At 62.6% G+C, this 55,755-nt stretch carries 56 protein-coding genes and 1 pseudogene (2 of these 57 only partly in view); 33 read left to right on the forward strand and 24 right to left on the reverse strand.

Annotation, left to right across the window (positions count from 1 at the left end; all coding sequences use genetic code 11):
• The 11 genes from C3F36_RS15510 to C3F36_RS15560 all read right to left on the reverse strand — a co-directional run.
• On the reverse strand, positions 1-577 hold the 5' portion of the coding sequence (locus C3F36_RS15510; protein WP_199769606.1) for a 3'-5' exonuclease. It extends 14 nt beyond the left edge of the window; the window shows 577 of its 591 coding nt (coding positions 1-577); its start codon is at positions 575-577; the stop codon falls past the left edge of the window.
• A gap of 22 nt (positions 578-599) precedes the next feature.
• The gene (locus C3F36_RS15515) at positions 600-2,987 is read right to left on the reverse strand and encodes a replication endonuclease (protein WP_104455392.1); all 2,388 of its coding nucleotides are present in this window, start codon (positions 2,985-2,987) and stop codon (positions 600-602) included.
• On the reverse strand, positions 2,984-3,424 hold the full coding sequence (locus C3F36_RS15520) for a hypothetical protein (RefSeq protein ID WP_233759660.1): 441 nt from the start codon (positions 3,422-3,424) through the stop codon (positions 2,984-2,986). Before C3F36_RS15520 ends, C3F36_RS15515 begins: the two co-directional genes overlap by 4 nt.
• Entirely contained in the window at positions 3,424-3,630 is a 207-nt protein-coding gene (locus C3F36_RS15525; RefSeq protein WP_104455393.1) for a hypothetical protein, read from the reverse strand. Before C3F36_RS15525 ends, C3F36_RS15520 begins: the two co-directional genes overlap by 1 nt.
• Positions 3,627-3,944 carry a hypothetical protein gene (locus C3F36_RS15530; RefSeq protein WP_104455394.1) on the reverse strand — a complete coding sequence of 106 codons (318 nt, stop codon included), beginning with the start codon at positions 3,942-3,944 and terminating at the stop codon, positions 3,627-3,629. Before C3F36_RS15530 ends, C3F36_RS15525 begins: the two co-directional genes overlap by 4 nt.
• Positions 3,941-4,240: a hypothetical protein gene (locus tag C3F36_RS15535; protein ID WP_104455395.1), complete on the reverse strand. Its 300-nt coding sequence runs from the start codon at positions 4,238-4,240 to the stop codon at positions 3,941-3,943. Before C3F36_RS15535 ends, C3F36_RS15530 begins: the two co-directional genes overlap by 4 nt.
• 63 nt (positions 4,241-4,303) lie before the next feature.
• Positions 4,304-4,747 (reverse strand): hypothetical protein, encoded by a 444-nt coding sequence (locus tag C3F36_RS15540; protein WP_104455396.1) that lies wholly within the window; start codon positions 4,745-4,747, stop codon positions 4,304-4,306.
• A gap of 15 nt (positions 4,748-4,762) precedes the next feature.
• Positions 4,763-4,981, reverse strand: coding sequence for a hypothetical protein (locus C3F36_RS15545; protein ID WP_104455397.1), 219 nt, complete (start codon positions 4,979-4,981; stop codon positions 4,763-4,765).
• Positions 4,978-5,235, reverse strand: a complete 258-nt coding sequence (locus tag C3F36_RS15550; protein ID WP_104455398.1) for an ogr/Delta-like zinc finger family protein — start codon at positions 5,233-5,235, stop codon at positions 4,978-4,980. Before C3F36_RS15550 ends, C3F36_RS15545 begins: the two co-directional genes overlap by 4 nt.
• A gap of 11 nt (positions 5,236-5,246) precedes the next feature.
• Positions 5,247-5,762 carry a phage regulatory CII family protein gene (locus C3F36_RS15555; protein ID WP_104455399.1) on the reverse strand — a complete coding sequence of 172 codons (516 nt, stop codon included), beginning with the start codon at positions 5,760-5,762 and terminating at the stop codon, positions 5,247-5,249.
• 33 nt (positions 5,763-5,795) lie between these two features.
• Positions 5,796-6,209 carry a hypothetical protein gene (locus C3F36_RS15560; RefSeq protein WP_158656128.1) on the reverse strand — a complete coding sequence of 138 codons (414 nt, stop codon included), beginning with the start codon at positions 6,207-6,209 and terminating at the stop codon, positions 5,796-5,798.
• A gap of 447 nt (positions 6,210-6,656) precedes the next feature.
• Between C3F36_RS15560 and C3F36_RS15565 the strand changes: the two genes are divergently transcribed.
• The gene (locus C3F36_RS15565) at positions 6,657-7,115 is read left to right on the forward strand and encodes a S24 family peptidase (RefSeq protein WP_233759661.1); all 459 of its coding nucleotides are present in this window, start codon (positions 6,657-6,659) and stop codon (positions 7,113-7,115) included.
• An 18-nt stretch (positions 7,116-7,133) separates the two neighbouring features.
• Positions 7,134-7,748: a BRCT domain-containing protein gene (locus C3F36_RS15570; RefSeq protein WP_104455400.1), complete on the forward strand. Its 615-nt coding sequence runs from the start codon at positions 7,134-7,136 to the stop codon at positions 7,746-7,748.
• A gap of 5 nt (positions 7,749-7,753) precedes the next feature.
• Here the strand turns inward: C3F36_RS15570 and C3F36_RS15575 are convergent, their stop codons facing one another.
• Complete coding sequence (locus C3F36_RS15575) at positions 7,754-7,996, reverse strand: hypothetical protein (protein ID WP_158656130.1); 243 nt, start codon at positions 7,994-7,996, stop codon at positions 7,754-7,756.
• Here C3F36_RS15575 and C3F36_RS15580 point away from each other — a divergent pair, their 5' ends adjacent.
• From C3F36_RS15580 to C3F36_RS15615, 8 genes are all read left to right on the forward strand, one after another.
• Entirely contained in the window at positions 7,997-8,437 is a 441-nt protein-coding gene (locus C3F36_RS15580) for a hypothetical protein (protein ID WP_104455402.1), read from the forward strand.
• Position 8,438: 1 nt separating this feature from the next.
• Positions 8,439-9,485 (forward strand): phage integrase, encoded by a 1,047-nt coding sequence (locus tag C3F36_RS15585; RefSeq protein WP_104455403.1) that lies wholly within the window; start codon positions 8,439-8,441, stop codon positions 9,483-9,485.
• 109 nt (positions 9,486-9,594) lie between these two features.
• The gene (gene gpt, locus C3F36_RS15590; RefSeq protein ID WP_039040347.1) at positions 9,595-10,062 is read left to right on the forward strand and encodes a xanthine phosphoribosyltransferase; all 468 of its coding nucleotides are present in this window, start codon (positions 9,595-9,597) and stop codon (positions 10,060-10,062) included.
• A 174-nt stretch (positions 10,063-10,236) separates the two neighbouring features.
• Complete coding sequence (frsA, locus tag C3F36_RS15595; RefSeq protein WP_041215706.1) at positions 10,237-11,505, forward strand: esterase FrsA; 1,269 nt, start codon at positions 10,237-10,239, stop codon at positions 11,503-11,505.
• A gap of 62 nt (positions 11,506-11,567) precedes the next feature.
• Entirely contained in the window at positions 11,568-11,960 is a 393-nt protein-coding gene (crl, locus tag C3F36_RS15600) for a sigma factor-binding protein Crl (RefSeq protein ID WP_039040346.1), read from the forward strand.
• A 145-nt stretch (positions 11,961-12,105) separates the two neighbouring features.
• On the forward strand, positions 12,106-13,209 hold the full coding sequence (proB, locus tag C3F36_RS15605; RefSeq protein ID WP_048207022.1) for a glutamate 5-kinase: 1,104 nt from the start codon (positions 12,106-12,108) through the stop codon (positions 13,207-13,209).
• Between the two features lie 32 nt (positions 13,210-13,241).
• Positions 13,242-14,498, forward strand: a complete 1,257-nt coding sequence (locus C3F36_RS15610; RefSeq protein WP_262512438.1) for a glutamate-5-semialdehyde dehydrogenase — start codon at positions 13,242-13,244, stop codon at positions 14,496-14,498.
• A 156-nt stretch (positions 14,499-14,654) separates the two neighbouring features.
• Positions 14,655-15,290, forward strand: coding sequence for a murein L,D-transpeptidase catalytic domain family protein (locus C3F36_RS15615; RefSeq protein WP_104455404.1), 636 nt, complete (start codon positions 14,655-14,657; stop codon positions 15,288-15,290).
• A gap of 169 nt (positions 15,291-15,459) precedes the next feature.
• On the opposite strand, the gene C3F36_RS15620 is transcribed toward C3F36_RS15615, so the two are convergent.
• Positions 15,460-15,891 carry a universal stress protein gene (locus tag C3F36_RS15620; RefSeq protein WP_041212463.1) on the reverse strand — a complete coding sequence of 144 codons (432 nt, stop codon included), beginning with the start codon at positions 15,889-15,891 and terminating at the stop codon, positions 15,460-15,462.
• A 194-nt stretch (positions 15,892-16,085) separates the two neighbouring features.
• Here C3F36_RS15620 and C3F36_RS15625 point away from each other — a divergent pair.
• Positions 16,086-16,818: pseudogene (locus C3F36_RS15625) on the forward strand (hypothetical protein).
• Between the two features lie 42 nt (positions 16,819-16,860).
• On the opposite strand, the gene C3F36_RS15630 reads toward C3F36_RS15625, so the two are convergent.
• Positions 16,861-17,364 carry an RNA methyltransferase gene (locus C3F36_RS15630; protein WP_104455405.1) on the reverse strand — a complete coding sequence of 168 codons (504 nt, stop codon included), beginning with the start codon at positions 17,362-17,364 and terminating at the stop codon, positions 16,861-16,863.
• A gap of 284 nt (positions 17,365-17,648) precedes the next feature.
• Here C3F36_RS15630 and C3F36_RS15635 point away from each other — a divergent pair, with 284 nt between their 5' ends.
• The 10 genes from C3F36_RS15635 to C3F36_RS15680 all read left to right on the forward strand — a co-directional run bounded on the left by C3F36_RS15635 (position 17,649) and on the right by C3F36_RS15680 (position 30,400).
• Positions 17,649-20,273, forward strand: a complete 2,625-nt coding sequence (locus C3F36_RS15635) for a nitrate reductase (RefSeq protein WP_104455406.1) — start codon at positions 17,649-17,651, stop codon at positions 20,271-20,273.
• Between the two features lie 28 nt (positions 20,274-20,301).
• Complete coding sequence (cobA, locus tag C3F36_RS15640) at positions 20,302-21,060, forward strand: uroporphyrinogen-III C-methyltransferase (protein WP_104455407.1); 759 nt, start codon at positions 20,302-20,304, stop codon at positions 21,058-21,060.
• A gap of 125 nt (positions 21,061-21,185) precedes the next feature.
• On the forward strand, positions 21,186-21,770 hold the full coding sequence (locus C3F36_RS15645; RefSeq protein WP_104455408.1) for an ANTAR domain-containing response regulator: 585 nt from the start codon (positions 21,186-21,188) through the stop codon (positions 21,768-21,770).
• A gap of 344 nt (positions 21,771-22,114) precedes the next feature.
• Positions 22,115-23,470: a CmpA/NrtA family ABC transporter substrate-binding protein gene (locus tag C3F36_RS15650; RefSeq protein WP_233759662.1), complete on the forward strand. Its 1,356-nt coding sequence runs from the start codon at positions 22,115-22,117 to the stop codon at positions 23,468-23,470.
• Between the two features lie 14 nt (positions 23,471-23,484).
• Positions 23,485-24,444, forward strand: coding sequence for an ABC transporter permease (locus C3F36_RS15655; protein WP_052815472.1), 960 nt, complete (start codon positions 23,485-23,487; stop codon positions 24,442-24,444).
• Between the two features lie 31 nt (positions 24,445-24,475).
• Entirely contained in the window at positions 24,476-25,297 is an 822-nt protein-coding gene (locus C3F36_RS15660; protein ID WP_010675449.1) for an ABC transporter ATP-binding protein, read from the forward strand.
• 26 nt (positions 25,298-25,323) lie between these two features.
• Entirely contained in the window at positions 25,324-27,906 is a 2,583-nt protein-coding gene (gene nirB, locus C3F36_RS15665; protein ID WP_104452408.1) for a nitrite reductase large subunit NirB, read from the forward strand.
• Positions 27,903-28,262, forward strand: a complete 360-nt coding sequence (gene nirD / locus C3F36_RS15670; RefSeq protein WP_104452409.1) for a nitrite reductase small subunit NirD — start codon at positions 27,903-27,905, stop codon at positions 28,260-28,262. The genes nirB and nirD overlap by 4 nt, the downstream gene beginning before the upstream one ends.
• Before the next feature lie 144 nt (positions 28,263-28,406).
• Entirely contained in the window at positions 28,407-29,498 is a 1,092-nt protein-coding gene (locus C3F36_RS15675) for a PfkB family carbohydrate kinase (RefSeq protein ID WP_103858113.1), read from the forward strand.
• Positions 29,492-30,400, forward strand: coding sequence for a pseudouridine-5'-phosphate glycosidase (locus tag C3F36_RS15680; protein WP_104455409.1), 909 nt, complete (start codon positions 29,492-29,494; stop codon positions 30,398-30,400). Before C3F36_RS15675 ends, C3F36_RS15680 begins: the two co-directional genes overlap by 7 nt.
• A 73-nt stretch (positions 30,401-30,473) precedes the next feature.
• Here the strand turns inward: C3F36_RS15680 and C3F36_RS15685 are convergent, their stop codons facing one another.
• The 3 genes from C3F36_RS15685 to istA all read right to left on the reverse strand — a co-directional run bounded on the left by C3F36_RS15685 (position 30,474) and on the right by istA (position 33,913).
• Positions 30,474-31,199 (reverse strand): carbonic anhydrase, encoded by a 726-nt coding sequence (locus tag C3F36_RS15685; RefSeq protein ID WP_104455410.1) that lies wholly within the window; start codon positions 31,197-31,199, stop codon positions 30,474-30,476.
• Between the two features lie 370 nt (positions 31,200-31,569).
• Positions 31,570-32,325 (reverse strand): IS21-like element ISAs27 family helper ATPase IstB, encoded by a 756-nt coding sequence (istB, locus tag C3F36_RS15690; RefSeq protein ID WP_043851824.1) that lies wholly within the window; start codon positions 32,323-32,325, stop codon positions 31,570-31,572.
• A 22-nt stretch (positions 32,326-32,347) separates the two neighbouring features.
• Complete coding sequence (gene istA / locus C3F36_RS15695) at positions 32,348-33,913, reverse strand: IS21-like element ISAs27 family transposase (protein ID WP_043851823.1); 1,566 nt, start codon at positions 33,911-33,913, stop codon at positions 32,348-32,350.
• A gap of 564 nt (positions 33,914-34,477) precedes the next feature.
• Here istA and C3F36_RS15700 point away from each other — a divergent pair.
• Together C3F36_RS15700 and C3F36_RS15705 are read left to right on the forward strand one after the other, a co-directional pair.
• Complete coding sequence (locus C3F36_RS15700) at positions 34,478-35,233, forward strand: DNA/RNA non-specific endonuclease (RefSeq protein ID WP_104455411.1); 756 nt, start codon at positions 34,478-34,480, stop codon at positions 35,231-35,233.
• 208 nt (positions 35,234-35,441) lie between these two features.
• On the forward strand, positions 35,442-35,789 hold the full coding sequence (locus C3F36_RS15705) for a DUF2541 family protein (RefSeq protein WP_104456067.1): 348 nt from the start codon (positions 35,442-35,444) through the stop codon (positions 35,787-35,789).
• Between the two features lie 31 nt (positions 35,790-35,820).
• On the opposite strand, the gene mog is transcribed toward C3F36_RS15705, so the two are convergent.
• Entirely contained in the window at positions 35,821-36,351 is a 531-nt protein-coding gene (mog, locus tag C3F36_RS15710) for a molybdopterin adenylyltransferase (protein WP_041212474.1), read from the reverse strand.
• Between the two features lie 359 nt (positions 36,352-36,710).
• Positions 36,711-37,742, reverse strand: a complete 1,032-nt coding sequence (locus tag C3F36_RS15715; RefSeq protein ID WP_001809438.1) for an IS630-like element ISAhy2 family transposase — start codon at positions 37,740-37,742, stop codon at positions 36,711-36,713.
• A 176-nt stretch (positions 37,743-37,918) separates the two neighbouring features.
• Here C3F36_RS15715 and C3F36_RS15720 point away from each other — a divergent pair, with 176 nt between their 5' ends.
• The 7 genes from C3F36_RS15720 to proX all read left to right on the forward strand — a co-directional run bounded on the left by C3F36_RS15720 (position 37,919) and on the right by proX (position 44,077).
• Positions 37,919-38,257 (forward strand): DUF3135 domain-containing protein, encoded by a 339-nt coding sequence (locus C3F36_RS15720; RefSeq protein WP_104456068.1) that lies wholly within the window; start codon positions 37,919-37,921, stop codon positions 38,255-38,257.
• Positions 38,258-38,489: 232 nt separating this feature from the next.
• Positions 38,490-39,287 carry a threonine/serine ThrE exporter family protein gene (locus C3F36_RS15725; RefSeq protein WP_050498274.1) on the forward strand — a complete coding sequence of 266 codons (798 nt, stop codon included), beginning with the start codon at positions 38,490-38,492 and terminating at the stop codon, positions 39,285-39,287.
• Entirely contained in the window at positions 39,284-39,751 is a 468-nt protein-coding gene (locus tag C3F36_RS15730) for a threonine/serine exporter family protein (protein WP_010675437.1), read from the forward strand. Before C3F36_RS15725 ends, C3F36_RS15730 begins: the two co-directional genes overlap by 4 nt.
• Before the next feature lie 23 nt (positions 39,752-39,774).
• Entirely contained in the window at positions 39,775-40,266 is a 492-nt protein-coding gene (gene folA, locus C3F36_RS15735; protein ID WP_104455412.1) for a type 3 dihydrofolate reductase, read from the forward strand.
• A gap of 471 nt (positions 40,267-40,737) precedes the next feature.
• Positions 40,738-41,934 (forward strand): glycine betaine/L-proline ABC transporter ATP-binding protein ProV, encoded by a 1,197-nt coding sequence (gene proV / locus C3F36_RS15740; protein WP_104455413.1) that lies wholly within the window; start codon positions 40,738-40,740, stop codon positions 41,932-41,934.
• Complete coding sequence (gene proW, locus C3F36_RS15745) at positions 41,931-43,079, forward strand: glycine betaine/L-proline ABC transporter permease ProW (protein ID WP_049636569.1); 1,149 nt, start codon at positions 41,931-41,933, stop codon at positions 43,077-43,079. Before proV ends, proW begins: the two co-directional genes overlap by 4 nt.
• A complete protein-coding gene (proX, locus tag C3F36_RS15750; protein WP_043154276.1) occupies positions 43,076-44,077 on the forward strand; it encodes a glycine betaine/L-proline ABC transporter substrate-binding protein ProX in 1,002 nt (333 codons plus the stop codon). Before proW ends, proX begins: the two co-directional genes overlap by 4 nt.
• A gap of 98 nt (positions 44,078-44,175) precedes the next feature.
• On the opposite strand, the gene C3F36_RS15755 is transcribed toward proX, so the two are convergent.
• The 3 genes from C3F36_RS15755 to C3F36_RS15765 are packed head-to-tail and all read right to left on the reverse strand — an operon-like array spanning position 44,176 to position 48,471.
• Positions 44,176-44,982: a phosphoadenylyl-sulfate reductase gene (locus C3F36_RS15755; protein WP_045525747.1), complete on the reverse strand. Its 807-nt coding sequence runs from the start codon at positions 44,980-44,982 to the stop codon at positions 44,176-44,178.
• Positions 44,972-46,684, reverse strand: a complete 1,713-nt coding sequence (cysI, locus tag C3F36_RS15760) for an assimilatory sulfite reductase (NADPH) hemoprotein subunit (protein ID WP_104455414.1) — start codon at positions 46,682-46,684, stop codon at positions 44,972-44,974. Before cysI ends, C3F36_RS15755 begins: the two co-directional genes overlap by 11 nt.
• Positions 46,684-48,471 carry an assimilatory sulfite reductase (NADPH) flavoprotein subunit gene (locus C3F36_RS15765; protein WP_104455415.1) on the reverse strand — a complete coding sequence of 596 codons (1,788 nt, stop codon included), beginning with the start codon at positions 48,469-48,471 and terminating at the stop codon, positions 46,684-46,686. Before C3F36_RS15765 ends, cysI begins: the two co-directional genes overlap by 1 nt.
• Positions 48,472-48,669: 198 nt before the next feature.
• On the opposite strand from C3F36_RS15765, the gene C3F36_RS15770 reads away from it, so the two are divergent.
• Positions 48,670-49,482 (forward strand): PhzF family phenazine biosynthesis protein, encoded by an 813-nt coding sequence (locus C3F36_RS15770; protein WP_199769607.1) that lies wholly within the window; start codon positions 48,670-48,672, stop codon positions 49,480-49,482.
• Between the two features lie 133 nt (positions 49,483-49,615).
• Positions 49,616-50,953 (forward strand): IS4-like element ISAeme15 family transposase, encoded by a 1,338-nt coding sequence (locus C3F36_RS15775; protein WP_104455417.1) that lies wholly within the window; start codon positions 49,616-49,618, stop codon positions 50,951-50,953.
• Positions 50,954-51,031: 78 nt separating this feature from the next.
• On the opposite strand, the gene lysS is transcribed toward C3F36_RS15775, so the two are convergent.
• Both lysS and prfB read right to left on the reverse strand, forming a co-directional pair.
• A complete protein-coding gene (lysS, locus tag C3F36_RS15780) occupies positions 51,032-52,567 on the reverse strand; it encodes a lysine--tRNA ligase (protein WP_104455418.1) in 1,536 nt (511 codons plus the stop codon).
• Between the two features lie 20 nt (positions 52,568-52,587).
• Positions 52,588-53,686 (reverse strand): peptide chain release factor 2 gene (gene prfB / locus C3F36_RS15785; RefSeq protein ID WP_102948437.1). Its coding sequence is split into 2 segments (ribosomal slippage): positions 52,588-53,610 and positions 53,612-53,686, totalling 1,098 coding nucleotides; the frame shifts between segments, so codons are not numbered across the junction.
• Positions 53,687-53,938: 252 nt separating this feature from the next.
• Between prfB and C3F36_RS15790 the strand changes: the two genes are divergently transcribed.
• Positions 53,939-55,755 carry the 5' portion of a methyl-accepting chemotaxis protein gene (locus C3F36_RS15790; protein ID WP_104455419.1) on the forward strand. It continues 55 nt past the right edge of the window, so the window shows 1,817 of its 1,872 coding nt (coding positions 1-1,817); the start codon lies at positions 53,939-53,941; its stop codon lies off the right edge, out of view.

Consider the following 55,755-nt stretch of genomic DNA (forward strand, 5'->3'; position numbering starts at 1 on the left):
CTACCATGCCGCAGCTGTTGATCGCTGCCTGCATCCGCTGATAGATGGCGCCGACATAGCGGGCCTGATGCTTGGCGTCGTCCAGCGCGCGATGGGCCACACCCTCGAATGGCATGTCTTTCTTAGGGTCAAAGCCCAGAAGGTCACGCCCCATATCAACAACGGTGCGCACATCCCGATCCTTAAATCCGTTCCAGTAGCCAATAAAACGCACTTTGTTCACCGCATCATAGGCGCTGGCCATGATGGTGCAGTCAAACCCAGCACCGTTACCCCATACACAGGGGCGCTTGCCTTCTTGCATCAGCCACTCCTGAAACTTTTGCAGTGCCTGGAGAAGCGCCATCCGCTTTTCGCCATCTACGTTATAGGCAATGGCCGCGCGTGCTTCATCACTCTGCCCCAGCCACCACAGCACGGTGTCAGGGTCTATCTCCCCAAACTTTGCGCTATCTCGTAGGTCGATATGCGCCTCAAACTCGGCGCCCAGCTCACCTGTCATCGGGTCAAAGAACACAGCTCCTATGGTGACGATGGCCGCGCGCGGGCCTTTGCCCATGGTTTCCAGATCCAGCATTACGTTTCTCATCTTCATTCCCTCAGTTAAAGCCCAGGCGCGCCCGCGCCTTGGCAATATCCGCCTGATGGCGGTCGTTGTCGGCTTGCATGCTCGCGACGCGGGCCTGCTCCTGTTCTGTGGGCTGGTAACTGGCCCGGTCCTCTTCGTCATCCAGCAGGCGGGTGAAGATGGCGACCGCCTCTTCGGCCTGGGCCAGCGGCAGGGCGGCCAGCCATTCCGTGACGTTGCCACCGGAGTGCATCAGCTCGCGGGCCTGCTGTTTCAGCGTGTTGCTGCTGGCGGCCCGGTTGCTGGCCTGCTCTGCCTCGACCTCGGCGGTCAGCTGGTCGGCCACCGCATCGCCAGCACCCGGCCAGTTGCGGGTCACAATCAGCCGATCGCCGACCAGTCGCACATATTGGCCGTCGGCGTGGATGATGCTGCCGTGCAGCAGCAGGGCGGCGTTGCTCTCATCAAGCCCCATTCGGGCCAGCTCTTTAGCCAGAGTGGATCCTCTAACCCCTGATTTGGATCCTTTCGTACAGTTATTGACAGAACTCCGAGGGGGGCGGCTGCCGCCGCCTGAGTGCAACTCGCTGCGCTCGCCCACTGCAGGCTCGCGCTGCTCGCCCAAACCCGACCCGTTGACCCCCTTGCGCACTATCTGCCAGCCCTCGGTGCGGGTGACGGCGGTGGTCATGCCGATGTCGGTGATCACCCCCATCAGGCGCAGCACATCCTCGCCATACTTGTTGGCGGCTTCATCGAGGCGCTTGGAGAGGCGGATCAGGTGCTCTTTGCGGGGCAGGTCAATGCCGCCCATGGCGTTGATAAAGTCGCCCCAGCGGTTGTTGTCGGCGGCGGCGCGGGCGGCTTCCAGGATGCAATCCCACTCGATCACCTCGTCCCCCAGGCGGCGCAGTTCGCGCCATACGCTCACGGCAGGGCCGCCTATCTGCTGAAACTGGCGTATACGCCAACAGCTCGCCCAGGCCGCGACCGCGATGGTGGTGTGGTCGACCGGGGCCTCGGCCTCGTAATCCATCCCGACCTTGTGGCCGTCGATGTTCTTGGCGATGTACTTGGCGATGTAGCCGGTGGCGCTGCCCTGGGTTGGGTCGATCTCCTTCCAATTCACCCGGGGGTTGATGGCCTTGACCACCGCCGGGCTGCTCACATCGAGCAGCCTCTTGATGCGCGGCATCTTGTTGCGGATTTTCATCTCGGCCAGCGCATCGAGCTGGTCGCCGTTGGGCATCTTGAGCTCTGCCCGTTCGGCGGCGGTGAAGTGGTAGGCAAGCAGGGTCAGAAAGTCGCGTTGGTGCTCGGGGTTGATAAACAGCAGGCAATGCCAGTGCGGGGTGCCATCGTGGTGCGGTTCCACCACCCGAAAACCGAAGGCCATGATCCCCTCGCGGGCCAAGGCGGCACGAAAGCGGGCCCACTGTTTGCACAGCAGGCGGTTGGTCTCGGTCGGGCAGGCGCCGTTGAACTTCTCATTCTGGTAGGTCTTCGCCTTGTCTTTGCTGCCCTGGCGCCAGGCGTGATAGCTGGAGGGGGCGGTCAGCGTCAGGAACAAGCCCAGTTTGCCCTGCTCCTGTGCCATGTCTTCAAAGCCCCGCATGCGCACCATCAGCTCATGACGGCGGATCTCGGGGTTGGCGACCGAGCCCATCACCGCATCGACCAGGTCAATCTCTTGCCCCAGCTCTTCGTTGACGGCGCTCATGCCAGCCATCCAGGCTTGCTGGGCTGCTTTACGCTGGGTGAACTCACGCACGGCGTGCGCACTGGCGTAGGGGCTGACCCCCTTGCGCACCTGTCCGGTGAGGATGGCAATCAGCTCGCAGTAGATGGCCCAGGCGCGGTTGATCTTGCGCAGCCACCACGACTCGTCGAGCAGGCGCACCAGCAGGCTGGCGGCGGCCCCTTCGAACTTGTCCACCTCGTCAGCCAGATCATCCCGCTCTTTCTGGCTCAGAGGGCGGCGCAGCAGGCGCTCCACCTTGGTACGCGGGTGAATGGGGAGGGGAGGGCAGAAGTGCCACGCCTTGGCCTGGGCCCCGATATCGGCCAGCAGCTCCGTGGCGGTGCGCTCATGGCCCGCCGCCGCCAGCAGTTGCTGGCAGCGACGGGCCCACTCGGCGGCAACCAGCTCGCGGCGCACGTCGTTGCGCAGGTCGATCACCGGTACCGGGAACCGGCTCTGTGCGGCGGCGCAGGCGTCGACCATGCGGCGCAGCCAGATGTTGGCGGTCTTGGGATTGGCCGGGTAGCGGCGCAGGAAGGTCGCGGCCAGCGGCTTGGCAACGTGCCACTCGATGCGGGCCAGTTGTTCGGCCGCCCCGGCCATGTTGATGGCGTGGTGCCCGACCAGGTAGTGCTGGGGGAGTTGGATGCCGTGCAGGTTGGTGATGGCGTCCATCATTTACACACCCCGCACTTGCCGTTCACATACTCGTTGGGTTGCAGGTACCGGCCGCAGGTGGAGCAGGTCGGTACCATGTCGAGGGTGGCGAGCCGATCAGACCAGCAGGTGGACTCGCAGAAAAACAGACTGGTCATGCGGTTGCCGGAGAGGATGACCGGGCGCACATGGCCGAACTCGCCGCAACAACTGCAGCGCATTGAGGGGCGGGCGTTGGCCGGGACGGTCTTCACCACGGTTTCACTGGCGGCGCGGGCCAGCGGCCAGCAGGTTTCGACGCAGTAGGGGTAAGAGCGGCGACCGTGTCGGCCCGCAACCGGCAGACAAACCGCCATCTGGCGGCACTTGGTGCAGGGCTCCAGCGTCACGATATGGCTGTTTGCAGGGCGCGCGATGCCCAAAGCCGGGGCAAGCCCGGCTGGTTTTTGGTGAGTCATTAGATGGCGCCTCCGTTGTATGACTGGCGCAGACGGGCGGCAGATTGGCGTTCGCAACGGCGGGCAGAGCGCACCATGACCAGCAGGGTTTTGATATATCGGTGGGGGCGGCAGGGACGGCGACGGGCATCCAGTAATTCGAGTTGGTATTCCCGGCGGCGCGCCGCGTCGCTCAACATGGCATCGAGCCAGAAGTCGTGGATCATTTGATGGTCTCCCCCAGTCCGTGGAGTGGCTCGCACTCGGCCCACCACTCGGCGATCTCTTTGGCCAGTGCGACTTCACCGCCACCCAGCGCCAGCCAATACACGGCGCGGATGGCGCCCAGGGCCAGCAACTCCTGGGCGATGTTGCGGTTTCGACGGGCATCACTGCCCGAGGTGTTGAACTCCTCCTGCGCTGCTTCCCAGTGCTTGGTCAGTGGGCTGACCGGTGCGGGCGGCTGCATATGGGCGGGTCCAGATTCGGCGCCACCCAGCTCATCGACCCGCGGCTCCAGCTCGAACATGTCGTCAGTCACAGGGCACCCCCTTGCAGCTCATGAGCAAAGGGCGGCTGGAATATCGCGGTGCTGTCTGGGCCGCTGGCCATGTCCACGCCGATGATGTGGGGGCGCTGGCCACCACGCAGGATCTCGAGGCGCTTGGTCAGCTCGGCGTAGATGTCGAGCAGGGCCAGCTCGTCGGCCAGTTCGGCCAGGGCTTCGAGGCTCGCCTCGACGGCGAGGCTGTGGCATGCCCCGAGCTGGGGACGGTGGGTATTGATGAGGCTGTTCGCGACTTTGCGGATCGCCTGTTCTGCTGTAAGATTGTTCATGAGGTTTTCCTCGCTGATTGATTGAAAGCCCCGCTGGTGCGCCAACACCGATAGCGGGGTTTTTTATTGGCCGCTTCCGGCCACCTTCTGCAAAACCGCTCTGCGGCTTTCCAACATGCCGGCCTGCTTGTTGAGCTCGGCCCGGCGCTTGTTCTCGTGTTCTGCCTGTTCCTGCTCGCTGCGGGTCGGCCCCTCAATACGGCGGGTGGTGCGGTGCCACTCGCGGCGGTGCAGCACGCCGCCATCAAACTCATGCAGGGTTGCCATCAGCTCACCCATGGCGAGGCGGATCGCCTCTTGTTGGTCAAAGTCGAACTGGTCCAGCTCGCGCCCGGCTTGGGTGGTCGACACCCCGGCGGCGTAACAGATGACGGCGCGGGCCCGGGTCGGCAGGCGTGACCAGCGGCTGGCCGCCCCATTGCGGCCGAACTGGGCGCGCATCTCTGCCAGCGCCACCTCTGCGGCGCTGGGCTGTTGAACGAGCTCGAAAATCTGTGCGGTGTTCATGGGGCGGCCCTCCGGTTATGCCTGCAGCAGCTTGGTCAGCCAGTGCGGGCGAGGTTGATGGCACGGCTGGAAGCGCAGCGCGCCACGGCGGCCCTGGCTGTCTTCCAGATAACTGCCGTCGAAACGGGTGGTGTTGCGCATCACCGGCTCGTCACCGCTGGTGACGACGGTGGCGCGGTTGAACAGCAAAAACGGCAGCGGGATCAGCCCCGGCTGCTCGGCGCGCAGTTTCATGCTGACTCCTTGAGCGGGACGCTCTTCGACATGGTTTTGTGGTTTTTGCCCACGCCCTTGCAGGACGGCAGCACGATGGCCGGATTGGGCATGGCGGATGGGCTGATGGTGCCGACGATTTCAAACGCCGCCTTGAAGGTGTGGCCGCAGTCGACATTGCTGCAGGCGTAATAGGCGTGGCCTGTCAGCGGGCTCATTTTGGTGGAGTTTCGGGTATTCGCGTGGTAACCGCAGTGGGGGCAAATCAATCTCATGGTCTGGTCTCCTATGCGCCGATGGCGGCGCGGGCCATATCAGCAGCGCACGCAAGGCTGGGGATGGCGTGAAAGCGGTCCTCGACCTCGGTAGCCAGCAACACAAGGTGCTCGATGCCTGCCCAGATGCCGGTGACGACGGTGTTTCGGTGTGACTTGGTGACGCGGTCACCGGCGAGGAGAGTGGTGGCCTGGGCCGTGACGCCCAGGATCTGGGCCCCTGCATTGAGCGCCTGCTGGGCGCGGGCCTCTGGGGCAACCTGGGCGGCATCCGGCAGACGAACGGCGGTCAGTTGGCAGTCAAACAGCATGCCATCAAACAGGGTGTCGTCGCCGGTGGCGTGGTAGAGGGCGATGAGATCGTGCGCAGTCAGGTTGTGCCGCTCACACGCCGGGTTGAATTTGTTGTGCAGCACGTGGTGTGACATGCCGATGGTTTCAGCCAATTGGCTGATATTGTGCGCCTGCTTGAACAGGTCGCAGGCCCCTGCAAAGTGGCTGTGTGAACGAGTGCGCTGGTTTGACACTTTATCCCCCTGTGCTCAATCGCTACCGTTAGGTCAAGCAGCAGCGCGCTGGCGCGACTTGCTGGTCGAATCCTTGGCCACACGACGACGGGAGTTCTCATGAACGAACTTGAAGTAGTGTTCCGGCTCCTTGGTCATCTCGCGCCAGCGGTGCAGATTGACCCATGGCTTATCGCCAGCACGCAGTTTGGGAACGATGGGCAGGCGCCCGTCGCTGATCATGTCCTGGGCGGTGCGCAGTGGCAGGTCGAACTTGAGTTCGTCCCGCAGCATGGTGAGGAAGGCGTCCAGCGGAATGGCCGGCAGCATGGTGAGCGCAAGGCTCTGTTTGATGGTTTCCAACTGGCGCAGCACTTCTGCCAGTGCGTCAACTTGCGGTTGAACCGCGTCACCTATCGGTGTGGCTTGCACCCCTAAAGGCTGTTTTTCGGTGTCACGTTGCGTCATACTGCGCCCCTATGCGTTTACTTTTTACCTGTAGACAGAAATGCACTCACGATTCCGACAATTGGTGTGCACTGCTGATTTTAAGTAAGAGTATCCGCTGATGCGATATCGCGCAACCTAAAAGTGTGAGTCTGTGATCAGGGGTGTAAATCTATGGAGATTCTTAACGGCACAGCCTTTGATTTGGAAGATTTTGCCAAGAGGATGAAACAACTGGTAGGTCGAGAGACTTATAGTTCATTTGGCCGGAGAGTCGGCGTGAGTGATGCGGTTGTCAGGAAATATTGTCTAGGTGAAACGATGCCCTCCATCGGGCTGGTTTCTCAAATCTGCGGGCACGAACCGCGGCTGTTCCTCTGGCTCTGCCTTGGTTTGGGAGAACAACCTGAACAGGCGACAGAGCACCCCGAAGTCCCCATCTATGCACGTGCAGCTCAGGGTGACGACGTGACTGGGCTCGCAGAATCCAGCGCTGCTTACCACCAGATGCAGGATTACACCCTGGTCGACTGCTACCAGGTGTTTGCGTCGGCCGGGTTCGGCGCCACCGTTTCCGACGAGCTGAAAACCGAGCCCATGGCGTTTCGCACCGACTGGCTCAAGAAAGAGGGGTTGGCACCGGAACGGCTGGCGGTTATCCGGGCCAAGGGCGACAGCATGGAGCCCACCATCAGCAATAACGACATCATCCTGGTGAACCTGTGCAACGGCGATGCCCTGCGCGATGGCCTCTATGTGCTGCGCATTGGCGACAGCCTGCTGGTGAAGCGGCTGCAATTCGATGTGCTCGGCGGGATCAAGGTCATCTCTGACAATCCTGGCTATGAAACCCAGGTGGTGACCAAGGACCAGCGGGCCGATGTGCATATCGTCGGCCGCGTGGCATGGGCAGGGAAGAAATTCTGATATAGCAGGAGGCTAACCGTGTTTGATCTGCATGCTTCTGAGTCAATCCGGTATCAGGGCACAGAAGTGCCAGTGTTCAATATTCTCTATTTGAACAATAAAGGCGTGCTCTCTGCCAAGAGAGTGGCGGTTTACCATATCAATCAAGATCGCAATCTTGCCTACGGTCATCAGGTCACTATTGCCGCAGACATTGAACCATTATCCGGTGAGTTCCCGACCTTTATCTCTCTGCGTACCGACCGAGTGATCGATGTGTTCGATACACATGAAGAGGCCGTTCAAGCATTTGAGAAGGCCGAGACGCTTTATGCTGACCGGATCCTGCAAATCAAATCTGACCCTGGCTATCACGGTCGCAAGTTGCCCCCGAAAGACTACTCCTTCAAGGTCTGCTTCACCGGGTTCGCCAAGGCCGACAAAGCCGAGTTAACCGAGCTGGCTGAGGCGGCTGGGATGAAGGTCGTTACCAGCGTATCGGCGTCACTCGATTTCCTCTGCTGCGGTGACAATGCTGGCTGGTCGAAGATGAAAAAGGCCAATGAGCTCGGAGTGCCATTGGTGCGCCACGAGCAAATCCGACTGCTAGTCGAGACCGGCGAACTGCCCGAGTCGTATACCGAGACTCAATGAGCGCATCAGCGCACGATGGCAGGGGTGATTTTTCGGCGCACCTCATCCAGTGCACCGGCCAGCGCTTCGGCCAGTGCTTCGGCCCCTTCCGGTTCGGCGAGGTTTGGAAGGTGAGTGCGCCAAAAGGCGCGGGCACGCACGGCGTCCAAGGATCCGTTGAGCTGCGACACGATATTGCGGCGCATGATGTCAGTCAGTTCATAGCGGCGTTGATGTTCCGACAATGACTCTCCTAATGAAGGCTTCATATGATCTCCAATATTGAACGGTTCGATCGCACGGTGGTGCTGGTATTGGCCGAGCTTTACGCTCGCTTTCCAGTGCGCAAGGCCTTGGTAGCCAGCAAGTTCATGCTAACCGATGACGGCCAGATAGCCGAAGCTCTTTCATCGCGCGAAGAAGCTGAATTGGACTCTAGAGATCCCTACTTTGAGCGCAAACAGTTTGCGTTTGAGTGTATGCATTGGCTGGTTGAGACGGGGTATCTCCACGGTGAGCCAAAGGCAGACGACGGCATTGCCGATGCGGTACTGACAGCCAAGGGGCTTGAGGTGCTAAAGGCCACCCCCGATAGCCTGCAAGAATCTCTTGGTGAGCGGATGCAGGAAGCTGCCAAGAGTGGCATGGGGGAAACGGCCAGGGTGCTGATAGGTCAAGTAGTGAGCCTTGGTGTGGGGTTGGTGACTTGAAATGACCGTCCGCAAGCTCGACGACGGCAAGCCCAAGCTCTGGCTTGCCGAAGTCTATCCCCAAGGCCGTGAAGGCCCCCGCAAGCGCAAGCGCTTCGCCACCAAGGGCGAGGCGCTGGCTTGGGAAAAGTGGTTGCTGGAAGAGAGCAACAGCAACCCCTGGCTCACCGCCAACAAGGTGACCGAAGACAAGCGGCGCTTGTCCGACGTCATCGACCTCTGGTTCCGTTTGCATGGGCAGACTCTGGTCTCTGGCGAACAGGTCAAGCGCAAACTCGACTTGATGGCCGAGGCGATGGGCAACCCTTACGCGGTCGATCTCAACAAGGTGCATTTCGCCACGTACCGGGAAGGGCGACTCACCGGGGCCATCATCTTCCCTGGCCGCTGCCGTGACCGGGCCGCTGGGCCCAAAACGGTGAACGACGAACAGCGCTTGCTGAATGCGGTGTTTGGGGAGCTGATCCGATTGGGGGAGTGGGTGAACCCCCACCCATTGACTGGCTTGCGCCAGGTCAAAACCCATGAATCGGAGATGACCTACCTCACGGCAGCGCAAATCGACATGCTGCTGGCCAGTTGCGCGACCTCCCGGGTGCCGGCGTTGACCACGGTGGTCAAACTCTGTCTGGCCACCGGGGCGCGTTGGTCTGAGGTGCAGGGGCTGACCAGCGCCCAGGTGAGCAAGTATCGGCTGACGTTCACCCAGACCAAGAGCAAGCGCAATCGCTCGGTCCCCATCTCGCCAGAGCTCTATGAACTGATCCCCAAACGCGGCATCCATGAAGGCAGGTTGTTCCCTCCCTGCTATGACGCATTTGAGTATGCCGCGCAAAAATCCGGGGTGAACCTGCCGGAGGGACAACTTTCTCATGTGCTCAGACATACGTTTGCCAGCCATTTTATGATGAATGGTGGTAATATCCTTGTCCTACAGCGAATCCTCGGTCACAGCACCATCACCATGACCATGAGGTACGCCCATTTTGCCCCCGAACATTTGGATGACGCGGTCAGATTAAACCCTCTGATCAGCCCTCACTCATAGGTGAAAAATGGCGGCAAAGTGGCGACAGAGCTCCGCACGGAATGCGTGATACCGCGTGATGTTGCGCGCTAACCCTTTGTTTTAACTGTAAGTCGTTGAGCCAATTACTATGCCTAAGAAATTTTATGTATCGTGGGATAACCTGCAACGCGAAGCGCGCCGTCTGGCCCGTCGTCAACTGCCTGTCAGCCAGTGGAAAGGGATCATCGCCGTCAGTCGCGGTGGTCTGGTGCCTGCGGCCCTGATGGCCCGCGAACTTGGCATTCGCAATGTCGAAACCCTCTGCATCTCCAGCTATGACCACGACAACCAGCGCGAGCTGGTGGTGGTGAAGGCTGCCACCACCGCAGGTGACGGCGAAGGCTGGCTGGTGGTGGACGATCTGGTTGACACCGGCGGCACCGCCAAGGCGATCCGCGAGCTCTACCCCAGAGCCAAATTCATCACCATCTTCGCCAAGCCCATGGGCGAACCCCTGGTGGATGACTTCGAAGTCGCCATTCCGCAGGATACCTGGATTGAACAGCCCTGGGACATGGCGCTGGAGTTCGCCAAGCCGATCTGCGACGAAGCGTAATCGCCCCACCGGTCGCGACCAGTGACTCCCCGGCATTCGGAAGCGGACTGATCCGTCGTGATGCAAGGTTGACCACATTGAGCCCCTTTTGGGGCTCAATGCGTTTCTGGTGTGGCTGCTCGATGTGAAAAGTGGTTAAGATGGGACATTGTTTGAGACAGAAGAGCCACCATTTTGGAACCAAACGACGATACCAATCTGACGGAAAAGCTGTTTACCCGGGTCAAAAAGGTATTGGAAACTTCCGAAGTCTCCAACTCGAGCCCCGTCGACGAGCAAGACAGCGCACTGTCTGACAGCTTCATCGATGGCGCCCTGTCGCCCCGCTGGTATCGCCTGCTGCGCAGACCGACCTGGGCCTGGCAGGGGGCCGATCCCGTCGAGGTGGAGCAGACCCTGGCGCACATCGCCATGGGGCAGGGGGAGCGCAGTCACGAACGCTATCTGGACACCATCAAGGGCTATGTGCCCGGCAACTGGGTCTATGAGTGGAGCCAGCTCGCCGGCCATTATTTCAATACGGGGCGGACGCTGCTGGGGGAAGGGGATCGCGCCGCGGCGCTGAAGAGCCTGCTCAAGGCAGTGCGCTACTACTCCATCGCAAGCTACCCCCACCTCAAGCACGACGAGCTGGCGGATCAGGCCCAGTTGCTCGGCAACATGGCCTATCGCGAGGCCGGACGCCTGTTCAAGGTGCCCCTCAAGGAGTTGCAGGTCCCGTTTCGGGGCAAGACCATCCAGGGCTACCTGCATCTGCCCACCACCGAGAAACCTGTGCCCCTGGTCATCGTCAGCGGTGGCATCGATTCGCTTCAGGTGGACTTCCTCAACTTCTATTTCAAGTGTCTCGAGCCCCATGGCATCGGGATGCTTTCCCTGGACATGCCGGGCACCGGCTATGCCGAGCACTGGCCCCTGGTGCAGGACACCAGCCGCCTGCACCAGGCGGTGCTCAACTACCTCTCGGAGGTGGCCTGGGTCGATCACCAGCGCATCGCCATGGTGGGGTTCCGCCTCGCCGGCAATGTGGCGGCCCGTCTCGCCTTCGTCGAGCCATTCAAGCTTAGGACCGTGGTCTGCATCGGTGCCGGCATCAACCAGGTGTTCACCAATCAGGAGATGTTCGCCCGCTGCCCGCGCATGATGCGCGACGGGCTGGCGAACCGGCTGGGGGCGGACGCGGCCCAGTGGGATCTGCTGCGCACCAAGTGTCAGGTCTTCTCCCTCAAGACCCAGGGATTGCTGGGGAGTCGCACTTCCGTGCCGATATTGAGTATCGGGCACAAGAAAGATTTTATTTGTCCCGAGCAGGATGTCCGGGCATTGGCCGCTGCGAGTCGCAACGGCAAGGCGGTGGTGTTTGACAAGCAGCCACTGCTCGAGGTCTATGACGAGGCACTGAAAGAGACGGTAGACTGGCTCAAAAAGCACTTATGTACATGATATAAAACAAAAAATGTAACATCACCATGTGATGGTATGGCTTGTTCAACAGGGAGGTTAGCATGTCAGAAAGAGTGACTTACAAGCGATTGCTGCGGCAGTTCGCGGCCATTGGCCCCTATTTGCGTGAAGACCTGTGCGAGGAGGGCCGCTACCGCTTTGACTGCCTGTCCGTCTGTGTCAGCGCCAAGCCTGCCCCGGACAAGCGGGAGTTCTGGGGCTGGTGGCTGGTACTGGAGCAGGCGGATCACAGCTTCAGCTACCACTATCAGACGGGGTTCTACAACGCGGACGGGGAGTGGATCGACAAGGCGCTGCCCAAGAAGCATCAGGCGGAAGTGGAACGCACCCTGCAACATTTCTACAAGCTCATCAGCGGCAAGCTGACCCAGCTGGAGTGCACCCTCTCCCCCGCGAAGCAGGTGACCGCCGAACTGAGCGTGACGGCAGCCTGATCCCCAAGCCCCGCATCTTCCCGGTGCGGGGTACCCCGATGCTTTGTCACCGAGCCCGCAACTGCCTGGCGAGGCTTAATTGCCTTGCAGGGCAGGAGGGCCGTGGGTATAAAGGGATTCCTTACTTTTCTAACCCTTCGTTCCCATGGAAAACAGAACCATAGTCGTCAAACTGGGCACCAGCGTGCTCACCGGGGGATCTGCCCGCCTCAACCGTGCCCACATGGTCGAGCTGGTCAGACAATGTGCCGCCTTGCATCGACACGGGCACCGTGTCGTGCTGGTCACGTCGGGGGCCATCGCCGCCGGTCGTGAGCATCTGGGCCACCCTCCGCTGGCGCCTACCCTGCCGAACAAACAGATGCTGGCGGCGGTGGGTCAGACCCAGCTCATCCGGGTATGGCAGGACCTGTTCAACCTCTACGGGCTGCACATCGGCCAGATGCTGCTGACCCGCGCCGACCTGGAAGACAGGGAGCGCTACCTCAATGCCCGCGACACCCTGCGCACCCTGCTCGATCACCGCATCATCCCCGTCATCAACGAGAACGACGCCGTGGCCACCGCCGAGATCAAGGTGGGGGACAACGACAACCTCTCCGCCCGTGCGGCCATCCTGGCGGATGCGGACTTGCTGGTCCTGCTCACGGATCAGAAGGGGCTCTTCACCGCCGACCCGCGCACCAACCCGGATGCCCAGCTCATCGAAGAGGTGCAGACCATAGACGACACTCTGCGCTCCCTCGCCGGTGACAGCGTGAGCGGCCTTGGCACCGGTGGCATGGCCACCAAGTTGCAGGCCGCCGACGTGGCACGCCGCGCCGGGGTGGACGTTGTGATTGCCACCGGCCAGATCCCGGAAGTGATCGGCCGCCTCGCCGCCGGGGAGCGGGTGGGGACCCTGTTCCCGGCCCTGGCATCCCCCCTGGAAGGGCGCAAGAGCTGGATCCTGGCAGGGCCCCCTCCTCACGGCGAAGTGCAGGTGGATCAGGGGGCCGTGGCCGCCATGCAGGAGAAGGGCTCCAGCCTGCTGCCCAAGGGCATCGTCGCAGTGAAGGGAGATTTCGTGCGTGGCGACGTGGTGCGAATCCTGGATCCCAAGGGGAGTGAGCTGGCTCGCGGCATTTGCCGTTACGACCATCTGGAGCTGGATCGGCTGCGGGGTGTCCACTCGGATCAGATTGAACAGGTATTGGGTTACGGCTATGGGGCCGTAGCCATCCACCGTGATGACATGGTGCTGCTCTGAACAGGGCGGCACCGCATGAACAAAAGGGAACTGTGATGAGTCTGGAGAAAATGGGGCAGGCGGCCCGTGAAGCCGCCTATCAACTGGCCACCGTCAGCACGGCACAGAAGAACCGGGCGCTGGCGGCCATCGCCGATGAACTGGAAGCACGCAGTGCCCAGATCCTGGCGGCCAACGAGAAAGACATTGCCGCCGGGCGCGAGGCGGGGCTCACGGAAGCCATGCTGGATCGCCTGCTGCTCAACCCGGCGCGCCTCGCCGGCATAGTGGCGGATGTGCGCAAGGTGATCACCCTGGACGATCCGGTCGGGGCCGAAATCGACAGCCGGGTGCTGGAGAATGGCCTGCGCCTCTCCCGTCGCCGGGTGCCCATCGGGGTCATCGGCGTCATCTACGAGGCGCGCCCCAATGTCACCATCGACATCGCCAGCCTCTGCCTCAAGACCGGCAACGCCAGCATTCTGCGCGGCGGTCGCGAGACCTTCCACTCCAACCTGGAGCTGGTGCGGGTGATCCAGCATGCCCTGGCAGCGTCCGGCCTGCCCGAGGCGGCGGTGCAGTACATCGACAATCCGGACAGGGCGCTGGTGGCCGAGTTGCTGCGCCTTGACCGCTACGTGGACATGATCATCCCCCGCGGCGGTGCGGGTCTTCACAAGATGTGCAAGGAGAACAGCTCCATCCCCGTCATCATCGGCGGGTTCGGTATCAGCCACATCTTCGTGGACGAGAGCGCCGATCTGGCGCGTTCCCTGGCGGTCATCGAGAACGCCAAGGTGCAGCGCCCCTCCGCCTGCAATGCCCTCGATACCCTGCTGGTACACGAGAAGGTGGCGGCCACCTTGCTGCCGCAACTGGTGGCTCTGATGAACGAGCGCAAGGTGACCCTGGTGGGCGCGCCCAATGCCATGGCGCTGCTGGCTGGCAGCGACAACCTGTGCGACGCGGGGCCGGAAGATTTCGACACCGAGTGGCTGGGGCTGACCCTGGGGGTCAAGGTGGTGGCGGACGTCAACGAGGCGCTCGCCCATATGCGCGAGCACAACGCCGGCCACTCCGATGCCATCCTGACCAACTCCCTCGCCAATGCCGAGCGTTTCGTCAACGGGGCCGGTTCGGCGGCGGTCTATGTCAACGCCTCCACCCGCTTCACCGACGGTGGCCAGTTTGGCCTCGGGGCCGAGGTGGCGGTCTCGACCCAGATGCTTCACGCCCGTGGCCCCATGGGGCTGACCGAACTCACCAGCTACAAGTGGGTGGGGCAGGCGGATTATCTCAGCCGTGCCTGATCCAGGCACGCTGAGCAAGCAGGACAATGCCGACTCAGGTCGGCATTTTTGTGCTTTTTTATTGCTCGCAATCAATGGCTTGCATATAACTATCCAGCAGGATGCGGTGTCACCCGGGGCATCAGGCCAGCGACAGCAAGGGGAGCAACTTCAAGGATGAAGGGACAGGATAGGAGTGCGTGGTGGGGCAGCCTCTGGCTGAGCCTGCCACTGCTGCTGGGGGCGCTCTGTTTCAGCGGCGCCAGCCACGCCAGCAGGGACCAGGATCTCTATCGTCAGCTCGGCCTGGCCGGCAAGCTCGACAGCCGCGTGTTTCGCAAGGCCCTGGACGGTTACCAGAGCGTGCGCCACAAGCGAAAACCCATTCTCACCATCATCGACTACAGCAAGCCCTCGACCATGCGCCGGCTGTTCGTCATCGACGTCAAGCGCCACAAGCTGCTCTACCACACCTGGGTCAGCCACGGCCGCAATTCGGGGGAGCTGGCCGCCCGCCAGTTCTCCAATCAGATGAATTCCCGGCAAAGTTCCCTGGGGGTCTACCGCACCGCCGAGACCTATCAGGGCAAGCACGGTTACTCCCTGCGTCTCGACGGCCTCAGTCCCGGCAAGAACAGCAATGCCCGCAAGCGCGCCATCGTGGTGCACGGGGCGGACTACGCCAGCCCCAGGCATCTGCAGAAGTTTGACAAGCTGGGGCGCAGCTGGGGATGCCCGGCCCTGCCAAGGGAGCAGTCCAGGGCCATCATCGACACCATCAAGGGAGGGAGCGTCATCTATGCCCATGGCTGAGACCTTGCCCGTGAGCCTGCTGCGAGGGCGTCACCAGGACTGGTGGGCGGCGCTCTACCTTGCCGACGACCTCACGTTATCCCTCGTGCACCGGTTCTGAGATGAGTATCCCATGGCAATGAACAGCAAAAAGGCCAGCATATGCTGGCCTTGGCGCATCAGGCGGGGATTATTTGCGGACCACCAGCACAGGGCAGGGAGCGTGGCGCACCACGGATTCCGCCACGCTGCCCACCAGCAGGTGGGTGATGCCGGAGCGGCCATGGCTGCCCATGACCACGAGATCCACCTTGTCTTCCTTCGCCTGGAGGACGATTTCATCGGCGGCGCGGCCAAAACGGACCTCGAACTTGGCCGGAATGGGCAGGCAGGCGACCAGTTCCTTGAGCTGACTCTTGGCCTGGCGTTCCATCTCGTGGGTGATCTCGATGGCCGTCATGTGCAGGATCTTGTAGCTGTCGAAGCCGTGCAGCTGATCCACCACGTGGACCAGTTTGAGCTCGGCCTGGTGGGTGTTGGCCATGAAGACGGCGTAGTCGAGTACCGCTCTGGACATCTCGGAGAAATCGACGGGGCAGAGCAGGGATTTGATGGTTGGCATGAGAATCTCCCCTCAAGTTGGGCTACTAATGAATCTTGTTTGCCATGATACGCTGTGGGGCGACAATAACCCTCGACCCGCTCGCAAAATGGGGAAAATGTCGGCCGGGACTCTGTTTTTCTATGCTATCTGTATGCCTGAACGGGCCGTCCGGCGGTGAGCATCTGCCGAGTGCCATATCACTGAGGATATTCATGGTTCGTCTTTTTCTGTTCTGTTGCCTGCTGATCACCTCGTTCGTGCGGGCAGACACCATACACGTCTATTGCGACGACTGGCCCGGCTTCTGTCACCGGGACGGCAAGGGGGTCTATCTGGATGTGGTTCGAGCCATCTATGAACCCCTGGGGCACGAGGTGAAGCTTCACATGGTGCCTTACAAACGGGCACTGGCGGTGGTGTCGCAAAAGGAGGGGGACATGGTGATGGGGGTCTATCGGGGAGAAGTGCCCGGGGTCCATCAGCCCGACTACCCCGACTCGGCGGACTACGTGAGCGTGGTGATGCAAAAGCGCTGGCTGCCGCACTGGGCAGGGGAGCACAGCCTCAAGGAGCTGGCTGAGGGGGTGGGCCTTTGACAAGTTCATCCCGGAGCCGATGCGCTGGTTCGAGATAGACAGCCACGAGATGGCGCTGCAATTGCTGCTCAAGGGGCGTTACCGTTACTACCTGCCCGACGGCGCCCTCTACCCCGAAGGCTCCCTTCCCCCCGAGCTGGTACAGGTATTCCTGCGCTGGATCCCGACCTACCCCATCTTCGCCGATACCCCGAAGGGCAGGCAGTTGCACGGGCTCTGGGATTCCGGCATGCGCACACTGATAAGGCAGGGCAAGCTGGCGGAGATCTATCGGCAGAACAAGCTCTACGACTACTACCAGGACTTTCTCAGGGAACAGGTGGTGCGGGCGAACAAGCCACAGCCCTAGCTGTTGGGCCTGATGCCGTCATCGGGCCCCTCTTGTCCTGCCTCAGCCTTTGGCTCTGAGCGTCTTGGCCAACCTGTCATAGAGGATGACGTTGACCGAGGCGGCCAGGTTCATGCAACCCTGAGTCGGCACATAGATGACCTCCTTCACCGCCGCGAAGCGGGCGGGTTCCAGGGTGCCATCCTCCGGGCCGAAGATGTAGAAGGCTCTCTCGGGGTGCACGTAATCCGGCAGGGGCGTGGCCCCCTCGATCAAATCCACCAGCACAGGGGTGCAGCCCTCGGGCACGAAGTCCAGCAGCTCCTCGACCCCGAGCAGGGGGATCTTCTCCACCATCTGCTTGGTGTCGGTCACAAAGCGGCGTGCCAGCTCGAAGCGCTGCCCCGTGTAGTAGACCTCGTCCGCCCCGTAGCAGCCGGCGGCCCGCATCACGGCGCCCACGTTCTCCGGGGATTTGGGATTGACCAACCCGATGGCGCAATAGTCCCCTCTCTCCCGGGCATCTGCCCGGTGCTGCCCGGCAGCGCCTTCATCTGACACTTTCATCTCTCTCTCCTGTGTGGCGGCGCATTATACCCCCGGTGGGCCCCTTGCCCAGCGTGCGGGGCGGATTCCCGCAAGGCGGGCCCAACAAGGGGGCGGCTGCACCGTGGTGGCGCAGCCCGACACCCTGATGCGCAATGGCGGCGCCCCTTGCATCCTGGCGCGGGGTTTGCAGTCACCTCCCCATACAAGACGATGAGGCATCCGGACAAAGGCGTCCGTCCCCGCAGGGGGGCGGACGCTTTTTTTATGGGCCCCTCGTCAGACACATGACAAGGAGCAAGGGAATGAAGACCACCTGTGCCTATTGCGGAGTGGGGTGCGGCATCCGGCTGAGCCGGGAGGGCGACAACTGGCAGTTGCAGGGGGATGAGCAGCATCCGGCCAATGGCGGCGCCCTGTGCGTCAAGGGAGCCAGCCTGCTGGAGAGCCTGGCCTTTCCCGATCGCCTGCTCTATCCGCGCTGGATGGGGCAGCGCATCGGCTGGGAGGAGGCCCTGGACACCCTGGCGGAGCGTTTTGCCGCCATCCTGGCCGAGTCCGGGCCGGATGCCATCGGCATCTATCTGTCGGGCCAGCTGACCACCGAGGATTACTACGTCGCCAACAAGCTGATGAAGGGGTACCTGGGCAGTGCCAACGTGGACACCAACTCCCGGCTCTGCATGTCGTCGGCGGTGGTGGCCCACCAGCGCGCCTTCGGGGAGGATCTGGTGCCCGCCTGCTACGAGGATCTCGAGCTCGCCGATCTGGTGGTGCTCACCGGTGCCAACACCGCCTGGACCCATCCCGTGCTGTTTCGCCGCCTGCAGCAGGCCAGGGCGCGGCGCCCCGAGCTCAGGCTGGTGGTGCTGGATCCCCGCCGCACCATGACGGCGGAGCAGGGGGATCTGCATCTGGCACTCAAACCCGGCAGCGACGTGACGCTCTGGAACGGCCTGTGCCGCTACCTGCTCGATGTAGATGGCTGGGACAAGGCCTATGTGGCGCAGCACGTGAGCGGCTTCGAGGCGTTGGCGGGGGCGCTGGACGATCCGGCCTGGCAGTTGGACGAGGTGGCCCGCAGCTGCGGCCTCTCCCGCAGCGATCTGCTCGGTTTCTACCAGCTCTTTGCCCGCACCCCCAAGACCGTCACCCTGTTCTGCCAGGGGATCAACCAGTCCAACCAGGGGGTGGACAAGGCCAACGCCATCATCAACGCCCACCTGATGTGCGGTCGCATCGGCAAGCCGGGGGCGGCTCCCTTCTCCATGACGGGGCAACCCAACGCCATGGGAGGGCGTGAGGTGGGGGGGCTCGCGACCCAGCTCGCCGCCCACATGGGCTTTGGCGAGGCCGAGTGCGATCGGGTACAGCGCTTCTGGGGAAGCCCGACCATGGTGCGCGGGCCGGGGCACAAGGCCGTCGAGCTCTTCGAGGCGGTGCACCGGGGGGAGATCCGCGCGCTCTGGGTGCTCGGCACCAACCCGGCGGTCTCCCTGCCGGACGGCAACCGGGTGCGCGAGGCCCTGAGCCGCTGCGAGCTGCTGGTGGTCTCCGAGGTGACGGCCAACACCGACACGGCGCGCCTCGCCCACCTGCTGTTGCCTGCCGCCGCCTGGGGAGAGAAGAGCGGGACCGTCACCAACTCCGAGCGCACCATCAGCCGCCAGCGCGCCTTCCTGCCCCTGCCGGGGGAGGCCTGGCCCGACTGGTGGGCCCTGACCCGGCTCGCCCGTCGGCTCGGCTTTGGCGAGGGGTTCGCCTATGAGCACGAGCACGAGATCTTCTGCGAGCATGCAGCCCTCTCCGGGTTTGAGAACGACGGATCCCGCCAGTTCGACATCTCCGGGCTGGCGGGTCTCACCCGTGCCGAATTCGAGGCGTTGGAACCCCTGCGCTGGCCCGTCAACGCTGACTGGCCCCGTGGACGAGATCGCCTGTTCGAGGATGGGCGCTTTGCCACCCCGGATGGCCGGGCCCGCCTGCTGCCCCTGGCCCAGCGCTTCCCCGAGCAGCCAGAAACGCCCCTGCTTGCAGGGGCTGTCTCCCTGCTCCTCAACAGTGGCCGCCTGCGGGATCAGTGGCACACCATGACCCGCACCGGCCACGTGCCCCGGTTGCAGGAGGCCGAGCCCTGGCCCAGGGTACGAATGGGAGCCGCCAGCCTGCTGGCGCTTGGCGTGAAGGAGGGGGACCTGGTGCGCCTTTGCAACGGGCTTGGGGAGGCGCTGCTGCTGGTGGGGCTGGATGAGGGGCTCAGGGAGGGGGAGGCCTTCCTGCCCATGCACTGGACCGACAGCCAGTGCAGCCAGGGGGCGGTCAACCGCCTCATCGCCCCCGTGGTGGATCCCCTTTCCGGCCAGCCGATGTTCAAACAGGGGCGGGTGCAGGCCAGGGCGCAGCTCACCCGCTGGCAAGGGCTCTGGTGTGGCCGGGGTGAGTGGCGCGAGCCGGTGGACTGGTGGGCCAGGCGCCCCCTGCCCGAGGGTAACTGCACCCTGCTGGCCTCCTGGTCAGAGAGCACAGAGAGCCTGTGGCAACGGCTGGGGGCCGAGGGGCACTGGTTCAGGCTGCCCATGAAGGAGGGGTGGCTGGCCGTGGCCCTGGCAGGGGATCGCATCGAGGGCATCTTGCTGGTGGGGGGGCGGCGCCCGGACATCAAGGTCGACCTGCTGGCCAGTCTGCTCGGCACGCCGCTCCAGGCGGGGGCCCTGAGCCAGACCCTGAGCCAGGCCCTGGCCGGGGAGAGCCGGCTGGTCTGCTCCTGCCTGCGGGTCTCGGAGCAGCGCATCGTCGATGCTATCACCCGGCAGGGGGTGAGCGAGCTGGCGGGGCTGCAGGCCCTGCTCGGCTGTGGCAGCAACTGCGGCACCTGTCTGCCCGAAATCGACAAGCTGTTGATCAAACATGTTTTCCTGGCATCCGCTTAGTGCGGTGCCAGGACACAAGGAGCCTGAGATGAGCCAAATCAGTCTGGTGGGAGCGGGCCCCGGGCCCCTCGAATTGTTGACCCTGCGCGCCCTGCACCGTCTGGAGGCGGCAGAGGTCGTGGTCTATGACCGCCTGGTGGGGAGCGAGATCCTGGCCCGCATTCCCCACGGGGCGGCCCGCTTCGACGTGGGCAAGCGCTGCGGTGAGCCGAGCCCGACCCAGGAGGAGATCAACGCCCTGCTGCTGGCCCTGGCCCGCACGGGCAAGCGGGTGGTGCGCCTCAAGGGAGGGGATCCCCTGGTGTTCGGGCGCGGCGGCGAGGAGGCGCTGCACCTGGCCCGGCACGGCATCGCCGCCGAGCTGGTGCCGGGGATCACGGCGGCCCTGGGGTGCGCCGCCAGCAGCTTCATTCCCCTGACCCACAGGGGGCTGGCCCGCTCTCTGACCCTGGTGACGGGGCACCTGATGGACGAGCGCGACTATCAGGGCTGGCAGGGGCTGACCCGGGCGGGCCACACCCTGGTGTTCTACATGGGGCTGGAGCGGGCGGCCCGCATTCGGGAAGGGATGTTGAGGGCGGGGGCCCCGGGCGCGCTGCCGGTGGCCCTGGTGGTGGCTGGCTGCAGCCCCCGCCAGCAGGTGCACGAGGCCACGCTCGATGGCCTGGAGCAGGCCGCCCGTGCCCTGCTGGGCCAGAGCCCGGTGCTGATCATCATGGGGGAGGTGGTGCGGCTGCGCGCCGAGCTGCAGGGGCTGCTGACGGAGGCCCTGGAACGGGTCGCCTGAGGGGCGATTTTCCCTCTACCCCCACTACCTCCTGATAGATAAAAAGGAGGTAGATTCAAAGAGTTGGCCTTCATGTTGCGGTATTTTCGCCAGACAGAACGCGATCGTCGCCGGCAAGGAGCGCCATGACTACTTTTTCCACCCGGGGCCAGGACGGCCCCGCTTCCCGGCTGTTGATCCACGCCGATGACCCGGGCCAGGCGAACCGCCTGGCCCTGCTGGTCAGTCACTACGGCCATCAGCCCGAGATCCTCGATACCCGCCAGTTGCTGACTCCGACGCAGAGGGGGGATGCCCTGCTCGTCAGTTGCCGCCAGTTCAGCGCCGAGGTACGCCTTGGCCTCTCCCTTTGGCCCGACATGCCGCGCCTCTTGTTCTGCGAGCGGCTGGGGGGCGATACCCAGCTCGCCCTGTTGCAGCAGGGGGTGTTGCTGGTGCCCCACCCTTGCGGCGAGCGTGAGCCGGTGGAGCAGTGGCTGCGCCTGGCCCGCAGTCAGCTCGCCATGGTGCAGGCCCTGATGCAGACCGAGAGCGAGCTGCGCCAGAAGCTGGAGGATAGGCGGCTCATCGAGCAGGCCAAGGGACGCCTGATGCGCCATCAGGGGCTGGACGAGGACGAGGCCTATCGCCTGATGCGCAGCACCGCCATGAGCCGTCACCTGAGCCTGGGGGAGCTGGCGCGGCAACTGCTGCAGGCTTTGCCCGCCTGAGCGCTCCCGTGGCCAACCGTTTTGGTGCAACTGCGCCTAATTGAGGCAAATTTGAGGGAGGATCAGGGCACCACAGGCCGCAAAGGGCCGCCTGATGCACCCTGGACGAGCTGGCACGGAAAGTGAATAACAAAAACACGATAGCAATGAAGTAACGATGCGCAGTGAGGGGCCGGTCAGGTCACTCACCCGCAACAGGGCAAAGAAGCCCCGCCGATCCCGGATCGGCGGGGCTTTTTTTTGGTCGCGACGCACCTTGGGTCGCAGCGCTGCAACGAGGTGGCACTGCGATTCCAGGCAGCCTGGCGCCATGGCCCTGACCCGGAACCGAGGGAGGAGATGCAATGAACGGACGACAAGGATGTGCGGGGCTGCTGCTGGCGGCGTTGTCGCTGCCGGTGCTGGCACTGGGAGCCCCGGAGCAGGAGGAGCTCAGGCTCGGCTTCATCAAGCTGACCGACATGGCGCCGCTGGCGGTGGCCTACGAGCGTGGCTATTTCGAGGATGAGGGACTCTACGTCACCCTCGAAGCCCAGGCGAACTGGAAGATCCTGCTGGATCGGGTGATAGACGGCGAGCTGGACGGTGCCCAGATGCTGGCGGGCCAGCCCCTGGCGGCCCACATCGGCATCGGCACCCAGGCCGAGCTGGTGACGGCGTTTGCCATGGATCTCAACGGCAACGCCATCACGGTGGCCAACAGCGTCTGGGCCGCCATGGCGCCCCAGTTGCCCAGGCCGCAGGCGGGCCAGGTGCCGCCCCCGGTGAGCGCCGCCGCCCTCAAGCCCGTGGTGGCGGAGTATCGCCAGGGGGGTAAGCCCTTCAACATGGGGATGGTCTTCCCCGTCTCCCCCCACAACTACGAGCTGAGGTACTGGCTGGCGGCAGGTGGTCTGCACCCCGGTTTCTATGCACCCCGGCTCGGCGACAACTCGGGCCAGCGCCAGGCGGACGTGCTGCTGTCGGTGACGCCGCCGCCCCAGATGCCCGCCACCCTGGAGGCGGGCACCATCGCTGGCTACAGCGTGGGGGAGCCCTGGAACCAGCAGGCGGTCGCCAGGGGCATAGGGGTGCCCGTCATCACGGATAACGAGATCTGGCGCAACAACCCGGAGAAGGTGTTCGGCGTCACCCGGCAGTGGGCCGAGCGTCACCCCAACACCCATGTGCGGCTGGTGAAGGCGCTGCTGCGGGCGGCCTGGTGGCTGGATGCAGACGACAACGGCAACCGGCGCGCGGCGGCCAAGCTGCTGGCCAGACCCGAGTACGTGGGGGCGGACGAGCAGGTGATCGCCAGCTCCATGACGGGCACCTTCGAGTACGCCAGGGGGGACAAGCGCCAGGTGCCGGATTTCAACGTCTTCTTCCGCCACCACGCCACCTATCCCTACTACTCCGACGCCATCTGGTATCTGACCCAGATGCGGCGCTGGGGCCAGATCCCCGAGGCCAGACCGGACGCCTGGTTCGAGCAGGTGGCCAAGGCCGTCTATCAACCGGACGTCTATCGCCAGGCCGCCGAGGCGCTGATCGCCGAGGGCAAGCTCAAGGCCAGTGACTTCCCCGACTTTGCCAGCGAGCAGGGCTATCGCGGCCCCCAGGATGGCTTCATCGACGGCCTCATCTACGACGGCCGCCACCCCAACGCCTACCTGCAACAGTTCGCCATCGGCCTCAAGGGCGATGAGCGGGTGCAATGAGCAAGGAGATCCCGATGAAACGACACACATGGCCCCTCATCCATTTAAAAGCCATCAACTGGAAAATCATGGTGCAGCCCCTGCTCGGCGTGCTGCTCTTCCTCGGCCTCTGGCAGTGGGGGGCGAGCCAGGTGCAGACCAGTCTGGGCACCCTGCCGGGGCCGCTCGCCACCGCCAGCCAGCTCTGGTCCCTCGGGCAGGAGCATCTGCAGGAGCGGGAGAAGGCGGCGGCCTTCCTCGAACGACAGCAGGTGCGCAATGCGGCAAGGCTGGCGGCGGATCCGGCGGCCGAGGTGAAGCTGCGTCCCTACACAGGACGCCCCACCTTCTTCGATCAGATAGCCACCAGCCTGCTCACCGTGCTGTGCGGCTTCGCGCTGGCGACCCTGATCGCCATTCCGTGCGGGGTGCTGCTCGGCATGAATCAGGGGCTCTATCGCGCCGCCAACCCGGTGATCCAGCTGCTCAAGCCGGTGTCGCCGCTGGCCTGGCTGCCCCTCATCACCCTGGTGGTGAGCGCCCTCTACGCCAATCCCGCCCCCTGGCTTGCCAAGTCCTTCCTCACCTCGGCCCTGACGGTGACTCTCTGCTCCCTCTGGCCGACCCTGATCAACACGGCTGTGGGGGTGGCGGGGCTGGATGGGGATCTGCACAACGTCAGCCGGGTGCTGCGCCTCTCCTTTGTGACCCACGTGCGGCGCATCGTGCTGCCCGGGGCCCTGCCCATGATCTTCACCGGGCTGCGGCTCTCCCTGGGGGTGGCCTGGATGGTGCTGATCGCGGCGGAGATGCTGGCCCAGAACCCGGGGCTCGGCAAGTTCGTGTGGGACGAGTTCCAGAGCGGTGGCTCGGCCTCCCTGGCCCGCATCATGGTGGCGGTGATCACCATAGGCCTCATCGGCTGCGCCCTGGACAGGGGCATGCTGGCCCTGCAGCAGTGGTTGTCCTGGGACAAGCGCCAGGTGCTGCGTTAATCACATTTCTATTCAGGCAGGAGAAGAGCCAATGAAGAGTTATCTGGAGATAAGCGACGTCGGCATCTCGTTCGAGACGGAGCAGGGCAGCTTCGAGGCCTTGAGCCGGGTCAACCTGCGCATCGAGAAGGGGGAGTTCGTCTCCCTCATCGGTCACTCGGGCTGCGGCAAGAGCACGGTGCTCAACCTGGTGGCCGGGCTGCTGGAGCCGACCCTGGGGGGCATCATTCTCGATGGTCGCGAGGTGGCGGGCCCGGGGCCCGAGCGCGCTATGGTGTTCCAGAACCACGCCCTGCTGCCCTGGCTCAGCGTCCAGCAGAACGTGGCGCTGGCGGTGGCCCAGGTGGAGTCTGACAAGCGGGCGGTGGCGGAGCGGGTGGACTACTACCTCTCCCTGGTGCAGATGGATCACGCCAGCCAGAAGATGCCCCACGAGCTGTCGGGGGGGATGAAGCAGCGGGTCGGCATCGCCCGCGCCCTCTCGCTCTCCCCCAAGGTGCTGCTGATGGACGAGCCGTTCGGCGCCCTCGATGCTCTGACCCGGGCCCATCTGCAGGACGCGCTGATGGCGATCCAGGCGGAGCTTGGCAACACCGTCATCATGATCACCCACGACGTGGACGAGGCGGTGCTGCTCTCCGATCGCATCGTCATGATGACCAATGGCCCCAGCGCCACTGTCGGGGAGATCCTGACAGTCGACCTGCCAAGGCCCAGAGACAGGGTCGCCCTGGCGGACGATCCCCACTACCACAAGCTGCGCCAGCAGGTGCTGCGCTTCCTCTACGAGAAGCAACGCAAGGTGACCCCCCTCAAGGCAGCCGGGCAGGTGCGCAGCAAGCTGCGCGCCTGAGCCCGCCGGATTCAAGGAAGAGAGACATGACTGACAAAGAGCAACAGTGGGTGGCAGAGGACGGCATGGGCCTGCTCGGTCGCCAGAACAGTGGTTCCGCCGACACGGCCGACAAGCAACGGCTGCTGGTGGTGGGTAACGGCATGGTGGGCCATCACTTCGTCGAACAGCTGGTGGCGGCGGGCGGCCTCGAGCGGTTTGAGGTGACGGTGTTTGGCGCCGAGCCTGACCCCGCCTACGACAGGGTGCATCTGTCCGAGGTATTCGGCGGCAAGGCGCCCCAGGCCCTGCGCATGGCGGATCCCGCCTGGTATGAGGAGAGCGGCATTGCGCTGCGACTGGGGGCCGAGGTGGAGGTGCTCGACCGGGCGGCCCGCACCCTGACGCTGGCCAACGGCGAGCAGTTCCCTTACGACCGTCTGGTGCTGGCGACCGGCTCGGTCCCCTTCGTGCCCCCCATCCCCGGTCATCAGCGAGAGGGGTGCTTCGTCTACCGTACCCTGGGAGATCTCGCCGCCATCCGCGATGCCTGCGCCCAGGCCCGCAGCGGCGTGGTCATCGGTGGCGGCCTGCTGGGGCTGGAGGCGGCCAACGCCCTGCGCTTGCTCGGCCTCAAGACCCAGGTGGTGGAGTTCGCCCCCAGGCTGATGCCGGTGCAGCTCGACGAGAGCGGCGGCGCCGTGCTGCGGGACAAGATCCAGGCCCTCGGGGTCGAGGTGCTGGTGGAGAAAGCCACCGAGTGCATCGAGCAGGGGGAGCAGGCCCGTCATCGCCTGCGTTTCAAGGACGGTTCCCACATTGAGACCGACGTGCTGCTGTTCTCGGCGGGGATCCGCCCCGCCGACACCCTGGCCCGGCAATCCGGGCTGGAGGTCGGGGAGCGCGGCGGCATCTGCATCGACGACGGCTGCCACAGTTCGGATCCCGCCATCCTCGCCATCGGCGAGTGCGCGCTCTGGCAGGGGCGCATCTTCGGCCTGGTGGCTCCCGGCTACCAGATGGCCCGGGCCGCAGTGGCCAGTCTGTGCGGCGGCGAGACCCGCTTTATCGGGGCCGACATGTCCACCAAGCTCAAGCTGATGGGGGTGGACGTGGGCTCCATCGGCGATGCCCACGCCAACACCGCCGGCGCCCAGGAGTTGCTGCTGCTGGACAGGGTCAACGGCATCTACAAGAAGCTGGTGACCGACGGCGAGGGCAATCGCCTGCTCGGCGCCATCCTGGTGGGGGACGGGGCCGATTATGAGCGGCTGCTGCAGTACTACCAGAACGGGGTGGCGCTGCCCCAGCCGCCGCTCTCCCTGCTGGTGGGGGAGGCAGGGGCCGCTCCCGCGCCCCTGGTGCTGCCGGACAGCGCCATCCTCTGCTCCTGCCACAACGTCAGCAAGGGGGACGTGGTAGCCGCCGTTCGGGCGGGCAATCACGAGCTGTCGGCGGTGAAGAGCTGCACCAAGGCCGGCACGGGTTGCGGCGGTTGCAGCAACCTGCTCAAGCAGGTAGTGGATCAGACCCTGGCAGACCTTGGCGTCGAGGCGGACAAGGGGTTGTGCGAGCACTTCGCCTACGGCCGTCAGGAGCTCTATCACCTGGCCCGGGTGGGCGAGCTGAAGAGCTTCGAGGCGCTGCGGGACAAGCACGGCCAGGGGCTGGGGTGCGACATCTGCAAGCCGACGGTGGCCTCCATCCTGGCGTCCCTCTGGAACGAGCACGTGCTGGAGAAGCCCCACCGCGCCCTGCAGGACACCAACGACGCCTTCCTTGCGAACCTGCAAAAGGACGGCACCTATTCGGTGGTGCCGCGCATCCCGGGGGGGGAGATCACCCCGGAGGGGCTCATCACCATCGGCGAAGTGGCGCGCAAGTACGGCCTCTACACCAAGATCACCGGCGGCCAGCGCATCGATCTCTTCGGCGCCCGGGTCGACCAGCTGCCCGCCATCTGGGGTGAGCTGGTGGCGGCGGGCTTCGAGACCGGTCAGGCCTACGGCAAGTCGGTGCGCACCGTGAAGTCCTGCGTGGGCTCCACCTGGTGTCGTTACGGGGTACAGGACTCCATGACCCTGACCCAGACCCTGGAGCACCGCTACAAGGGACTGCGGGCGCCACACAAGCTGAAGTTTGCGGTCTCCGGCTGCACCCGGGAGTGCGCCGAGGCCCAGAGCAAGGACATCGGCGTCATCGCCACCGAGCGGGGCTGGAACCTCTATGTGTGTGGTAACGGCGGCATGCGGCCGCGCCACGCCGACCTCTTTGCCACGGATCTCGACGAGCAGACCCTGATCCGCTACATCGACCGGCTGCTGATGTTCTATGTGCGCACCGGGGACAGACTGCAACGTACCTCGGTCTGGATGGAGAACATGGAAGGGGGGCTCGACTACCTAAAGTCGGTGATCATCGAGGACAGGCTCGGCATCGGTGCCGAGCTGGAGGCCATGATGGAGGGGATAGTCGGCACCTGGCAGTGCGAGTGGAAGAGCACATTGGCGGATCCGGACAAGCTCAAGCTGTTCGAGGCCTTCGTCAACCGGCCCGAGGACGAGACGCCGCCGCGCCGTGAGGAGCGGGGGCAATGGGTGCCGGATATCGCTATCAAGGAGGTGGTATGAGCGACATAAAAGAAGAGACCTTACAGTCAGAACTTGGAGCCTGGCATAGGGTATGCGAGCTGGCGGCGCTGCCGGAGCAGGCCGGGCGCAGCGCCTGGCTGGAGGGGCGGGTGCTGGCGCTGTTTCGCCTCGGGGAGCATGTCTATGCCCTGGACGGGGTGGATCCCCTGGCCGGCGTGGCGGTGCTGGGGCGTGGTCTGGTGGGGGATGCCGGTGGGGAGCCCGTGGTCGCCTCACCCCTTTACAAGCAGCGCTACGCCCTGATGGACGGTCGCTGTCTGGACGATCCTGCCCTGAGCGTCGCCTGCTGGCCGGTGCGACTGGAGGGGAGCGAGGTCTGGGTACAGCTGGGGTGAGTGGCTCCATATGAAAACCGTTTTTCTATCACCGGGCTTGCCCGGTGATTTTTTGTGCGCGACCCGACATTTCTTGCACGAGAGGATGGCGGGAAAACGTTTTTCGGAAATAATGGACAAACGTTTGCAACTGGATGTTTGTCTATGACGGAACGTGAACAAGAGATCCTCGCCCTGCTGCGCCAGGATCCCATGATTGCCCAGCAGGAGCTGGCGGACAGGCTCGGCATCAGCCGCTCCGCGCTGGCGAGCCACATCTCCAGCCTGATGCGCCAGGGCTATGTGCAGGGGCGCGGCTATGTGCTGCGCGAAGGCCCCTACGCCGTGGTGATAGGCGGCGCCAACATGGATATCTGCGGCTGCAGCCACGACAACCTGCGCATCGGGGATTCCAACCCGGGCCGGGTACGCACCTCCGCCGGTGGGGTAGGGCGCAACATCGCCGAGAACCTGGCGCGCCTTGGTACCGACACCCGGCTGTTGACTGCGGTGGGCAACGATCAATACGGCCACCACCTGCTGGAGGTGAGCCAGCGCGCCGGGGTCGACGTGCGCCAGGTACTGGTACTGGAGGGTCAATCGACCTCCTGCTACCTCAGCCTGCACGATGGCAGCGGCGAGATGAGCTGCGCCGTCAACGACATGGGGATCATCGAGCAGCTCACCCCGGCCCGGCTTGCCCCCTTGAGCGGCTTCCTCGGCGCGGCCCGGCTCTGGGTGCTGGACACCAACCTCGCCACCCACACCCTGGACTGGCTGTTCGAGCGCCAGGGGGAGCACATCATCTTCGTGGACACCGTCTCTGTGGCCAAGGTGGAGAAGATCCGCCCCTGGCTGCACCGCATCCACACCCTGAAACCGAACCGCACGGAAGCCGAGCAACTGTGTGGCTTCACCATCGCCGGGCCCGACACCTGGCCCATGGCGGCGGCCTGGTTCCACCGCGCTGGGGTGCAGCGGCTCTTCCTGAGCCTCGGCGATCAGGGGATCTTCTATAGCGACGGGGCGTGCCAGGGCCATCTGCCCGTGCTCGGCAGCCCGGTCGTCAACGTGACCGGCGGCGGCGATGCCTTCATGGCAGGGCTGGCCCACGCCTGGTTGCAGGAGCAGGACATCGTCGAGACGACCCGGTTCGCCCTCGGCTGCGCCGCCCTCACCGTCAATTGTTCCGATACCGTCTTTTCCGGCCTATCCAAGGCCGCCGTTGAACGCATGCTGGAGGAGTACCCATGTTGAACGCTTACCTCGATATCCAACCGGTCGTCGCCGAAGCTCTTGCCGCCGGCAAACCCGTCGTTGCCCTGGAGTCCACCATCATCTCCCACGGCATGCCCTATCCGCAGAACGTGGAGACGGCGCGCCAGGTGGAGCAGGTGGTGCGGGACAACGGCGCCGTGCCGGCCACCATCGCCATCATCGACGGCCGCCTCAAGGTGGGCCTGGATGCGGGGGCCCTGGAGGCGCTGGGCAAGGCCGGCCACGCCGCCATCAAGTGCAGCCGCCGTGACATCCCCTTCGTGCTGGCGAACAAGGGGATGGGGGCCACCACGGTGGCCTCCACCATGATAGTGGCCGCCATGGCCGGGATCCGGGTGTTTGCCACCGGCGGCATCGGCGGCGTGCATCGCGGCGCCCAGGAGACCTTCGACATCTCGGCTGACCTGCAGGAATTTGCCCAGACCCCGGTGGCCGTGGTCTGCGCCGGTGCCAAGTCGATCCTCGACATCGGCCTGACCCTGGAGTACCTGGAGACCCAGGGGGTGCCGGTCATCGGCTACCAGACCGAGGAGCTGCCCGCCTTCTATACCCGGGAGAGCGGCTTCAAGGTGGATTACCGCCTCGACACCCCGGCGGCGATCGCCGAGGCGCTGCGCCTGAAGTGGGAGCTGGGGCTGGCGGGAGGTGCCGTGGTGGCCAACCCGATCCCGGCCCAGTTTGCGATGCCGAAGGCGGACATCGACGCGGCCATCAAGCAGGCGCTGCGGGAAGCGGACGAGCAGGGGGTCAAGGGCAAGGAATCCACCCCCTTCCTGCTGGCCCGGGTGTGCGAGCTGACCGGCGGCAACTCCCTGGCGGCCAACATTCAGCTGGTGCTGAACAACGCCGCGCTGGGGGCGCGCATCGCTGCCAGTCTGTAAACACCTTTGCGAAAGATGCAAAAGAGGGCCGGCAGGCCCTCTTTTTATTGCGTTAATCGGTGAAGTGACCCCCTTATTCCAGCACCAGTCGCCCGTTGAGAGGCTGGACGGGGCGGTTGTTGGGGTGGTGCATCACCGCCTTGAAGGCATCGATCTGGGCCTGACTGACCTGCACCGGCTCCTTCATCACCAGCCAGCGCACCCCTTCCGAGCAGGGCGGGGTGGTCAGTGACCCGCTGAAGCGGTAGTAGTCCCGCTTGGCGGGCAGCAGTGCCTCTGCCGAGACCCCTTCCTTGAGCTCGTGACTCTCCCCCGCCTTGGCTGGCAGCGCCTGCCAGGCCTGGCTCAGGGCGGCATTGGCCCGGCCCGGTTCGAACATCACGGCGACCACCGCCAGCTCCCCCTTGGCGTTGGCGTGGACCAGGTGACCCTCCAGGGGGTAGGACCTGCCTTCGATGAGGTTTTCGCTGGGGGCGTGGAAGTGGAACTGCTTGAGCTCGAAGCGCATGCCGTCGAGCTCAAGGGTGCTGCCGGGGGCATAGTTGACCTGCACCGTGTGGCCGTTGTTGACCAGCGTCTTGCCACCCGCCTGATAGTGGAACTGCAGGGGGGCCAGATCGGCCTTCACCAGACCCGAGAGGTTGACCGGCGACTGGTTGCTGCCGGCACACTGGCCATATTCCGGGGTCAGGCTGGCCCATTTCGCCGGGCCGGCCTCGCCGCTGTATTCCCAGTGTGTGGTGGCGGCAAAGGCGGCAGGGCAGAGCAGCAGGGCGCCAGCCAGCAGGGACTTTTTCATCATGCATCCTTATCCTGATTGAAAAGCACGGCCATTCCTGGCCTTCCGGCAGGAAGGCCTCGTCAATGGCATCGTTGGAAACGCAGGGTACGCGGTGCCAGACTGGATTAATTGTTATGAAAGGTCTGTCGTCATCGTTATTTGAAGCGTGGCATGAGGCGGCGCCATGATGTATTCCGGCAACGGGGCCCGCTTATTCATGAAGGAGAAATCCTGCGGGCATTTTCGCCATGAACGGCCCCCTTTCATGGTGCCCCAAATAGCTGACGGGCTGATTCTAGAGGGCTTTTTGGCTAATAACATCATGTCGATCAGCCAATAACATCATGCCGATCACTTTTTTTCTGCCCGCGTTTATAGCGTCTTCCTTTTACTCCGCCTGATCGGCATCGGTCAAGTTGGCGCCCTGTTTTCTCATCGATTCTCCCGTTAAGGTCACGCGCACCGCTCTGTGGATCAGTCGGTCCAAGATCGCCTCGGCGAAGGTTGCCTCTCCGATCATCCCGTACCACTTCTCCACCGGCAATTGGCTCGCCACTATCGTTGAGACGTTGCCGTAGCGGGTATCGATGATCTCCAGCAGGTTGCTGCGTTCGCTCGCGTCCAGCATCTCCATGCCCCAGTCATCCAGGATCAGTACCCCTATGTTGCTTACCCGCTCCAGCAGTTTCGGATAGCTGCCATCCGCTTGGGCCAGTCGCATCTCTTCAAGTAGGGTTTTCAGCCGGTAATACCGCACGCCCACTCCTTGCCGGATAAAGTAACGGCCCAGGGCACACGCCAGGTAACTCTTGCCACAGCCTGCCGCGCCCGTTAGCAGCAGGTTTTGTTGATGACTCAGCCAGTGTCCTTCCAGCAGTTGGCGGATCTGCGCTTTGCTCACGCCTCGACCCGCCCGATAGTCGAGCTGCTCCACCTGTCCGGCTAGCCGGAACCGGGCTTGCTTCTCCAGGCGGTTGGTTTTCCTCTGCTCCCGCTGCACCAGCTCATGGCTCAGTAATAGTTGCAGCCGCTCTTCAAAACCCATATCCAGGTACAGCATGCTCTGGGCCTGCTGCTGGTTCAGAGCCTGTTTCATGCCGCTCAAGTGCAGGCGGCTTAGTTGTTCATCGAGGTGTAATTGCATCGGCTTCTCCTGATCCGTGGGGTTAGTGGAAGTAGTGCTCGCCATGGACATTGTCATGACGGATGTCTTGCAGCGGATCCTGTCGCTCGTTGGCAATGAGTTGTTGCTCCTCCAGGCCATGCTTGAGCATGCTGCGGATGTTGTGCAGCCGGTTGGCGCCGGTCAGGTGCCCCCGGAGGCAGGCCGCTTCCAGCCGCTCCTTGCCATAGGTTTTGCTCTGCCCCAGCAAGGCCAGGCAAGGGCGCACCGCTTGCGTCGAATGCTCTGCCTGCCGGATAAAGCCATCCACCCAATGCGTGGTGTAGGGGCCGATGGACGCCGCCCAGCCAAGCAGTCGCTCTGGCGACCACTCCAGCAGTGCCTGATGATGCGCGGGCATGTGTTCACGCAGGCTGCTGTGCTGGCCTTTGTGATGACTCCGCTGGTGTTCGGCCACGATCTTGCCCGCGTGGTACAGCGTGACGGTATGCTCGGCCAGATGCGCCTCCAGCCGCTTGCCCTGCAAGGCATAGGGCACTGAGTAATAGTGCTTTTCCAGATCGACGTGGTAGTCCTTACCAACCAGCACCGGCACTACTTTGGTGTAGTGATAGGGATAATCCGGCAACGGCTTGAGCGCCGGTGCATCGAGCTCGGCAAACAGTGAGGCACGGCAGCCAGGCAGCTTCTGGAAGGATTTCTGGTTGAGCCGGGTCAGCAGTTCACCCATTCGCTGATTGAGCTGGGCCAGGCTATGGAAGGTTTCATGACGCAGCACCGCCAGGATCCAGCGGGTGACGATCTGCACGCCCACCTCCGCCTTGGACTTATCCTTCGGCTTGCGGGGCCGCGCGGGCATGATCGCCGTACCGAAATGGGCCGCCAGCATCTGGTAGGTAGGGTTGAGATCCGGATCGGTATTGCGCGCCACGCTGACGGCACTCTTGAGGCAATCAGGTACCACCAATTGCGGCACACCGCCAAAGAACTCGAAAGCGCGCTTGTGGCTCATCACCCAGTCATCGAGCTGCTGGGAGCGGGTGGCCTCGGCAAAGGTGTAGTTGGAGGCCCCCAGCACGGCGACAAAGATCTGGGCCCGGTAAAGGATCTCGCCGGTATGCGGATCGACAATGGGCATGGTCTGGCCGCAGTAGTCGACAAAGAGTTTTTCGCCCGCAATATGGGTCTGCCGCATCGAGGGTTGCAGCAGCGCCGCCCACTCTTTATAGAGCCGACAGAAGTGGTTGTAGCTGTAGTGGGAGCCTGGATGGCGCTCGGCGTACTCCTGCCATAGCAGCTCGAGGGTCACGCCTTTTTGACCTGGTTTTTTGAGTTCCTGATGCAACAAGGCCCAGTTGGGAGTGGGTTTGTGCTGAGTTTTATGGACAGAGCAGGTCTTGAGAAATGCGCGCTCCAGGGAGACATCATCCCAGGACTCAGACAGGGGCCAGGTCATGATACCCAGTTGAGCCGCCCGGTTGAGGTAATAGGATACGGTGCTAGGAGAGATATGCAGGCTGAGGGCGATCTGCCGATGAGCCAGTTGAGCCTGATATTTAAGGCGAAGAATTTCTTTGAGTTTTCTCACAGTGATAGGCCTCGCAGACATGCACGTTCCTCTGTTGGAGCAGATGGGAAAGTGCGGGTTTAACGAAGCGGGGAGAAAAAGTCACCAATAACATGGATGCCGATCATGGTTTCCCATCGAGGGTAAAAAGTGATCGGCGTGGGATGTTATTGAGTGATCGGCATGGATGTTATTACGTGATCGGCATGAATGTTATTGAGCGATCGCCATGCGTGGGAATATGCACTTTTCATGGCTCCGTTTGATCTCGAGCAAACAAGCGCGGACTAATTATCGGGCTTGAGGATCCCTTATTTCGTTGGGATTTTTTCGATATTCCCTGACCCGGCCAGGGGCGTGCGTGGCGGGAGCCGGGCGCTGTGCTGACAGAGTGCCTCGGTGTTGACCCCTTATCCCTCTGATAGTGCTGGAGAAATTCCCCCCTCAGCACAGTGACGGCGGGATGACAATCCCCCGGTTGGCGGCGCCTTGTTTGCGGTTTTGCCGTCCTCTTCACATTTCCGGATTGCTCGCTATTTGTGCGATTGCCTTACTCATCCGACCTGGTGTCAAATCACTCCGCCTAACACAAGGAGTGGCATAATAATGAATAATATCAATAAATTAGTTCTGGCTATCGGATTCACTCTCACCACCTTCCCGAGCCTGGCGGCGGGATTCCAGTGCGGGGAGCACGTCACCCTTGGGGTACCCGGTCAATCCAGTCAGCTGTTGTGCCGGGAGGGCTATGCCGCCGGGTACAACTACGACACCAAGGTCTCTGACTGGGTCTCTTACTGGATGACGGCCGCTAGCGCCCAGGGCCAGGTGCCGCGCAAGGATGCCTTCGCCGAGGACAAGGAGGTGCCGGTGCAGTTTCGCGCCACCCTGGCCGACTACAAGGGCTCGGGCTATGACCGCGGCCATCAGGCACCGGCGGCGGACATGCGCTCCACCGCCAACACCATGAAACAGAGCTTCCTGCTCACCAACATGACCCCGCAACTGCCGGCGCTCAACCAGGGGGCCTGGCGCATCCTGGAGGAGAAGACCCGGCAGTGGGCCATCACCTACAAGAGCGTGCAGGTGATCACCGGCCCCATCTTCACCCACTCCGATGGCGCCATCGGCAACGGCGTGACCGTGCCCCACGCCTACTACCGGGTGGTGATGGATCTGGCGGGCAAGCGGGCCATCGCCTTCATCCTGCCGCAAGAGAACGTCTCGGCCAGTCGGCTGGCGGACTATGTGGTGACGGTGGATGAGGTGGAGGAGCAGACCGGACTCGACTTCTTCACCGAGCTGCCGGATGAGCAGGAAGAGGCCATGGAGTCGCGGCTGTCGGCCATGTGGGGCGGTTAGCGCGTCCGGCAGGGGTAACGGGGGCCCAGGCCCCCGTTACCCACACGGGCTTCCGGCCATTGTCATGGTCCCTGGTACAGGGCCAGTACAGCTTGGGTCTGGCATCGGGTCCTTATCATGACTCCTTTTTTCAGGAGGCATCATGTCAGCGCTGTTTTCCCTTCACTCCTCGTCCACTCTTGCCCGCGCGTTGCGCATCTGCGTACCCATGGCGCTGCTGGGGGCTGCTGTTCCCCCGGCCATGGCCGACGAGGATATCCGCTTGGGGCAGACCATTCTGCTCGGGGTCGGCGATCATCCCGCCATCATTCCCATGCTCGCCTGCCGGCCGACCAAATCCATCATGGTCAAGGCTGGGCGGGAGTTGACCCTGGAGCGGGTCAAGGTGTTCTACGGCAACGATCGCAGCAAGACCTTCTATTTCGACAAGGTGTTGAGAGAGGATCAGGAGTCGGGGTGGCAATCCCTCGGCAGCCGACTCTGCATCAAGCGCATCGAGGTGTACGGCAATTCGGAAGGGAGCAGGGCGGGGGTCAAGGTGTACGGGCGCAAATGAGCAAAGGGCGGGGGAAATCCCCGCCCAGTGCTTATTTCTTCGGGCGGAACGGTTTGATGATGGCCTCGTCGCACTCGAGATAGGGCCCTTCCATCAGGTCGATGCAGTAGGGAATGGCGGGGAAGACCGCATCCAGGCACTCGCGGATCGATTTGGGCTTGCCCGGCAGGTTGACGATGAGCGAGCTGCCGCGCAGGCCGGCGGTCTGGCGCGACAGGATGGCGGTCGGCACGAACTTGAGGGACTCGGCCCGCATCAGCTCGCCAAAGCCCGGCATCATGCGATCGCACACCGCCTCGGTGGCCTCCGGGGTCACATCCCGCCTGGCCGGCCCGGTGCCCCCCGTGGTAACGACAAGGCAGCACTGCTCATCGTCCACCAGCCGAACCAGGGTCGCCTCAATCTGATCCTGCTCGTCGGGGATCACCTGATAGACGGGCTCCCATTCCGAGGTCAGGTAGGCGTTCAGGGTGTCGATGATGGCCTTGCCGGAGAGATCTTCGTAGATGCCTGCACTGGCGCGATCGCTGACGGTGACGATACCGATTCTTGCCTTGCTCATGGTCTGCCCTTGGTTGCCGCAATAAAGTGGTAAATAAAATAACATAATCAGTGAGATATGTTAAACCGCCGGATGAGGCAACGGGAGGGCATCGAGTCAGGGAGAGAGTCGAATGAAAAACAATTTTGAGGAAAGTCCCTTAATAAGGCATAAGGCCGAGAAAAATGGCGCTGAAATTTTATAAAAAAACTGACGCAGGCCGGATTCGGTTAATTTCATGAATCATAAGGAATAAATGATTTTTTCCGCCAACGACGCGCAATTCGTGCCAAAAACCGGACTCCTGTGGCTCGGCGGTGAATGACCCAAAATCGCCACCATCCTATATAACCTTCCCTAAATAACTGATCCCAATAGTGCTACACCTTCGCTGTGCCATAGCCATTCCCCGGGAAAGGAGACACGGTATCCATGAAGTGTTTCACTCGGGCCAGCAGGTTTGCCATCCCTCTGCATTGATGATTGCGCGTGATGGTTTCATGTAACTTGTGCCATAGCCGTTCTATGTGATTAACCCAAGGGCTGTAAACTGGCTGGAACACCAGGCAGAACTTGGGATTCTTCTTCAACCATCGCTCGGTCTGTTTGCTTTTGTGAATGATGTAGTTATCGAGGATCAACGTGATGGTTTTGGCTCGTCGGTAGTGGTGGCGCAGCTTTTCCAGCATGGCAATAAACAGCGATGAGTTTTTCTTGATCCCGCTGACGTAAAGTACCCTTCCGTTGCCTGCGTGGAGAACGCCTGCCAGATAATGCTTGGCATTCTGCCCCGGTGTGACAACCCGCTTTTGCTGCGCTCTGAACATCCAGTCGGCTCCTAATTTGGGATTGAGGTCTATATCGACTTCATCCTCATAAAACACCGGATTATCGGCATCACAGCGGGCCAGCGCGGCGTCGATATTCGCCATTTTTTCCTGATAGGCTGGGTCTTTTATCCGCAAGGTCGGCACGGGCCTGCGCCAGACAATGCCCATACGAGGTAACCATCGGCGGAGCGTGGAGGCTGCCACATTGAGCCCTGTTAATCGATTGATTTTTATAGCCAATAGTTCAGTACACCAACGGCTGCGCTGATAACCAAAATCTTGCGGAGAAAACTGCATGAGCAGCACCAGTAAGGTGACAATCTTGGCGATAGGTAAGACTGGGGCACGGCCAGCCGGTAAGGCTTCTAGCGCATCTATGCCTTCATCTCGATACCACCGAAGCCAACGACCGATGGTCGAGCGCGCAGCGCCGGTAAGGTGATGAACATCGGTGATCGTGCGTCCTTCATGTAACAGCAAGATGGCCATCAAGCGACGAGCATGTCCTTTATCACGGGTGGCATGGATGATTTTGTGAATGCGGCGCCGTTGTGGTCGTGGCAGAGGTGGTAGGATAGGCATCAACTCAGTCCTTTGGGTGTGGCTTGTTTTGTTTAGCGACTAATCAGATCGCACAAACTGGACTGAGTTCCCTTCCTCCGGTGATCTACTATTCGGAACAGCTATTTAGGGACAGTGAAATAGTGATGTGCCCGGCGTCGTTCCATTCCATGGGCGAGGTCCGGCCAGGAGGGTATATGGAGCTGCCTGATTTCGATACCCTGAAGTACTGGGCGCTGGCCGAGCCGGAGCGACTCGACGCGCTGCTGCACCAGCAGATAGAGACCCTGATCGCCCAGGTGGGGCCAGAGCGGCAACGTCGGCTGCGAGGTCTGCAATTTCGCATCGACTGCCAGCGCCGTCTGGCCAGAAACAACCTCGACAGCTGCATCCGTATCGCCAACATGATGCATGACTCCGTCTACGCCATGCACCAGCACATTCTGGATCTGCAGAACGAATCTTGTCAGGAAATGGCAGAGCCCCCGCTGCCGGATAATGTGATAGCGTTTTCCAGTTATCTGAAACGGAAATAATTCACGGCCCTGTTCAAGATATAAAAAAACAGGGTGTTTATTAATTTGTTTCACCCCTTCTCAAACAAGTTGTTAAGCAAGTTGGGTGAATTGTTTTTTATTTGCTGCAAATATTCCCCGGGCGGCTGAATAATAGTGACCAGTGCCCGCAGTCCGATAGAGATGGATGAAGGTGTATTTATTTTGGGGTAATATCCAGACACATTTCATCTTGCTATGACTCAAAGGGATCATGAGAAGCATCACACCAGGAAGGGTGCTGTCGCGAGAGCAGCAGACGGAGATCACCCGGATCATCGTCAAGGCGGGCCAGATGCTGGCCCAGTTTGGGGCGGAGAGCCGCATCATCGAGCAGACCACGGTCCGCCTGGGCATGGCGCTCGGGCTGGAGAGCGTCGAGATGGCCATCTCTTCCAGCGCCATCGTCCTCACCAGCCTCTACCAGGGCAGTTGCGTCACCACCACCCGCCGGGTGCGGGAGCACGGCATCAACATGCAGGTGGTGTGCGAAATCCAGCGCATCTGCATCATGACGGAAAAGTCGCTTATCGGCGCGCGCGAGGTACGTCAGCGCCTCGAGGCCATCACGCCGTTCCACTATCACCCCTGGCTGGTGGTGCCCATGGTGGGGCTCTCCTGCGGTGCCTTCTGCCTGCTGTTTGGCGGTGACTGGCCCATCTTCCTGGTGACCTGCTGCTCGGCCTCGGTCGCCATGCGGGTGCGCCAGCTCATTGCCCGCCATCACCACAGCCCCCTCATCAACTTTGCCGCCACCGGGTTTATCGCCACCCTGCTCGCTTCCAGCGCCACCTTCTTCGGCTGGGGCGAACAACCCTATCTCGCCATGGCCGCCAGCGTGTTGCTGCTGGTGCCGGGGTTCCCGCTCATCAATGCGGTCTCCGACATGGTGAAGGGTTACTTCAACATGGGGCTGGCCCGCTGGGGCACGGCGACACTGCTGACCATCAGCGCAGCCATAGGGATCATTCTCGCCATGTCGGTGACCGGTATCTGGGGGTGGAAGGTATGATGGAACTGCTCTGGCTGCTGGCCAAGGATGCCTTCTGGTCGGCCATTCCGGCGGTGGGCTTTGCCATGCTGTTCAACGTGCCGCCACGGATGCTCAAATATTGCGCCATGGGGGGAGCGTTGGCCCACAGCCTGCGTACCCTGCTCATCCACTATGGCATGCCCATCGAGTGGGCCACCCTGGCAGCGGCGACCACGGTCGGCTTTGTCTGTGTCTACTGGTCGCGCCGCCTGCTGGCACCGCGCCCGGTGTTCAGCGTCGCCTCCATCATCCCCATGATCCCGGGCAGCTATGCGTTCAAGACCATGATCGCCATCGTGGAGCTCAATATCTCCGGAGTGACCATGGAGCTGCTTCAGAGCGCAGTGGAGAACGGCCTCAAGGCGCTGTTTATCGTGGGGGCCCTGAGTTTCGGTTTGGCGATTCCGTCTCTGGTCGTGTACCGTAACCGCCCCATTATCTGACGACGGTGCGAGAGGTTGACCCCATGATGATTTCCATGATTGCCGCCATGGCCCAGGACAGGGTGATCGGCCTGGACAACCAGATGCCCTGGCATCTGCCGGCGGATCTGGCCCACTTCAAGCGGGTGACCCTGGGCAAGCCGGTGTTGATGGGGCGCAAGACCTTCGAGTCCATCGGACGACCGCTGCCCGGGCGCCGCAATCTGGTGATCAGCCGCAACCCCGACTACCGGGCCGACGGCGTGGAGGTTATCGACTCGGTGGAGGCGGCGCTGGCGCTGCTGGCGGGCAGCGACGTGGCCGAGCTGATGGTGATCGGGGGCGGTCATCTCTACGGCCAGCTGCTGCCACGGGCCGACAGGCTCTATCTGACCCGCATCGATCTGGCGGTGGAGGGGGATACCCGCTTCCCGGCCTTTGACGAGGGCGACTGGTCCTGCATCGAGCGCGAGTCCCATCAGCCTGACGAGAAGAACCCCCATCTCTACTGTTTCGAGACCTGGCAGCGGCGCTGATCCCTCTGATGCCATGAAGAGCCCCTTGCGACAGCAGGGGGCTTTTTTGTGCCCTGTTGCCGCAAAGAGAAGGGGGCTGAACCGGCATGGTTGAAGGTGCCTGAAGCAATACCGAGTGCGCGGCATCAAAATGATTAGTAATGTAATTAAATGGCCATTAATCGCTCCGATGGGGGCCATCCTCCCCACCCTCTCTTTTCGCCTGCTGCTAACGCCTTTTAATCATTAATGAAATGTGCTGCAAGTGCATCGATACTGTGGTGGCTCTGTCTGTTATAGGCGTTTTTATCGTGATTTAATGGATTTTTATGAATGAAAATAACCAATAAAAATCAATGAGTTAAATTTAACCTTTCCAGGTTGGCTTCAATTGATTCTTTTATTTGGGTGTGAAATTGCTTAGTGTTAAAAGTAATTGGCTCACGTTCGACGGTTTGCCAGGCAAGGCGTCGGCCAAGAAAAAAGGACAATATGACAGTCAAACTCGAGGTCAAATCCCTCTACAAAATCTTCGGCGATCAGCCGGATAAAGCGTTCAAATTGCTGGCGAAAGGGCATGATCGCGCCAGTATCCTGAAAAAGACCGGACAGACCCTGGGGGTCCAGGATGTCAATCTGTCCATCAACGAAGGGGAGATCTTCGTGGTGATGGGCCTCTCCGGTTCGGGCAAGTCCACCTTGGTGCGTCTCTTCAACCGGCTGATCGAGCCGACCCGCGGCCAGGTGCTGATCGATGGCGAGGACATCGCCGCCATCTCGGAGCGCGAGCTGCGCCGGGTGCGCCGCAAGAAGATCAGCATGGTATTCCAGTCTTTCGCCCTGATGCCGCACCTGAGTGTGCTGGAAAATACCGCCTTCGGGCTGGAGCTGGCCGGTGTACCGCTGGCGGAGCGCCAGCAGAGCGCCCGTCAGGCGCTCCATCAGGTGGGGCTGGGACAGTGGATAGAGGCTTATCCGGATGCCCTCTCCGGCGGCATGAAGCAGCGGGTCGGGCTGGCCCGGGCCCTTGCCAATGACCCCGACATCCTGCTGATGGACGAAGCTTTCTCCGCGCTGGATCCCCTGATCCGCACCGAGATGCAGGATGAGCTGCTCAAGCTGCAGGCCAGCCAGCAGCGCACCATCGTCTTCATCTCCCACGATCTGGACGAGGCGATGCGCATCGGCGATCGCATCGCCATCATGCAGGATGGCCAGCTGGTGCAGGTGGGCACCCCGGACGAGATCCTGAACCAGCCCGCCAACGACTATGTGCGCGCCTTCTTTCGCGGTGTGGATCTGGCCCATGTGTTCAGCGCCCGCGATGTGGCCAGCCGCAAGCAGGTGCCCCTCATCAAGAAACACACCACCGACGGGCCGGGCAACGCCCTGCGCCAGCTCAAGGAGCTTGAGCGGGAGTTCGGGTACGTGGTGGATCGCAGCCGCCGCTTCCTCGGGGTCGTCTCGGTGGAGTCGCTCGGTCAGGCGGTAAGGACCAAAGGCAGCCTGGAGCAGGCGCTGCTGGGGGACATTCAGCCCATTCTGGCGGACACCGCCCTCAATGAATTGATCAGCCAGGTGGCGGCCGCTCCCTGTCAGGTGCCCGTGGTCGAGGAGGATGGCACTTACCTCGGCCTCATCTCCAAGGCCAATCTGCTCAATACCCTGGACAGGAGTACCCCGGCATGAAGCTGATGAATCCCCATTTCTTGCTGAGCGGGCTGCTGGCCCTGGTGCTGCTGGCGAGCCCTTCCCTGCGGGCCGATGAGGTGGCGGCAGACCCCTGGAGCGCGCCTGCGTCCACCGAGGTGTCAGATCCCTGGGGCAGTACCGACACCCAGGCCACCGACTGGCAGAACCAGATCGAAGCCGCCGACACCACAACCACCATCGACTGGCTGGATCCTTTCCAGCAGGCGCTGGTGCCGCTGGATACCTGGGTGGAAGGGGGCATCGGCTGGCTGGTGGAGAACCTGCGGCCGCTGTTCCAGCTGATCCGCGCACCGGTGGAGCTGACCCTGAACGCCATGACCCATCTGCTGCAGACGGTGCCCTCCACCCTGATGATGGGGCTCCTGGCTCTGCTTGCCTGGCAACTGGTGAACGGCCGCATGGCGCTCGGCACGCTCGTATCTCTTGTGGGGATCGGGCTCATCGGGGCCTGGTCCGATGCCATGGTGACCCTGTCCCTGGTGCTGACCTCGCTGTTCTTCTGTGTGCTGCTGGGGTTGCCCACCGGCATCCTGCTGGCCCGCAGCGAGCGGCTCTCCACCTGGACCCGGCCGCTGCTGGATGCCATGCAGACCACCCCGGCGTTCGTCTACCTCATCCCCATCGTGATGCTGTTTGGCATCGGCAACGTGCCCGGGGTGGTGGTGACCGTCATCTTCGCCCTACCGCCCATGATCCGGCTCACCATGCTGGGCATTCGCCAGGTGCCCGCCGATCTGGTTGAGGCGGCCCACTCGTTCGGTGCCAGCCCCTCCCAGTTGCTGTTCAAGGTACAGCTGCCGCTCGCCATGCCCACCATCATGGCCGGGGTCAACCAGACCCTGATGCTGGCGCTCTCCATGGTGGTGATCGCCTCCATGATCGCGGTGGGGGGCCTCGGCCAGATGGTGCTGCGCGGCATCGGCCGGCTCGACATGGGGCTCGCCTCCATCGGCGGCCTCGGCATCGTGCTGCTGGCCATCGTGCTCGACCGCCTCACCCAGGCGATGGGGCAACCGGATCGCACCCGTACCGGCCGCTGGTATCAGCATGGCCCCGCCGCCCTGCTGCTGCGCCTGGCCGGTCGTGACAAGAAAATCGATTACAAAGGAGTAAATGCATGAGACCGATCACCAAAGGATTGACTCTGGGCACATTGCTGCTGAGTACCCAACTGCTGAGCCCGCTCGCCATGGCCAGCGCCGAGTTGCCGGGGGAGGGGGTTCGCGTTCAGCCCCTGCAGAGCTCCTTGCCGGAAGAGGCCTTCCAGAGCCTGCTGGTGAGCAAGCTGATGGCGCGTCTGGGTTACGATGTCCAGCCCGCCCAGGAGGTGGACTACAACGTGGCCTATGCCTCGGTGGCCCAGGGAGACGGCACCTTCCTTGCGTTCAACTGGGTGCCGCTGCAGGACAACAAGTACGAGCAGGCGGGGGGCGACAAGGTGTTCTTCCGTGAGGGCACCTATGTGGCCGGTGCCGCCCAGGGGTACCTCATCGACAAGAAGACCGCGACCCAATACGGCATCACCAACCTGGGCCAGCTCAAGGATCCCGAGGTGGCGGCGCTGTTTGACGGGGATGGCGACGGCAAGGCCGACCTCATCGGTTGCAACCCCGGCTGGGGCTGCGAGGGGGCGATCAACCATCACCTCGACGCCTTTGGTCTGACCCCCACGGTGGCCCACAAGCAGGGCAACTACGCGGCGCTGATCGCCGATACCCTGGCTCGCTACCAGGCCGGCAAGCCGGTGCTCTATTACACCTGGACCCCCTACTGGCTCAGCAGCGAACTGGTGCCGGGCAAGGATGTGGTGTGGCTGGAAGTCCCCGCCGATGCCCCGGATGCGGCCAAGACCCGTTTGCCGAACGGCAAGAACTACGGCTTTGCGGTGAACACCATGCACATCGTTGCCAACAAGCGGTTTGCCGAGGCCAATCCGGCCGCCGCCAAGCTCTTCTCCATCGTCAAGCTGCCGCTCAATGACATCAACGTGCAGAACGGCCTGATGAACAAGGGGCAGAACAAGCCGGCGGACGTGGAACGTCATGCCGATGCCTGGCTCAAGGGCCACGAGGCGCTGGTGAACGACTGGCTGAATCAGGCGCGCGCCGCCGCCATGTAATGAAGGGCGGTACATCACCCTTTTGCGCAAAGAAAAACGCCCGGCAGTTGCCGGGCGTTTTTTTGTGGGCGGGGCGCAGCACATGGCCGGGCCGGGGATCAGATGCCGGAGCCGTCGCTCTCGCCACCTTCCTCATGCAGGCCGCACTCGCGCTTGAGGCCGAAGAAGCGGGTCTGCTCCTCGCTCATGCCGGGCTCCCACTTGGCGGTGGTGTGCACGTCGCCGACCGACAGGTAGCCCTGCTCCCACAAGGGGTGGTAGGGGAGGTCGAACTCCTTGAAGTAGTAGAAGACGTCCTTGTTGCTCCAGTCGATCACCGGCAGGAACTTGAAGCGACCGCGCTGGATGGCCAGCACCGGCAGCTTGCCCCGGCTGCCAGACTGCTCACGGCGCAGGCCCGAGAACCAGGTGCGGGCACCCAGCTCGTTCAGGGCGCGGTCCATGGGCTCCACCTTGTTGAGCTGGTTGTAGCGGGTGATCCCCTCCACCCCCTGCTCCCACAGGAGGCCGAAGCGGGCCTCCTGCCAGGCCGGGCTGAGTTCGGCCCGGTAAATCTTGAGGTTGAGCGCGAGACGCTCGGTCAGTTCGTCGATGAAACGGTAGGTCTCGGGGAAGAGGTAACCGGTGTCGGTCAGCACCACGGGCACGTCGGCCCGCTCGCGGCTCACCAGGTGCAGCATGAGCGCCGCCTGGATGCCGAAACTCGACGACAGCACATGCTCCCCCGGCAGGTTGGCCAGGGCCCAGCGCACCCGCTCGGGGGCGCTCATGGCGTCCAGCGCCCGGTTGAGGGGGGCCAGCGCCTCGACCTGCTCCTCCCGGCCCAGGGCCAGGAGGGCGTCGAGGTCGAGCCGGCCGTCGGCGGTGCGCGCCAGCCGGGCTGTATCAGTCTGTTCAGGCTGCATAGAAGTCCCTCGCGGAGTCGATAACCGGGGCGATGATCCCGGCGCGAATGACAAAATCGCCGAAGCACTCGTCCGGGTTGCGTTCGCTCGCCCAGCGGCCGATCAGGGCGTCCAGTTCGGCCAGGATCTGCGGCTCGGTGATGTTCTCCAGGTGCAGGCGCGGGATGCGGGTCCCCTCGAGGTTGCCCCCCAGGTGCAGGTTGTAGCGACCCGGCGCCTTGCCCACCAGACCCACTTCCGCCAGCATGGCGCGGCCGCAGCCGTTGGGGCAGCCGGTGACCCGGAAGATGATGGCGTCATCCGCCAGGCCGTGCTTGGCCAGCAGCCCCTCGATGTCGGTGACGAAGGCAGGCAGCATGCGCTCGGCCTCGGCCATTGCCAGGGGGCAGGTGGGCAGGGCTACACAGGCCATGGACTGCTTGCGCTGCTCGCTCACGCCGTCATCCAGCAGACCGTACTGGCGCGCCAGCGCCTCGATGCGGGCCTTCTCGCCGGCAGGCACGCCCGCGATGATGAGGTTCTGGTTGGCGGTCAGGCGGAAGTCCCCCTGATGCACCTTGGCGATCTCCAGCATGCCGGTCTTGAGGGGCTTGCCCGGGAAGTCCAGCAGGCGGCCGTTCTCGATAAACAGGGTCAGGTGGTGCTTGCCGTCGATCCCCTCCACCCAGCCAAAGCGATCGCCACGGCTGGTGAATTCATAGGGGTGAACCGGCCCGAACTGGATGCCGGCGCGGTTCTCCACCTCGGCCTTGAAGGCCTCGACCCCCACCCGTTCAAGGGTGTACTTGGTCTTGGCGTTCTTGCGGTTGACCCGGTTGCCCCAGTCGCGCTGGGTGCTGACCACGGCGGCCGCCACCTCCAGCACGTGGGAGAGCGGAATGAAGCCAAAGTCGCTCGCCTTGCGCGGGTAGGTGGTGGTGTCGCCATGGGTCATGGCGAGACCGCCCCCCACCAGCACGTTGAAGCCCACCAGCTTGCCGTGTTCGGCGATGGCCACGAAGTTGAGATCGTTGGCGTGGATGTCCACATCGTTGTGGGGCGGGATCACCACGGTCGTCTTGAATTTGCGCGGCAGGTAGTTGGAGCCCAGTATCGGCTCCTCGTCACCCCCCAGCTTCTCGCCATCCAGCCAGATCTCCACGTAGGCGCGGGTCTTGGGCAGCAAGTGTTCGGAGATCTTCTTGGCCCACTCGTAGGCCTCCTGGTGCAACTCGGACTCCACCGGGTTGCTGGTGCAGAGCACGTTGCGGTTCACGTCCCCCGCGGTGGCGATGGAGTCGATACCGGTGCTGTTGAGGGTCTGGTGCATCAGCTTGATGTCGCGCTTCAGTACCCCGTGGAACTGGAAGGTCTGGCGGTTGGTCAGGCGGATGCTGCCGTACATGCTGTGTTCTTCGGCGAACTTGTCGATCACCTGCCACTGGGCCGGGGTGATGATGCCGCCGGGCAGGCGGGCGCGCAGCATGACGTTGTGCAGGGGCTCCAGCTTCTGGGCGGCGCGCTCCGGGCGGATGTCGCGGTCATCCTGCTGATACATGCCGTGGAAGCGGATCAGCTGGAAGTTGTCGCCGTTGAAGCCGCCGGTGAGCGGGTCCTGCAGATCTTCGGCGATGGTGCCGCGCAGGAAGTTGCTCTCGCGCTTGAGGCGTTCGTTGTCAGCCAGCGGCCCTTCGACCGGTCCCGGAATAAGTTGTTTGCTCATCAATAGACATCCCTTTGATAACGTTTGGCACGACGCAATTCGCTCAGATACTCTTCTGCTTCCTCACGGCTCTTGTGGCCGTGTTCCGCAATCACTTCCAGCAGGGCTTCCTGCACATCCTTCGCCATGTGGTTGGCGTCGCCACACACATAGAAGTGAGCGCCTGCTTCCAGCCACTGGTAGAGCTCAAGCCCTGCCTCGCGCAGACGGTCCTGCACATAAATCTTGTTGGCCTGATCCCGGCTGAAGGCCAGGGAGATCTTGGACAGCAGGCCCGATTTCACATAACGCTGCCACTCCACCTGATAGAGGAAGTCCTGGGTGAAGTGGGGGTTGCCGAAGAAGAGCCAGTTCTTGCCCTCTGCCCCCTGTGCTTCCCGCTCCTGCAGGAAGGCGCGGAACGGGGCAATGCCGGTGCCCGGGCCGACCATGATGACGGGGGTGTCGGGATTGGCGGGCAGGCGGAAGTTGTCGTTGTGCTCCACGAACACCCGGACCTCGGCATCTTCCGGCAGACGGTCCGCCAGATAGGAGGAGGCGCCGCCGCTTCGCACTGTGCCATCTTCTTGGCGGTAGCGCACCACGCCGACAGTCAGGTGCACCTCTTCTTCCACCTCGCTCTGGGCGGAGGCGATGGAGTAGAGGCGGGGGGTGAGGGGACGCAGCAGTGCGATCAGTTGATCGGCACTCAAGGAAGCCGGGAAGCGTTTCAGTACGTCCACCACCTGGGCGCTGGCCACCAGGGCGTTGACCTGGGCCTTGTCACCGGCCAGATCCTTCAGCGCCGCGTTGTCCGTGATCTCGGCGAGGCCAGTGATCAGGCCCCCGTGCAGCCGGGTCAGCTCGTAGTGACGGGTCAGCGCCTCGCGCAGGCTGCCATGGGGGGTAGCCTCGTCACCGGTCAGATCGGTCAGGGCCAGCACTTCCCCCACGAGATCGGCGTCGTTGTCGAACCAGATGCCGAGCGCGTCCCCCGGTTGATAGGTGATGCCGGACTCTTCCAGGTTGATCTCGATGTGACGGATGTCCTTGGTGGAGTCGCGGCCGGTGATCTTCTGGTTCACCGAGAGTCTGGCGGGGAAAGGGTTCTCCTTGTTGTACTGGCTGTGGCCGACGGCGGCCTGCACCGAGCCCGCCACGCTGGCAGTCGCGGCGCCGGCAGAGAGGGTGGCGGCGACCGCCGCAACGGCCTGCTCGCCCCAGGCCTTGGCAGCATCCTGATAATCCACATCGAGGCTAGCTAGCTCATGGATGCGCTCTGCCCCTGCCTTGGCGAGGAAGCCATCGAAATCCTTGCCGGTCTGGCAGAAGAACTCATAGGAGCTGTCACCCAGCCCCAGCACGGCAAACTTGAGCCCTTCCAGCTTGCCGACCTTACCCTTCTTGAGCTGCTCGAACAGATCGACGGCACTCTCGGGGGGCTCCCCCTCCCCGTAAGTGCTCACTACCACCAGCAGGTGGCTCTCTTTCTTGAGCTGCTTGGGTTTGTAGTCCGCCATGGAGGTGAGGGTCACCGGCAGGCCGCGGGCCTCGGCCTGGGCCTTGATGGCGCTGGCCACGCCCTTGGCATTCCCGGTCTGGGAGCCGTAGAGAATGGTCAGGCTGCCGCCGGGAGCAGCGACTTCTACGCCTGCGCTCGCCACGGGTTGGACGCCCGCCTGGGAGAGGCCGTAGAGATAACCGCTGACCCAGGCCAGTTGCTGGGTATTGAGGGTGGTGAGAACTTGGTTGAGCTGGCGCTGCTGTTCGTCAGAGAGCGGGCTCAGGGTGGGGGCTGTCAATGGCATCACACATGTCTTCCATGGTCTGATTTTTGGTCAGGGTAAGGGGTGTAATGAATAACAACAAAGAATAAAAATATCTTCTTTATGCGATTTATGAATTTATAAAGCCAAAATCCATCTCAGCCCCGGGGGGCCCGTGATATAAAAATGGCCTTGCCGAGCCCCCTGTCCCGGGGATCTCTCATGCCCCAAGGAGCAACCATGTCCCGTCTCTATCATGTCAACGCCTTCAGCCATCACCCCTTCGGAGGCAACCCCGCCGTGGTGGTGCTGGGGGAAGCGCGGCCCGACGCCGAGCTGCAGGCCATGGCAGCGGAGTTCAACCTCTCTGAGAGCACCTTTCTGACCCAACTGGGAGAGGGGCATTACGGGTTGCGCTGGTTCACCCCGCAAGTGGAGGTGGATTTGTGCGGCCATGGTACCCTGGCGGCGGCCCATGTGCTGTGGCAGACGGGGGCGGTGTCGGGGGATCTCCCCATCCGCTTCGCGACCCGCAGCGGTGAGTTGGTGGCCCGGCGGGAAGGGGAGTGGATCTGGCTCGATTTTCCGCGCATTGCCCTGGCGCCGCTCGTTCTAGATCCGGCCTATGCGGCTGCGGTCGGTTGCCAGCCGCTGCAAACCCTGGCGGCCGGCGCCAAGTTCTTGCTGGAGCTGGCCAGCGAGGAGGCGGTCCGCGCGCTCACCCCCGATTTTCACGCCCTGCGGGCGCTGCCGGGCCGGGGGATCATGGTGACGGCACTATCGAGCCGGGGAGAGGACGACTTCGTCTCCCGCTATTTCGCCCCCTGGGTCGGAGTAGACGAGGATCCGGTGACCGGCTCCAACCACTGCGCCCTGGTGCCCTTCTGGGCCGAGCGGCTCGGCAAGCAGCAGCTGCGGGCCCGCCAGATCTCGGCCCGGGGCGGGGATCTCAGGCTGGAATTGCAGGAGGAACGGGTGCTGATGGCGGGCCGGGCACTGACCCTGTGGCAGGGGGAGTGGCTGCTGCCGCCTGGCGTACCAGCGGACCGATGACCGCTCGTCACGGTGTGACTTCTGCATAAAAAAACGCCCCGCAATTGCGGCAATGCTGATCAGTTAAGGATCCATTGACCGATCCTTCTGCTGTAGGACAATCCGGAACCAATCACTGGTTCCGGATTTTTTTATGTCTATTGCAAACGATCTGAACGATGTTGTTGAGGCATCTGGCGACATGCTGGCTCGGCTGGCCATTTTTGCCGACCATTTTCCCGACGAATGGATTACTGCCGCTGCCGCCTTGTCTGAAAAGGCCACTATCCGCCGACGCCGCTTACCTTCTGATATGGTCTTGTGGCTCGTCGTGGGGATGGCCTTTTTCCGCAATGAGCCCATCTCCGAGGTCGCTCGGCGCCTCAACATCTGTGCAGAAGGGTTGGCCAATGATGCCTTGCTCGCGGACAGTGCCCTGTCTCAGGCCCGTCAGCGACTCGGCAAACAGCCGCTCGAGTGGCTGTTCAAACAGTGCGCCGATGTGTGGGGGCGGGAACGTTATCCTGAAGACCATTGGCACGGTTTACAGGTCTTTGCCATCGATGGGGCCCTGTTCCGAACCCAGGATATGCCTGAACTCAGAGCACATTTCGGCTCGGGTAACACCTCAACCAACCGGCAGACACCCTACCCGATGCTGCGGTTGGTCACGCTCATGAATGTCCGCTCGCATGTCATTGCCAACGCGGCCATCAGCCCGTACCGCAAAGGGGAAATCCCCCTGGCCAGCGAGTTCATTCACTCATTGCCGGACAAGTCAGTGACCCTGCTGGATAAAGGCTTCTTCGGTGCCGACCTGTTGCTGCGTATTCAGGCCGAAGACACCGACCGTCACTGGCTCATCCCGGAACGCAAGGGGCTGGTATACACGGAACTTGAGCGCTATGGCGACGGTGACCGTCTGTTGCAAATGACGGTCTCGCCTCAGGCTAGCAAGAAAAACCCGGCGTTGCCGACACACTGGCAAGTTCGCGCAGTGACCTATGAGGTGGCAGGCAAGGAGAAAACGGTCTTTACCTCCCTGCCCGTGGCGCGATTCAGCGCAGCTCAGGTGGCGACCCTGTACCACGAGCGCTGGGAAATCGAGCTGGGATACCGGGATATCAAAAGCGCGATGCAGCACAACGCCATCACGCTGAGAAGCAAGAAAGTGGACTTGGTCTATCAGGAGCTGTGGGGATTGCTGCTTGGATACAATCTGGTCAGGCGGGAGGCCAGCCAGGCCGCCGTAGCCCATCAGCGAGCGCCCAATGAGGTGAGCTTTAAGTTTGCCTGTCAGTTCATCGCGAACCAGATGGCAGTGATGGCGGGCGCGTTATCGCCAGCCCATACGCCACGGAGGTTGGCGGAGTTGCGGGGCTGCATAGGCGTCATGTTCATAGAAAAACGCCCCAGGCCATCGAGACCCAGGGCGGTGAAGATATCAAAGACCCGTTTTCCGGTAAATCGCAATGCGGCTCCGCTTAAGTGAACAGCATTGCCCGCAATTGCGGGGCGTTTTGATTGCCATGGACGGCAGCGTTTTGCTGCGGCCCTGTTTCTGCGGCTCTTACTTTTGTGGACGCAAGGCCGGGAACAGAATGACGTCGCGGATGGTGTGGCTGTTGGTGAACAGCATCACCAGACGGTCGATACCGATGCCCTGACCGGCAGTCGGCGGCAGACCGTGTTCCAGTGCGGTGACGAAGTCGGCGTCGTAGAACATGGCTTCGTCATCGCCTGCGGCTTTCTGGTCAACTTGAGCCTGGAAGCGCTCGGCCTGATCTTCTGCATCGTTCAGCTCGGAGAAGCCGTTGGCCAGCTCGCGGCCGCCGATGAAGAATTCGAAGCGGTCGGTGACGTCCGGGTTCTGGTCGTTGCGACGGGCCAGCGGGGAGACGGCGGCCGGGTACTCGGTGATGAAGGTCGGTTGCAGCAGCATGTGTTCCACGGTCTCTTCGAAGATCGCGGTGATCACGTGGCCCAGCTCCCAGCTCTTCATCAGCTCGATCTTCAGACCCTTGGCGACGGCGGTGGCCTTCTCAAGAGTGGCCAGATCGTCACGGGTCACACCCGGGTTGTACTTCAGGATGGAGTCGACCATGGAGAGGCGCTGGAACGGCTGACCGAAATCGATGGTCAGGCCCTCTTCGCCCTCTTTGGCGTAACGGATCCTGGTATCGCCCAGGATGTCCTGTGCCAAGGTGCGCAGCATCTCTTCGGTGAGATCCATCAGATCGATGTAATCGGCGTAGGCCATATAGAACTCGAGCATGGTGAACTCGGGGTTATGGCGAACGGAGATGCCTTCGTTGCGGAAGTTGCGGTTGATTTCGTAGACACGTTCGAAACCACCGACCACCAGACGCTTCAGGTAGAGTTCCGGAGCGATACGCAGGTACATGTCGATGTCCAGCGCATTGTGGTGGGTGATGAAGGGACGTGCGGAAGCGCCACCCGGGATGACTTGCATCATGGGGGTTTCCACTTCCATGAAGCGCTTGTCGTTCAGGAACTTGCGAATGCCAGCCACCACCTTGGTGCGGGTCACGAAGGTCTTGCGGGACTCTTCGTTGGCGATCAGGTCCAGGTAACGCTGGCGGCAGCGGGCTTCCTGGTCGGTCAGACCCTTGTGCTTCTCGGGCAGCGGGCGCAGGGCCTTGGTCAGCAGGCGGATGGTGGAGACGTGTACGGAGAGCTCACCGGCGTTGGTGCGGAACAGGGTACCCTCGACACCGACGATGTCACCCAGATCCCACTTCTTGAACTGCTCGTTGTAGAAGCCTTCCGGCAGATCGTCACGGGTCACGTAGATCTGGATCTTGCCAGCCATGTCCTGCAGGGTCGCGAAAGACGCCTTGCCCATGATCCGGCGGGTCATGATGCGACCGGCAATCTTCACCTGTTTACCCAGGGCGACCAGTTCGTCATTGCTCTTGTCGCCGAATTCGGCGTGCAGATCGCCGGAGAGGCTGTCACGACGGAAATCGTTGGGGAAGGGGTTGCCCTGGGCGCGCAAGGCGGCCAGCTTGGAGCGACGCTCAAGCATCTCGTTGTTCAGTTCGAGAGTCTGGTCGACTTCCGGGGTGGTGATTTGTTCAGACATGGTGATTCCTGCTGCTCTGTTTACAGGCCTGATTTCAGGCTGGCTTCGATAAACTTGTCCAAGTCGCCGTCGAGTACCGATTGGGTATTGCGGGTTTCGACGCCGGTGCGCAGATCCTTGATACGGGAATCATCCAGTACGTAGGAGCGGATCTGGCTGCCCCAGCCGATGTCGGACTTGGTCTCTTCGAGGGCTTGCTTCTCAGCGTTCTGCTTTTGAATTTCCAGCTCGTAGAGCTTGGCCTTCAACTGCTTCATACACTGATCTTTGTTCTTGTGCTGGGAACGGTCGTTCTGGCACTGCACCACCACGCCGGTCGGCACGTGGGTGATACGCACCGCGGACTCGGTCCGGTTGACGTGCTGACCACCGGCACCGGAGGCGCGGTAGACGTCGATGCGAAGATCAGCCGGGTTGATCTCGATCTCGATGTCATCATCGATCTCGGGGTAGACGAACACGGAGCAGAACGAGGTGTGGCGACGGCCACCGGAATCGAACGGCGACTTGCGTACCAGGCGGTGCACGCCGGTCTCGGTGCGCAGCCAGCCGAAGGCATACTCGCCGGTGAACTTGATGGTGGCGGACTTGATGCCGGCCACGTCGCCCTCGGAGCATTCGATGAGCTCGGGCTTGTAGCCGTGGGCATCACCCCAGCGCAGGTACATGCGCAGCACCATGTTGGCCCAGTCCTGGGCCTCGGTGCCGCCGGAACCGGACTGGATGTCGATGTAGCAGTCGGAACCGTCGTGCTGACCGGAGAACATGCGACGGAACTCGAGATCCACCAGCTTGGCCTCCAGCTCGTCCGCTTCGACCACGGCTTCGTTGAAGGTCTCTTCGTCTTCGCCTTCGACGGCCAGGCTGACCAGCATCTCGACGTCATCGACGCCCTGGGTCAGGGTATCGATGGTGCTGACGACGTTCTCCAGGGAGACGCGCTCCTTGCCCAGCGCCTGCGCGCGCTCGGGTTCGTTCCAGACATCCGGCTGTTCCAGCTCGGCATTGACCTCTTCTAGACGCTCTTTCTTGGCGTCATAGTCAAAGGTACCCCCTAAGCAGCTCGGTCCTCTCAGACAGCTCCTTAAGCTTGTTTAATACAGGATTGACTTCAAACATCGTGAAAACTCTCGGGGTCGATGTGATTTAAAAACGGGATATTCTAGCCAATTGCAGAAGGAATAAACAGGGTTGGCTGGCCTCGCTCTTTTTCCTGCTCCAATTTTCCGCAGCATTTTTAAAATTTCCGCGTAAAATATCGTCACTCACGCCATTCTCCGCTTCAGTTTTGTGCGGATTGGCCGCTAACAACACACAGTGCCACGCACTCCCGATTGATCCTGTTCCCGACTCCCATAAGAAGAAAACACGATGAAAAACCTATCACTCAAGCTGAAGATACTGTTGTCTGTGGTCATCGCCTTGTCACTGGTGATCCTGCTGCTCTCCTGGCAGAGCTACAGCAGCCAGAAGTCCATGCTGCTGCAAGACAGTCAGGAACAGGTGCAACGCCTTGGCAGCCAGCAGGCCGCCAGCGTCAGCGACTGGCTTGCCGCCCGTCGTGACGTTATCCAGGCCCTTGGCAACAAGGCCGGTGCCGAGCCCCTCAACGCCCTGCAACAGGCCCAGGTGTCCGGCCGTTTCCAGCTCACCTATTTTGGTGAGGGCAGCGGCAAGATGAACGACTCCGACCCCTCCATCAACCGCGACGGTTACGATCCCCGCTCCCGTGGCTGGTATCAGGAAGCCATGGCCAAGGGCGGCATGATCGTCACCAAACCCTACCTCGACGTGGCCTACAACATTCTGGTGGTGACCCTGGCCCAGCCGGCCCAGGGCGGCGTGGTGGGGGGGGATCTCTCCATCGCCTCCCTGGTGGATGACATCACCAAGATGAAGCTGCCTGCGGACGGCTTCGCCATCCTGATGCACAAGGATGGCACCGTCATCGCCTACAAGGATGCGGCCAAGGCGATGAAGCCGGCCAGCGAGATCGACAACGATCTGACCAATGCCCTGATCGAGCAGAGCAAGGCGAGCAACAGCCTGGTGCCTGCTTTCTTCGACAACGAGGGGCGTGACAAGCTGCTGTGGGCGACGGACATTCCGGACACCGACTGGGAGCTGGTGCTGGTACTGGACAAGAGCACCCTGGAGGCGCCGCTCTCCTCCCTGCTGATGACCCAGCTCGGCCTGGCCCTGCTGGTGCTGGTGGGCAGCATTCTCGCCATCTCCTGGCTGGTCAGCCTGCTGCTCGGTCCCCTCACCAAGGTGTCCCAGGCCCTGGCCCGCATCGCCGACGGTAACGGCGATCTGACCCAGCGCATCAAGATCGACGCCAATGACGAAGTGGGCCAGCTCGCCGGCAGCTTCAATCGCTTCGTGGGCAGCCAGCATCAGCTCATCGCCAACATCCGTCAGCTTGCCAACGAGCTGAACGCCGATGCCGAACGCAGTCTGGTGACCAACCAGGCCGCGGTGGAAGAGCTGCAGCGCCAGCAACAGGAGGTGACCATGGTCGCCACCGCCGTCACCGAGATGGCGAGTGCCACCATGGAGATCGCGGGCAACGCCGAGAACACCGCTGCCGCCGCCCAGCAATCCGCCCAGAGCAGTGAACAGGGCAAGATCCTGGTGAACCAGACTCGCCAGTCCATCAACAACCTGGCCGAGGAAGTGGGGCAGGCGACCGGTGTCATCGGTGAGCTGAGCCGTCACGCCCAGGCCATCTCCGGCATCCTCTCCACCATCCAGGGCATCGCCGAGCAGACCAACCTGCTGGCGCTGAACGCGGCCATTGAAGCGGCCCGTGCCGGTGAACAGGGTCGCGGTTTCGCCGTGGTGGCGGACGAGGTGCGGGTGCTGTCGCGCCGTACCCAGGATTCCACTCAGGAGATCCAGTCCACCATCGAAACCCTGCAACAGACCACGGCCCGCGCGGTGAGCCTGATGCAGACCAGCCAGGGGTTGGCGGACAACAGCGTGAAGGATGCCGACGCTGCCGCTGCGGCCCTGGAGGAGATCACCCAGGCCGTCAGCCTCATCTCCGACATGGCGGGCCAGATCGCCACCGCCGCCGAGGAGCAGACCCAGGTGACCGGTGAAATCACCCAGAACACCACCGCCATCAAGGATGTGAGCGACGAGATCACCGCTTCCGCCATGCGCGACCTGGATCAGGCGCACAA

Source organism: Aeromonas sp. ASNIH2 (genome assembly GCF_002934795.1).
Taxonomy (GTDB): domain Bacteria; phylum Pseudomonadota; class Gammaproteobacteria; order Enterobacterales; family Aeromonadaceae; genus Aeromonas; species Aeromonas caviae.

Bases quoted from the DNA above. Each gene is read 5' to 3' on its own strand.
- folA (WP_104455412.1), top strand. From the start codon at position 39,775: ATGATGATTTCCATGATTGCCGCCATGGCCCAGGACAGGGTGATCGGC.
- C3F36_RS15720 (WP_104456068.1), top strand. From the start codon at position 37,919: ATGGAGCTGCCTGATTTCGATACCCTGAAGTACTGGGCGCTGGCCGAG.
- C3F36_RS15705 (WP_104456067.1), top strand. From the start codon at position 35,442: ATGGCGCTGCTGGGGGCTGCTGTTCCCCCGGCCATGGCCGACGAGGAT.
- C3F36_RS15575 (WP_158656130.1), bottom strand. From the start codon at position 7,996: ATGAAGCCTTCATTAGGAGAGTCATTGTCGGAACATCAACGCCGCTAT.
- C3F36_RS15755 (WP_045525747.1), bottom strand. From the start codon at position 44,982: ATGCAGCCTGAACAGACTGATACAGCCCGGCTGGCGCGCACCGCCGAC.
- C3F36_RS15535 (WP_104455395.1), bottom strand. From the start codon at position 4,240: ATGAACAATCTTACAGCAGAACAGGCGATCCGCAAAGTCGCGAACAGC.
- proX (WP_043154276.1), top strand. From the start codon at position 43,076: ATGAGACCGATCACCAAAGGATTGACTCTGGGCACATTGCTGCTGAGT.
- mog (WP_041212474.1), bottom strand. From the start codon at position 36,351: ATGAGCAAGGCAAGAATCGGTATCGTCACCGTCAGCGATCGCGCCAGT.
- C3F36_RS15700 (WP_104455411.1), top strand. From the start codon at position 34,478: ATGAATAATATCAATAAATTAGTTCTGGCTATCGGATTCACTCTCACC.
- C3F36_RS15675 (WP_103858113.1), top strand. From the start codon at position 28,407: ATGACGGAACGTGAACAAGAGATCCTCGCCCTGCTGCGCCAGGATCCC.
- C3F36_RS15630 (WP_104455405.1), bottom strand. From the start codon at position 17,364: ATGAAAGTGTCAGATGAAGGCGCTGCCGGGCAGCACCGGGCAGATGCC.
- C3F36_RS15685 (WP_104455410.1), bottom strand. From the start codon at position 31,199: ATGAAAAAGTCCCTGCTGGCTGGCGCCCTGCTGCTCTGCCCTGCCGCC.
- C3F36_RS15655 (WP_052815472.1), top strand. From the start codon at position 23,485: ATGAAACGACACACATGGCCCCTCATCCATTTAAAAGCCATCAACTGG.
- C3F36_RS15650 (WP_233759662.1), top strand. From the start codon at position 22,115: ATGAACGGACGACAAGGATGTGCGGGGCTGCTGCTGGCGGCGTTGTCG.
- nirB (WP_104452408.1), top strand. From the start codon at position 25,324: ATGACTGACAAAGAGCAACAGTGGGTGGCAGAGGACGGCATGGGCCTG.
- C3F36_RS15540 (WP_104455396.1), bottom strand. From the start codon at position 4,747: ATGAACACCGCACAGATTTTCGAGCTCGTTCAACAGCCCAGCGCCGCA.
- C3F36_RS15715 (WP_001809438.1), bottom strand. From the start codon at position 37,742: ATGCCTATCCTACCACCTCTGCCACGACCACAACGGCGCCGCATTCAC.
- lysS (WP_104455418.1), bottom strand. From the start codon at position 52,567: ATGTCTGAACAAATCACCACCCCGGAAGTCGACCAGACTCTCGAACTG.
- C3F36_RS15680 (WP_104455409.1), top strand. From the start codon at position 29,492: ATGTTGAACGCTTACCTCGATATCCAACCGGTCGTCGCCGAAGCTCTT.
- C3F36_RS15775 (WP_104455417.1), top strand. From the start codon at position 49,616: ATGTCTATTGCAAACGATCTGAACGATGTTGTTGAGGCATCTGGCGAC.
- crl (WP_039040346.1), top strand. From the start codon at position 11,568: ATGTCAGAAAGAGTGACTTACAAGCGATTGCTGCGGCAGTTCGCGGCC.
- C3F36_RS15645 (WP_104455408.1), top strand. From the start codon at position 21,186: ATGACTACTTTTTCCACCCGGGGCCAGGACGGCCCCGCTTCCCGGCTG.
- C3F36_RS15765 (WP_104455415.1), bottom strand. From the start codon at position 48,471: ATGCCATTGACAGCCCCCACCCTGAGCCCGCTCTCTGACGAACAGCAG.
- C3F36_RS15550 (WP_104455398.1), bottom strand. From the start codon at position 5,235: ATGAGATTGATTTGCCCCCACTGCGGTTACCACGCGAATACCCGAAAC.
- C3F36_RS15725 (WP_050498274.1), top strand. From the start codon at position 38,490: ATGAGAAGCATCACACCAGGAAGGGTGCTGTCGCGAGAGCAGCAGACG.
- C3F36_RS15770 (WP_199769607.1), top strand. From the start codon at position 48,670: ATGTCCCGTCTCTATCATGTCAACGCCTTCAGCCATCACCCCTTCGGA.
- C3F36_RS15515 (WP_104455392.1), bottom strand. From the start codon at position 2,987: ATGATGGACGCCATCACCAACCTGCACGGCATCCAACTCCCCCAGCAC.
- C3F36_RS15620 (WP_041212463.1), bottom strand. From the start codon at position 15,891: ATGCCAACCATCAAATCCCTGCTCTGCCCCGTCGATTTCTCCGAGATG.
- C3F36_RS15730 (WP_010675437.1), top strand. From the start codon at position 39,284: ATGATGGAACTGCTCTGGCTGCTGGCCAAGGATGCCTTCTGGTCGGCC.
- proW (WP_049636569.1), top strand. From the start codon at position 41,931: ATGAAGCTGATGAATCCCCATTTCTTGCTGAGCGGGCTGCTGGCCCTG.
- C3F36_RS15520 (WP_233759660.1), bottom strand. From the start codon at position 3,424: ATGACTCACCAAAAACCAGCCGGGCTTGCCCCGGCTTTGGGCATCGCG.
- C3F36_RS15560 (WP_158656128.1), bottom strand. From the start codon at position 6,209: ATGACGCAACGTGACACCGAAAAACAGCCTTTAGGGGTGCAAGCCACA.
- istB (WP_043851824.1), bottom strand. From the start codon at position 32,325: ATGCAATTACACCTCGATGAACAACTAAGCCGCCTGCACTTGAGCGGC.
- C3F36_RS15635 (WP_104455406.1), top strand. From the start codon at position 17,649: ATGAAGACCACCTGTGCCTATTGCGGAGTGGGGTGCGGCATCCGGCTG.
- C3F36_RS15660 (WP_010675449.1), top strand. From the start codon at position 24,476: ATGAAGAGTTATCTGGAGATAAGCGACGTCGGCATCTCGTTCGAGACG.
- C3F36_RS15615 (WP_104455404.1), top strand. From the start codon at position 14,655: ATGAAGGGACAGGATAGGAGTGCGTGGTGGGGCAGCCTCTGGCTGAGC.
- C3F36_RS15585 (WP_104455403.1), top strand. From the start codon at position 8,439: ATGACCGTCCGCAAGCTCGACGACGGCAAGCCCAAGCTCTGGCTTGCC.
- istA (WP_043851823.1), bottom strand. From the start codon at position 33,913: ATGTCTGCGAGGCCTATCACTGTGAGAAAACTCAAAGAAATTCTTCGC.
- proB (WP_048207022.1), top strand. From the start codon at position 12,106: ATGGAAAACAGAACCATAGTCGTCAAACTGGGCACCAGCGTGCTCACC.
- cobA (WP_104455407.1), top strand. From the start codon at position 20,302: ATGAGCCAAATCAGTCTGGTGGGAGCGGGCCCCGGGCCCCTCGAATTG.
- C3F36_RS15580 (WP_104455402.1), top strand. From the start codon at position 7,997: ATGATCTCCAATATTGAACGGTTCGATCGCACGGTGGTGCTGGTATTG.
- cysI (WP_104455414.1), bottom strand. From the start codon at position 46,684: ATGAGCAAACAACTTATTCCGGGACCGGTCGAAGGGCCGCTGGCTGAC.
- C3F36_RS15545 (WP_104455397.1), bottom strand. From the start codon at position 4,981: ATGAAACTGCGCGCCGAGCAGCCGGGGCTGATCCCGCTGCCGTTTTTG.
- nirD (WP_104452409.1), top strand. From the start codon at position 27,903: ATGAGCGACATAAAAGAAGAGACCTTACAGTCAGAACTTGGAGCCTGG.
- proV (WP_104455413.1), top strand. From the start codon at position 40,738: ATGACAGTCAAACTCGAGGTCAAATCCCTCTACAAAATCTTCGGCGAT.
- C3F36_RS15525 (WP_104455393.1), bottom strand. From the start codon at position 3,630: ATGATCCACGACTTCTGGCTCGATGCCATGTTGAGCGACGCGGCGCGC.
- gpt (WP_039040347.1), top strand. From the start codon at position 9,595: ATGCCTAAGAAATTTTATGTATCGTGGGATAACCTGCAACGCGAAGCG.